Annotated in this window: 49 protein-coding genes, 1 other RNA gene and 1 pseudogene (1 of these 51 running past the window's edge); 10 read left to right on the top strand and 41 right to left on the bottom strand. The window is 40.2% G+C overall.

Annotated elements, in window-relative coordinates; translation table 11 throughout:
• The 4 genes from rpoZ to ACYTR8_RS04185 all read right to left on the bottom strand — a co-directional run.
• Nucleotides 1-213, bottom strand: the 5' portion of a protein-coding gene (rpoZ, locus tag ACYTR8_RS04200) for a DNA-directed RNA polymerase subunit omega (RefSeq protein WP_003056768.1). It extends 105 nt beyond the left edge of the window; the window shows 213 of its 318 coding nt (coding positions 1-213); its start codon is at nt 211-213; the stop codon falls past the left edge of the window.
• Nucleotides 214-228: 15 nt separating this feature from the next.
• On the bottom strand, nt 229-861 hold the full coding sequence (gmk, locus tag ACYTR8_RS04195) for a guanylate kinase (protein WP_126427057.1): 633 nt from the start codon (nt 859-861) through the stop codon (nt 229-231).
• A 109-nt stretch (nt 862-970) separates the two neighbouring features.
• Nucleotides 971-2578, bottom strand: coding sequence for a ribonuclease Y (locus ACYTR8_RS04190; protein WP_111717301.1), 1608 nt, complete (start codon nt 2576-2578; stop codon nt 971-973).
• A 126-nt stretch (nt 2579-2704) separates the two neighbouring features.
• Nucleotides 2705-3601, bottom strand: a complete 897-nt coding sequence (locus ACYTR8_RS04185) for a LysR family transcriptional regulator (RefSeq protein ID WP_111717303.1) — start codon at nt 3599-3601, stop codon at nt 2705-2707.
• Nucleotides 3602-3801: 200 nt separating this feature from the next.
• Between ACYTR8_RS04185 and ACYTR8_RS04180 the strand changes: the two genes are divergently transcribed.
• The 6 genes from ACYTR8_RS04180 (at nt 3802) to ACYTR8_RS04155 (ending at nt 9492) form a co-directional block, all read left to right on the top strand.
• Nucleotides 3802-4989 carry an acetyl-CoA C-acetyltransferase gene (locus ACYTR8_RS04180; RefSeq protein WP_479641712.1) on the top strand — a complete coding sequence of 396 codons (1188 nt, stop codon included), beginning with the start codon at nt 3802-3804 and terminating at the stop codon, nt 4987-4989.
• Nucleotides 4990-5011: 22 nt separating this feature from the next.
• Nucleotides 5012-5659, top strand: coding sequence for a CoA transferase subunit A (locus ACYTR8_RS04175; RefSeq protein WP_111717945.1), 648 nt, complete (start codon nt 5012-5014; stop codon nt 5657-5659).
• A gap of 4 nt (nt 5660-5663) precedes the next feature.
• Nucleotides 5664-6323, top strand: a complete 660-nt coding sequence (locus ACYTR8_RS04170) for a 3-oxoacid CoA-transferase subunit B (protein WP_111717308.1) — start codon at nt 5664-5666, stop codon at nt 6321-6323.
• Between the two features lie 32 nt (nt 6324-6355).
• Nucleotides 6356-7135 carry a 3-hydroxybutyrate dehydrogenase gene (locus ACYTR8_RS04165; RefSeq protein ID WP_115246330.1) on the top strand — a complete coding sequence of 260 codons (780 nt, stop codon included), beginning with the start codon at nt 6356-6358 and terminating at the stop codon, nt 7133-7135.
• 169 nt (nt 7136-7304) lie between these two features.
• Nucleotides 7305-8639 (top strand): GntP family permease, encoded by a 1335-nt coding sequence (locus tag ACYTR8_RS04160; RefSeq protein ID WP_111717312.1) that lies wholly within the window; start codon nt 7305-7307, stop codon nt 8637-8639.
• A gap of 370 nt (nt 8640-9009) precedes the next feature.
• A complete protein-coding gene (locus ACYTR8_RS04155) occupies nt 9010-9492 on the top strand; it encodes an S-ribosylhomocysteine lyase (RefSeq protein WP_111717314.1) in 483 nt (160 codons plus the stop codon).
• 113 nt (nt 9493-9605) lie between these two features.
• Here the strand turns inward: ACYTR8_RS04155 and ACYTR8_RS04150 are convergent, their stop codons facing one another.
• The 5 genes from ACYTR8_RS04150 to ACYTR8_RS04130 all read right to left on the bottom strand — a co-directional run bounded on the left by ACYTR8_RS04150 (nt 9606) and on the right by ACYTR8_RS04130 (nt 13663).
• Nucleotides 9606-11087, bottom strand: coding sequence for a cell division site-positioning protein MapZ family protein (locus tag ACYTR8_RS04150; protein WP_479640331.1), 1482 nt, complete (start codon nt 11085-11087; stop codon nt 9606-9608).
• Between the two features lie 13 nt (nt 11088-11100).
• A complete protein-coding gene (locus ACYTR8_RS04145) occupies nt 11101-12255 on the bottom strand; it encodes a THUMP domain-containing class I SAM-dependent RNA methyltransferase (protein ID WP_111717319.1) in 1155 nt (384 codons plus the stop codon).
• A gap of 62 nt (nt 12256-12317) precedes the next feature.
• An RNA gene (rnpB, locus tag ACYTR8_RS04140) (RNase P RNA component class B) lies at nt 12318-12686 on the bottom strand.
• Between the two features lie 13 nt (nt 12687-12699).
• Entirely contained in the window at nt 12700-13026 is a 327-nt protein-coding gene (gene gpsB, locus ACYTR8_RS04135) for a cell division regulator GpsB (RefSeq protein WP_003052194.1), read from the bottom strand.
• A gap of 121 nt (nt 13027-13147) precedes the next feature.
• Entirely contained in the window at nt 13148-13663 is a 516-nt protein-coding gene (locus ACYTR8_RS04130) for an SLOG family protein (protein WP_138126258.1), read from the bottom strand.
• Nucleotides 13664-13743: 80 nt separating this feature from the next.
• On the opposite strand from ACYTR8_RS04130, the gene recU reads away from it, so the two are divergent.
• The gene (gene recU, locus ACYTR8_RS04125) at nt 13744-14352 is read left to right on the top strand and encodes a Holliday junction resolvase RecU (protein ID WP_003060942.1); all 609 of its coding nucleotides are present in this window, start codon (nt 13744-13746) and stop codon (nt 14350-14352) included.
• A complete protein-coding gene (gene pbp1a / locus ACYTR8_RS04120; RefSeq protein ID WP_269760595.1) occupies nt 14339-16504 on the top strand; it encodes a penicillin-binding protein PBP1A in 2166 nt (721 codons plus the stop codon). The genes recU and pbp1a overlap by 14 nt, the downstream gene beginning before the upstream one ends.
• A gap of 46 nt (nt 16505-16550) precedes the next feature.
• Here the strand turns inward: pbp1a and pepC are convergent, their stop codons facing one another.
• From pepC to ACYTR8_RS04025, 19 genes are all read right to left on the bottom strand, one after another.
• Entirely contained in the window at nt 16551-17882 is a 1332-nt protein-coding gene (pepC, locus tag ACYTR8_RS04115; protein WP_479640332.1) for an aminopeptidase C, read from the bottom strand.
• A gap of 180 nt (nt 17883-18062) precedes the next feature.
• The gene (nadE, locus tag ACYTR8_RS04110) at nt 18063-18887 is read right to left on the bottom strand and encodes an ammonia-dependent NAD(+) synthetase (protein WP_111717328.1); all 825 of its coding nucleotides are present in this window, start codon (nt 18885-18887) and stop codon (nt 18063-18065) included.
• A gap of 1 nt (nt 18888) precedes the next feature.
• A complete protein-coding gene (locus ACYTR8_RS04105) occupies nt 18889-20343 on the bottom strand; it encodes a nicotinate phosphoribosyltransferase (protein ID WP_111717330.1) in 1455 nt (484 codons plus the stop codon).
• 169 nt (nt 20344-20512) lie between these two features.
• The gene (locus tag ACYTR8_RS04100; protein WP_479641711.1) at nt 20513-21892 is read right to left on the bottom strand and encodes an amino acid permease; all 1380 of its coding nucleotides are present in this window, start codon (nt 21890-21892) and stop codon (nt 20513-20515) included.
• 161 nt (nt 21893-22053) lie between these two features.
• Nucleotides 22054-22971 carry a thioredoxin-disulfide reductase gene (gene trxB, locus ACYTR8_RS04095; RefSeq protein WP_479641710.1) on the bottom strand — a complete coding sequence of 306 codons (918 nt, stop codon included), beginning with the start codon at nt 22969-22971 and terminating at the stop codon, nt 22054-22056.
• A 62-nt stretch (nt 22972-23033) separates the two neighbouring features.
• Nucleotides 23034-23258, bottom strand: a complete 225-nt coding sequence (locus ACYTR8_RS04090; protein ID WP_479641709.1) for a DUF4059 family protein — start codon at nt 23256-23258, stop codon at nt 23034-23036.
• A gap of 103 nt (nt 23259-23361) precedes the next feature.
• Nucleotides 23362-24105: an amino acid ABC transporter ATP-binding protein gene (locus tag ACYTR8_RS04085; RefSeq protein ID WP_003059173.1), complete on the bottom strand. Its 744-nt coding sequence runs from the start codon at nt 24103-24105 to the stop codon at nt 23362-23364.
• The gene (locus tag ACYTR8_RS04080) at nt 24105-24908 is read right to left on the bottom strand and encodes an amino acid ABC transporter permease (RefSeq protein WP_003059155.1); all 804 of its coding nucleotides are present in this window, start codon (nt 24906-24908) and stop codon (nt 24105-24107) included. Before ACYTR8_RS04080 ends, ACYTR8_RS04085 begins: the two co-directional genes overlap by 1 nt.
• A 143-nt stretch (nt 24909-25051) precedes the next feature.
• On the bottom strand, nt 25052-25885 hold the full coding sequence (locus tag ACYTR8_RS04075) for a transporter substrate-binding domain-containing protein (RefSeq protein ID WP_269760590.1): 834 nt from the start codon (nt 25883-25885) through the stop codon (nt 25052-25054).
• Nucleotides 25886-26081: 196 nt separating this feature from the next.
• Nucleotides 26082-27425 carry a DEAD/DEAH box helicase gene (locus ACYTR8_RS04070; RefSeq protein ID WP_269760589.1) on the bottom strand — a complete coding sequence of 448 codons (1344 nt, stop codon included), beginning with the start codon at nt 27423-27425 and terminating at the stop codon, nt 26082-26084.
• A 153-nt stretch (nt 27426-27578) separates the two neighbouring features.
• Nucleotides 27579-28589, bottom strand: a complete 1011-nt coding sequence (gene mraY, locus ACYTR8_RS04065; protein ID WP_269760588.1) for a phospho-N-acetylmuramoyl-pentapeptide-transferase — start codon at nt 28587-28589, stop codon at nt 27579-27581.
• A gap of 1 nt (nt 28590) precedes the next feature.
• Entirely contained in the window at nt 28591-30846 is a 2256-nt protein-coding gene (pbp2x, locus tag ACYTR8_RS04060; RefSeq protein WP_479641708.1) for a penicillin-binding protein PBP2X, read from the bottom strand.
• Between the two features lie 3 nt (nt 30847-30849).
• A complete protein-coding gene (gene ftsL, locus ACYTR8_RS04055) occupies nt 30850-31173 on the bottom strand; it encodes a cell division protein FtsL (RefSeq protein WP_003059194.1) in 324 nt (107 codons plus the stop codon).
• A 4-nt stretch (nt 31174-31177) separates the two neighbouring features.
• Nucleotides 31178-32128, bottom strand: a complete 951-nt coding sequence (gene rsmH, locus ACYTR8_RS04050) for a 16S rRNA (cytosine(1402)-N(4))-methyltransferase RsmH (protein WP_479641707.1) — start codon at nt 32126-32128, stop codon at nt 31178-31180.
• A gap of 540 nt (nt 32129-32668) precedes the next feature.
• Nucleotides 32669-33919 carry a glutamate-5-semialdehyde dehydrogenase gene (locus ACYTR8_RS04045; protein WP_111717349.1) on the bottom strand — a complete coding sequence of 417 codons (1251 nt, stop codon included), beginning with the start codon at nt 33917-33919 and terminating at the stop codon, nt 32669-32671.
• Nucleotides 33912-34733, bottom strand: coding sequence for a glutamate 5-kinase (gene proB, locus ACYTR8_RS04040; protein WP_111717351.1), 822 nt, complete (start codon nt 34731-34733; stop codon nt 33912-33914). The genes ACYTR8_RS04045 and proB overlap by 8 nt, the downstream gene beginning before the upstream one ends.
• A gap of 64 nt (nt 34734-34797) precedes the next feature.
• Nucleotides 34798-36426, bottom strand: coding sequence for an ABC transporter permease (locus tag ACYTR8_RS04035; protein WP_479641706.1), 1629 nt, complete (start codon nt 36424-36426; stop codon nt 34798-34800).
• A 4-nt stretch (nt 36427-36430) separates the two neighbouring features.
• Nucleotides 36431-37165, bottom strand: coding sequence for an ABC transporter ATP-binding protein (locus ACYTR8_RS04030; RefSeq protein ID WP_002988881.1), 735 nt, complete (start codon nt 37163-37165; stop codon nt 36431-36433).
• Nucleotides 37166-37198: 33 nt separating this feature from the next.
• A complete protein-coding gene (locus tag ACYTR8_RS04025; RefSeq protein ID WP_003061934.1) occupies nt 37199-37465 on the bottom strand; it encodes a bacteriocin immunity protein in 267 nt (88 codons plus the stop codon).
• Nucleotides 37466-38373: 908 nt separating this feature from the next.
• Here ACYTR8_RS04025 and ACYTR8_RS04020 point away from each other — a divergent pair.
• The gene (locus ACYTR8_RS04020; RefSeq protein WP_111717947.1) at nt 38374-38655 is read left to right on the top strand and encodes a DUF6110 family protein; all 282 of its coding nucleotides are present in this window, start codon (nt 38374-38376) and stop codon (nt 38653-38655) included.
• Nucleotides 38656-38657: 2 nt separating this feature from the next.
• Nucleotides 38658-40715, top strand: coding sequence for a heavy metal translocating P-type ATPase (locus ACYTR8_RS04015; RefSeq protein ID WP_479641705.1), 2058 nt, complete (start codon nt 38658-38660; stop codon nt 40713-40715).
• Between the two features lie 206 nt (nt 40716-40921).
• Here ACYTR8_RS04015 and ACYTR8_RS04010 read toward each other — a convergent pair whose 3' ends face one another.
• From ACYTR8_RS04010 to ACYTR8_RS03950, 13 genes and pseudogenes are all read right to left on the bottom strand, one after another.
• A complete protein-coding gene (locus tag ACYTR8_RS04010) occupies nt 40922-41893 on the bottom strand; it encodes an alpha/beta hydrolase (protein ID WP_479641704.1) in 972 nt (323 codons plus the stop codon).
• Between the two features lie 391 nt (nt 41894-42284).
• Nucleotides 42285-44270, bottom strand: a complete 1986-nt coding sequence (tkt, locus tag ACYTR8_RS04005) for a transketolase (protein WP_443597198.1) — start codon at nt 44268-44270, stop codon at nt 42285-42287.
• A gap of 217 nt (nt 44271-44487) precedes the next feature.
• Nucleotides 44488-45132: a fructose-6-phosphate aldolase gene (gene fsa / locus ACYTR8_RS04000; protein ID WP_111717369.1), complete on the bottom strand. Its 645-nt coding sequence runs from the start codon at nt 45130-45132 to the stop codon at nt 44488-44490.
• A 121-nt stretch (nt 45133-45253) separates the two neighbouring features.
• Nucleotides 45254-46765, bottom strand: a complete 1512-nt coding sequence (locus ACYTR8_RS03995; RefSeq protein ID WP_479641703.1) for a helix-turn-helix domain-containing protein — start codon at nt 46763-46765, stop codon at nt 45254-45256.
• Nucleotides 46755-48095, bottom strand: coding sequence for an NAD(P)/FAD-dependent oxidoreductase (locus ACYTR8_RS03990; protein ID WP_269760602.1), 1341 nt, complete (start codon nt 48093-48095; stop codon nt 46755-46757). The genes ACYTR8_RS03995 and ACYTR8_RS03990 overlap by 11 nt, the downstream gene beginning before the upstream one ends.
• A 110-nt stretch (nt 48096-48205) precedes the next feature.
• The gene (locus ACYTR8_RS03985) at nt 48206-48907 is read right to left on the bottom strand and encodes an MIP/aquaporin family protein (protein ID WP_479641702.1); all 702 of its coding nucleotides are present in this window, start codon (nt 48905-48907) and stop codon (nt 48206-48208) included.
• Between the two features lies 1 nt (nt 48908).
• Nucleotides 48909-50747 carry a type 1 glycerol-3-phosphate oxidase gene (gene glpO, locus ACYTR8_RS03980; protein ID WP_479641701.1) on the bottom strand — a complete coding sequence of 613 codons (1839 nt, stop codon included), beginning with the start codon at nt 50745-50747 and terminating at the stop codon, nt 48909-48911.
• Nucleotides 50748-50762: 15 nt separating this feature from the next.
• The gene (glpK, locus tag ACYTR8_RS03975) at nt 50763-52277 is read right to left on the bottom strand and encodes a glycerol kinase GlpK (protein ID WP_111717375.1); all 1515 of its coding nucleotides are present in this window, start codon (nt 52275-52277) and stop codon (nt 50763-50765) included.
• Between the two features lie 339 nt (nt 52278-52616).
• Nucleotides 52617-52961, bottom strand: a complete 345-nt coding sequence (locus ACYTR8_RS03970) for a PepSY domain-containing protein (protein WP_164714896.1) — start codon at nt 52959-52961, stop codon at nt 52617-52619.
• 164 nt (nt 52962-53125) lie between these two features.
• The gene (locus tag ACYTR8_RS03965; protein ID WP_003059168.1) at nt 53126-53383 is read right to left on the bottom strand and encodes a DUF896 family protein; all 258 of its coding nucleotides are present in this window, start codon (nt 53381-53383) and stop codon (nt 53126-53128) included.
• A 149-nt stretch (nt 53384-53532) separates the two neighbouring features.
• A complete protein-coding gene (glyS, locus tag ACYTR8_RS03960; RefSeq protein WP_479641700.1) occupies nt 53533-55572 on the bottom strand; it encodes a glycine--tRNA ligase subunit beta in 2040 nt (679 codons plus the stop codon).
• Nucleotides 55573-55814: 242 nt separating this feature from the next.
• Complete coding sequence (glyQ, locus tag ACYTR8_RS03955) at nt 55815-56732, bottom strand: glycine--tRNA ligase subunit alpha (protein WP_003061240.1); 918 nt, start codon at nt 56730-56732, stop codon at nt 55815-55817.
• A 786-nt stretch (nt 56733-57518) separates the two neighbouring features.
• Nucleotides 57519-57671: pseudogene (locus ACYTR8_RS03950) on the bottom strand (ISAs1 family transposase); the annotation flags it as partial.

The raw sequence follows: 57671 nt of genomic DNA, 5'->3' as shown, positions 1-57671 counted from the left end.
AGCTGCCCGTTTTGCTGAAGGATCTGGATGGATAACAACATTTCCTGACTCAATTTCTTCAAGGGCTTGAAGAGTTGATTTGACTGATTTAAAGCCTTGAGTCGGAGTTGCTCCTGCTTCTAATTCGTGGGCGCGTTTTGCTTGCAAAATCACAAGTGAGTATTTGGATGGAACTTTATCTAATAAAGTGTCAATGGAAGGTTTTAACATCATAACATTTGCTCTTTTCTATCGATCATCGAAAGTCTTTGTCGTTTTAATCATCTTGTCATAACGGCCAATAACGCGTTCAACACGGAAATGCTCCGTCTCAATAATGCGTTTCACACGCTCTGCCGCCAAAGGAACTTCATCGTTTACCACTGCGTAATCATATTCACGCATAAGGGCAATTTCTTCTTTAGCTCTTTCAATACGTTGCGCAATAACTTCTTGGCTATCTGTGCCACGTCCTACTAAACGATCTTCTAGTTCATCTAAATCTGGTGGGGTTAGGAAGATAAACACACCATCTGGCACTTTGGACTTCACTTGAAGAGCCCCTTGGACTTCAATTTCTAAAAAGACATCAATTCCCTTATCAAGAGTCTCATTAACATAAGTTAAAGGGGTGCCATAGTAATTGCCAACATATTCAGCATACTCTAGCATTTGACCATTTTTTATCAATTCTTCAAATTCTTCTCGTGTGCGGAAGAAATAATCAACCCCATCAACTTCACCTGGTCTTTGCGGACGAGTCGTCATTGAAACTGAATATTCAAATTTATGATCTGGCGTTGAAAAAATTTCTTGTCTCACCGTCCCTTTTCCCACACCTGATGGGCCAGAGAAGACGATTAACAAACCGCGTTCAGACATTATATTCTCCTTATTAATTGCTTTCTAATAGTTTATCAAAAAGGCTAGTCTTTTTCAAGAACATTTTCAAAGGCTAGTCATAAAGAAAAAGAGGATAATTCCTCTTTTTCTACTTGGCATAATCAACTGCTCGCATTTCACGAATAACAGTCACTTTAATGTTTCCTGGGTAATCTAAGTTGCTTTCAATCTTTTCTCTCACTTTGTGTGACAAAATAACAACTTGATCATCTGAGACTTTTTCAGGTTGCACCATGATACGGATTTCACGTCCTGCTTGAAGGGCAAAACTATTTTGAACCCCATCAAAGCTTGTTGCAATCTCTTCTAAGTCACGAAGACGCTTGATGTAATTCTCCATTGACTCATTACGAGCGCCTGGACGAGCCGAACTGAGGGCGTCTGCTGCAGCTACTAGCACAGCGATAACCGAATCTGGCTCCACATCTCCGTGGTGGCTAGCAATAGTGTTGACAACAACTGGATGTTCTTTGTATTTACGTGCAAATTCCATTCCAATTTCCACGTGACTACCTTCAACCTCACGGTCAATAGCTTTACCCATATCATGCAAGAAACCTGCACGACGGGCAAGGGCAACATTTTCCCCTAACTCACCAGCCAAAATACCAGCTAGTTTACCAACCTCAACAGAGTGACGTAGGACATTTTGACCAAACGAGGTACGGAATTGAAGACGTCCCATGATTTTGATCAAATCAGGATGAAGGTTTGGTGCCCCAATCTCATAGGCTGCAGCTTCACCGTACTCACGAATACGATTATCCATTTCAAGACGATTTTTCTCAACCAATTCTTCGATACGAGCTGGATGAATGCGACCATCTGCAATCAGAGATTCCAAGGTCATACGAGCAATCTCGCGACGAATAGGGTCGAATCCTGACAAGACAACCACCTCTGGCGTATCATCAATAATAACGTCAATACCAGTTAGACTTTCTAAGGTACGAATATTACGACCTTCACGTCCAATAATACGTCCCTTCATGTTATCATCTGGGAGGTGAACACTAGTGATGGTTTGTTCCGTCACATATTCACCAGCAAGACGTTGCATGGCTTGTGACAATAAATCTTTGGCTGTTTTGTCTGTTCTATCTTTGATGTCACGTTCGGCATCTCGAATACGAGTGGCAATCTCATGAGTCAGTTTATTTTCTGTCTCCATCAAAATCACTTCACGCGCTTCTGCAATTGTCATCGCAGCAACTTTTTCCAGTTCTGCTTTTTTCTCCTCTTCAAGTTTTTCCACTTGAAGTTGCCGCTCATCAATATGTTTAGATTTATCGGTCAGACTTTGTTCTTTACTATCCAGTACTTTTTCTTTACTTGATAGGTTTTCATCTTTACGGTCAAGAGTTAAGGAGCGCTCCGCTAAGCGTGTCTCTAGTTGCTTAAGCTCTTGTCTTTCAGATTTGAATTCCTGTTCAATCTCTTCACGATATTTTCTTGCCTCTTCTTTTGCTTCCAAAAGTAATTCTTTGCGATTTGCTTTACTTTCACGTTGAGCTGTTTTTTTGATGTGTTCAGCATCTACTTCTGCTTTTCCACGGATATCAACAGCATCTTGTTCAGCGTTTAAAAGAGTCAACTCTGCAGCTTCCTTCGCAGACTTGAGTCTAATCGAAATAAGTGCATAACCTAATATTAAACCAATGAGGGCAGAAACAATTAATAAAATAATATTAAACATGTTTGTACCTCAATATATTCTAGATTTCATTAATAGAAAGCCACCTCTTAGTTTATCATAAATTGAGCGTTTACACAATTGGTATTCTTTCTCACAAACCAAGCACTAGTTGCATTTTTAACTCTGTTATTTTGAAAATGACTGTAACAAATCATCCATAATAAATGATTCGACCTCGGAATAATTTTTTTTATGTAGACGGGTTAAAACCACTCTCCAAGAAATTGGCTGTTCCATAGGAATACATTTAATATCGTTTAACTGGTATAATTCTGTAATAGGTTTAGGACATATCGTTAAGATGTGATGGTTTATTTTCGTAGAGTTGAGCATAAAGTCCCAGGAAGAGGAAGTCAAAACAATATTAGGCCTAACTTGATGACGCTCACAGGCCTCCATCACTAAATGGTGGACCATAAAACTCGGATCGAACAAAGCCAGTTGTTCATTGGTTAAATCTTCCCAAGTGATGACTGTTTTAGACGCCAGATGATGTCGGGGTGATAAACACACCGCTAATTCTGATCGTTGAATTTCATAGGTTTCTACCATGTTATCAGGAATACCAGTTGGAGACAGTAAGACTGCAATATCAACATTTCCCACCAACAATTCATTTTTTAGTTGGTAGGCCCCTATTTCTTTGAGGTTAAATTGAATGCCAGGATTTTCTAAAATCAGTTTTGGCATTACTTCTGAAAAAACAACTGATAAAATAAGAGGGGGAATTCCGATATTAATAGTTCCCTTTAAACCTTTACTATGATCGTGTAATTTTAAAAACATATCATCATACATGTTTAAAATACGCTGAGCATCATTATAGTAGTTCTCACCCAAATAAGTAAGACCAATAATACGTCCCCTTTTGCGTTTAAATAGTTTAACATTTTCTCTTTTTTCAAAATCGTTAATCATCATACTCAGCGTTGGTTGAGAAACATATAGTAATTCTGCTGCTTGGCTGAGGTTAAAATGATTTTCAACAATGGCAATAAAATAACGAATTTGTTTAATATCCAAATAGGATTCTCCTTGTCTTATCAATTGCTTTTTCCGATATAATTACCTATATTATGACACAAGTAGATGTTAAATGCTATTGCCAACTCTATCAAAAAAATTTATATGCTTATAAAAATTCTATATTTTTATTTTTAGCGTTTTCTTGTTATCTTAGAAGTATAGAAAGCGCTTTCTAAAATTGAAAGGATGTTTATTTTATGAAAAACATAGTTATCGTTGAAGCTTTACGAACTCCTATCGGAGCTTTTGGAGGCTCCTTTAAAAGTGTCTCTGCTGTTGAACTTGGAACAACCGTACTGAAAAAAATCCTTGATAAAACGCAAGTAAAGCCTGAAATGGTTGATGAAGTCATCCTAGGAAACGTCCTTCATGCAGGCCTAGGACAAAATGTGGCAAGACAAGTTGCAGTCCACTCAGGAATTCCTGAAGATAAAACAGCTTTTACATTAGATATGGTTTGCGGTTCTGGACTTAAAGCAATCCAATTAGCTGCGCAAAGCATCATGCTTGGTGACGCTGATATCGTTATTGCTGGTGGTGTGGAAAACATGTCACAGGCAGCCTATGTATCAACTCAGCACCGTTTTGGACAGCGACTTGGTAATAGTCAATTGATTGATACTCTTGTTCATGATGGATTGACAGATGCTTTCAACAATTATCATATGGGTATCACTGCTGAAAACGTTGCTCAGAAATATGGCATCTCAAGAGAAGAGCAAGATCAATTTGCTTTAGAAAGCCAAGAAAAAGCTGCTAAGGCATTAGAAAATCATCGTTTTACTGACGAAATTGTCCCTGTCTCTGTGCCTCAACGACGCAAAGATCCTTTAATTGTTACGACGGATGAATACCCAAAAGTTGACACAAGCCTTGAAAAATTACAGCAATTACGTCCTGCTTTTCTCCCTAAAGAAGGAACCGTTACTGCTGGAAATGCCTCAGGAATAAATGATGGTGCAGCCTTATTGATGTTAATGACTGAAGAAAAAGCTCTTGAATTAGGGTTAACACCTTTAGTCACTATTGAAAGCTATGCTAGTGCAGGTGTTGCACCTGAACTGATGGGAACTGGACCAATTCCTGCCACTCAAAAAGCCCTTAAGAAAGCTGGATTAACAATTTCTGATTTGGACTTAGTGGAGTCCAATGAAGCATTTGCAGCACAGTCCTTGGCGGTTTTAAAAGATTTAAAATTAAACCCAGAAATCGTGAATGTGAATGGGGGAGCCATCGCTTTAGGTCATCCTATTGGTGCCAGTGGCGCTCGCATTCTAGTCACATTAATCCACGAAATGAAAAAACGCCAAGTGACCAGAGGACTAGCAACACTTTGCATTGGTGGAGGTCAAGGAACTGCTGTTATCGTGAAAAACAATACTTAGTCTCGTGAAAGTTGGTAAAAAAATGTGTAAAGAAATCACAATAAAAGAAGCGGTAGCTCACGTTAAAGACGGTGATACCATTATGGTTGGTGGCTTCATGACGAACGGCACACCAGAAAAATTAATTGATGCGCTTGTGGAAAAAGGTGTCAAAGACCTGACTTTAATCTGTAACGATGCCGGTTTTCCTGACAAAGGCGTGGGTAAAATGGTTGCCAATAAACAGTTTTCAACTATTATTGCTTCCCATATCGGTCTCAACCGTGAAGCGGGACGCCAAATGACTGATGGTGAAACAACTATTGACCTTGTTCCACAAGGGACACTTGCTGAGCGCATCCGCAGTGGCGGTTTTGGGCTAGGCGGTTTCTTAACACCTACTGGAATAGGAACCGAAGTTGCCAAAGGAAAAGAAGTTATTACTATTGATGGCAAAGAATACCTTCTTGAAACGCCTTTAAAAGCTGATGTGGCTCTTGTATTTGCTAACAAAGCAGATAAAAATGGTAATCTGCAATATGCTGGTTCTGAAAACAACTTTAACCATGTCATGGCAGCAAATGCGAAAACAACCATTGTTGAAGCAAGAGAAATCGTTGAGACTGGACAAATAGACCCAAACGTTGTCCACACTCCAGGCATTTTTGTCAATTATTTAGTGAAAGGATAAGACAATGGTCGTTACAGATACAATTCTTTCAAAAGAAGAAATTCAGACACGTATTGCAAAGCGTGTAGCTCAGGAACTTGAAAATAACACCCTTGTTAATTTGGGAATTGGCTTGCCGACCAAAGTGGCTAACTACATTCCCGAAGATGTCACCATCACCCTACAATCAGAAAATGGGTTTGTTGGGTTAACGGGGTTAACAGAAGATCATTTTGATCCTACAATCGTCAATGCAGGGGGACAACCTGTCGGAATCAATCCTGGAGGTGCCTTCTTTGATAGTTCAACATCATTTGGCATTATCCGAGGAGGACATGTTGCTGCTACTGTTTTAGGGGCCTTACAAGTCGACAAAGAAGCAAATATCGCTAACTACCTCATCCCTGGAAAAATGGTTCCTGGAATGGGAGGCGCTATGGACCTTTTGGTGGGTGCTAAAAAAGTCATTGTTGCAATGGAGCATACCAATAAGGGCAAAGCTAAAATTTTAGATAGCTGTTCCTTGCCTCTGACTGCAAAAGGGGTCGTTAACCTCATCATTACAGAAATGGGTGTCTTTGAATATCAGGAAGAAGGGTTATGTGCCCTTGAAATCCACCCTGACTACACTTTCGAAGAGGTTCAACGCGTGACGGAAGTAACTCTAATTGATAAAACAAACTAAAGACTAACCGAGAGAAAGACGAGGACATTATCATGACACATACTAAAGAAGTTGCATTTATCACTGGTGCTGCAAGCGGAATCGGAAAACAAATCGGGGAAACATTCTTAAAAGAAGGTAAAACGGTTGTCTTCTCAGATATTAATAAAGAAAAGCTAGATGAGGTAGTTGCAGAATACACCAATGAAGGTTACGATGCCTTTAGCGTTGTGTGCGATGTTACTAAAGAAGAAGCTATCAACTCTGCCATTGATACTGTTGTTGAAAAATATGGACGTCTTGATATTCTTGTTAACAATGCAGGCCTGCAACACGTTGCAATGATTGAAGACTTTCCAACTGAAAAATTTGAGTTTATGATTAAAATCATGTTAACAGCACCATTTATTGCTATTAAGCGTGCCTTCCCAACAATGAAAGCTCAAAAACATGGACGTATCATTAATATGGCATCCATTAATGGTGTCATCGGCTTTGCTGGAAAATCAGCTTATAATTCTGCGAAACATGGTCTAATTGGACTGACTAAGGTAACTGCCTTAGAAGCTGCTGATTCTGGAATCACTGTCAATGCTATCTGTCCTGGATACGTTGACACACCACTTGTTCGCGGACAATTTGAGGACCTTTCAAAAACAAGAAACATTCCACTAGAAAACGTTCTTGAAGAAGTGTTATACCCACTTGTACCACAAAAACGTCTCATTGACGTTCAAGAAATTGCGGACTACGTCTCATTCCTTGCTAGCGATAAAGCCAAAGGAGTTACTGGTCAAGCATGTGTTCTAGATGGTGGTTACACTGCCCAGTAATGTAAATTAACAAAATGACTAAATGGGACTAGATTCTGTACAATACATTTGGACTTATCAACTGAAGAGCCCAACCTCTGTGAGTGCGATCGATAACATCACACCTTTAGGCGAGTACAGGTCTAGCCCTATTTTCTTTAAGTTAATGTCAGCAAGGAGAAAAATCATTATGGAAATTATTGGTTCTCTAGGCGTCCTATTAGCCATTATAGCCATTATCTACTTCTCACTAAGAGAAATTAATATTTTAGTAGCTGCTCCTTTAGCAACTACTATTGTGATTATCTTTAATCAAATGAACCCCGTTGTTACCCTCCTAGGCAAAGCTCCTAACCAATATATGGGAGCCTTGTCTGGATATATTCTTAACTATTTTGCTGTTTTCCTATTAGGATCCATCTTGGCAAAATTAATGGAAGCTAGTGGCGCAACAACTGCAATTGCTAATTACATTTTAGAAAAAGTAGGACATGACAGTCCCTATAAAATCATGGTTGCGATCTTTGCTATCAGCTCTATTTTAACCTACGGAGGAATCAGCTTATTTGTAGTCATGTTTGCTGTGTTACCATTAGCACGTAGTCTTTTCAAAAAAATTGACCTCTCCTGGCACCTCATTCAATCTCCACTTTGGCTTGGAATTGCGACCTTTACGATGACAATCTTACCTGGAACACCCTCTATCCAAAATGTCATCCCCATCCAATACCTCAATACGTCTCTAACATCCGCTGCTATTCCCAGTGTCTTAGGAGCTATAAGTTGTGTTATCTTTGGTCTCTTTTATATGAAACACTGCCTCAATAAAAGCCTTGCAAAGGGTGAAACTTATGCCACCTATGCTTTAGATACTTCTGAGGTGATTGAAGAAAGAGAACTCCCTCAATTCTTACCAAGCATTGCCCCTCTTGCTTCTCTTATTGTCATTGCTTTAGCGGGAAGCATTTTGGGCAGCGAATTCGTGAAGAAAAACATTATCTACATTGCCCTACTTGTGGCTATTTTACTAGCCGTTGTCTTGTTTAAACGTTTCATTGCAGAACCTCTAAAAACAATTAACTTAGGAGCTGTAGCTTCCATCAGTCCCATTTTTGCTACTGGTTCTGCCGTTGCCTTTGGCTCTGTAGTGGTAACCTCTGTCGGTTTTAATGTTTTTTCAAAACTCATTTTAAACCTTCCAGGTAATCCTTTAATTAGTTTAACAGTTTTAACCTCTTCCATTACGGCTATCACTGGTTCTTCCTCGGGATCGTTAGGAATTGTTTTGCCAAACTTTGCTCAATTTTATTTGGATAAAGGGGTTGAGCCAGAAATGATTCATCGGGTATCTGCGATTGCGTCAAACATCTTTACAGTCGTTCCACAAAGTGGCGTCCTGCTCACTTTCTTAGCCTTAACAGGCTTGACTCATAAAACTGGTTTTAAAGAGACTTTTATATCTGTTGCCGGAAGCACTTCCATTGCTTTAGTCGTGATTATCCTTTCCAATATGATACTTCATTAAAGAAAGGCTTCCTACTTTCTTATCAAGAGCACTCCAGAGGGACCAGCCTAATAAAATAGTTTATCACTCACTAGGCTGAGACTGACTAGTGAGAAAAAGAATAGCCTACGCTAGTGCTTAACCTGTGGCCAATCTCCTCCACTTAGCTAAGCAAACGGCGTATAAAAACTACCAAAAAAGTCCAATGAAGGGCACTGCACCCCATTGGACTTTTTTTCGACGCTTCCATAACGTCTTATTTTTAAGAACTACTGATGACTTACCCAGACAATACATACTCTTTGAGTTTATTTAGTTTATCAAACTTCAACCAGTTTCATCCCTAGTCTTTTTATGTTATGATGAAAAGGTAACCATAAAGGAGATTGAAATGACAAAAGAAGTTATCGTCGAAAGTTTTGAACTAGACCACACTATTGTAAAGGCTCCCTATGTCCGCCTTATTTCTGAAGAATTCGGTCCAAAAGGTGATGTCATTACCAACTTTGACGTTCGCCTAGTGCAACCTAATTACAATTCCATTGAAACTGCCGGTCTGCATACTATTGAACACTTACTGGCCAAGCTAATTCGTCAGCGCATTGACGGCATGATTGACTGTTCACCCTTTGGATGCCGAACAGGCTTTCACCTGATTATGTGGGGGAAACATAGTTCAACCGATATTGCCCGCGTGATTAAGGCGAGCTTAGAAGAAATTGCAACTGGAATTACCTGGGAAGATGTTCCAGGAACAACCATTGAATCCTGTGGGAACTACAAAGACCATAGTCTTTTTGCTGCCAAGGAATGGGCTCAACTGATTTTAAGCCAAGGTATCTCAGATGATCCTTTTGAGCGTCACGTCATCTAACACCCGTGTCTTGCATAACAAGATAGCTTAGTGAATATCACAAAGACCAGCCACCTTTAAAAAGGTGACTGGTCTTTTTCGTATTATTGGTATTAGGAGATACTAGCTCTATTTTAATAGTCTAAAGCATCTGAGTGCCCTTTGGCATTTCCTACAAAATAACCGGTTTTGCAATTAATAGAGAAAAGATATGTCCCATCAGGCTTAAACATATTATAGTAACCATTGCCATTAATAATATTAACAGGCTCTAAAATATACTGATTGCCTGAGATGTACCCTCTTGCCTGTGAGGTAGCAACAATTTTCTCGAGAATCCCTGGATTAAAAGCCCAAGCAGGATTACCACTATCAGCAATAAGTGAATCGTTGTAAGGTACACGAGACAATTGTCTTTGAAGGCTTGCAGGGTTATAGGCCGTGATACCATAACCAGATGATGTAGCCGTTGCACTAGACGTCTGAGCTGCCGGTGCTTCTGTAGCCTGCTGTGCTTGAGCTGCTGCTTGGTCACTTGCCGCTTTCGCTGCTTCAGCCTTAGTTGCTAATTGTTGGCGACCTTCTGTAATACTTGCCTGTAAAGCAGCATCCAAGTTGGCATTTCCTGTTGTTAAAGTAGCACTTGATAAGTCATCAAAGTTAGCATCTGGCTTGACTTCGGCGGCAACCTTATTCCCATCTACAATAGCATCTGAAACAAATTTCCCATTGACAGCTGTAATCGCTGTGATTGCTTTTTTCAGCGCACCTACCTTTTCTTTTGCCTTATCATAATAACTAGAACCTTCTAGAGATTTCAGTGCTTTTTCTAACTCTGGTAAGTTTGTAAAAGCACTATTTTTTAGGTTGCTTTTTGTCGCATCCGTATAAAAGGCACTATATTTTTTCTCAAAAGCTTTGGCATCAGCCTTCAACTGCTGCGCTTTTTTAGAAGACGCTGTTTTTGAGGTCTGAGTTGTTAGACTACTTGCAGCATTGTTTGTCTTAGTATTATCTTGTTTAAGATAATTCCAGCCAAATACAGTAGCAAGGATGGCTAAGAGCAATAAAAGTAAGGCGATTAACCATCCTCTTTTTTGCCTTGGGTTGCTAGCATCAGTATCAGTAAAGAATTGTTCTCTTACAGGTTGTTCTTGTGTTACCTGAGGTTCTGGAATCGTCTTTTCAACTGGATCCGTTACAGGAACCATTGCTTCGACCGGAACACCTGTTGTGACTGCAGCAGCCTCCACAGAAGCCAATTCATCAGGGACACCCTCGCTTGAAGGCTCTGATAAGTCGGTAGCAGCTGGCTCATTCTCTACAAGATCGTCATCAACAAGACCAGCTTTACTCAACTCTTCTCGTTGCTTTTTGATAAAGTTATCTAAACTAGCTGTATCAAGCTCTGTGTACTTAGCATCAAACTTTTGAGAAGAAACTTCGTCACGGTGTTGCTTAATATACTTATCTAAAATGCTATCATCCTCAGTAACACCTGCTTTTATCTCTGACTCTTTGCGTACCGCTTCACCAACTGTCATTGACTTGGCTTCATTGAGTCCCAATGTTTGCGATTCTTTTGTTACTTCGACTTCTTTGCTTTCTTCTGACACGCTTATTACCTCTCTATATCAGATGTCGCTTTACCCGTTCCCCGTAAAATTGATATAAATCAACTCTTAGGGTACCGTTATAAAGTTTACGCTTCTTGTCAGCCGTCTGGCCGTATTTTTTTTCAAACTGTTCATCACTAGTTAGGATAAATTTACTCCATGTTTTCAAAGGAGCAAATGTTTGTCCCATTTCATTATACAAGATGTCTACTGCTTTGTCATCAAGCAACCGTTCCCCATAAGGAGGATTTGAGATAATCACTCCGTTAACCTTGTCTGTGCGGAAATCTTGAAGACGCATTTGCTTAAAGGTAATCACATCGGACAAGCCTGCTTCCTCAGCGTTACTTTTAGCAATCTCAATCATACGACCATCAATATCAAAGCCAGAAATATCCAATTCAGCATCATAGCGAGCCTCTTGTTCAGCCTCATCACGAACCTTTTGGATGATTTCCTTGTCGACCCAACTCCACTCTTCAAAAGCAAAGGAACGGTTAAAACCAGGGGCAATGTTCATTCCTATCAAAGCAGCCTCGATGCAAAACGTTCCCGATCCACAAGTGGGATCAACCAGAGGTTTATCTGGAAACCAGTTAGATAATGCCAAAATAGCGGCTGCCATATTTTCCTTGATCGGTGCTCCACCTTTTTGAACGCGATAACCTCGTTTAAATAAGCTAGATCCTGTGGTATCAATCATAACAGTAGCTTGGTCTTTTAAAATAGACACCTCGATATTAACAGTTGATCCAACTTCCTGCAGTGGGACTCCTTCTGGCCTATGGAAGTACTTTTGTAATTTTTTAACAACGGCCTTTTTGGTAATCGCTTGAACACTTGGCTCATTGTGCAGCTTTGACTTGACACACTTGGCTTTTGAGATTGGAAACTTAGCTCCTAGAGGGACATAATTTTCCCAATCCAAGGCAAAGACACCTTGAAACAGTTCCTCAAAGGTTCTAGCAGGAAACTGGCCGACGATAATTTTAACGCGGTCTGCTGCCCGTAACCAAAGGTTCGTTTTAGCAATAGCTTCTAAATCACCTTCAAAATAAACTTTTCCGTTTTCGACCTGACAGTCAAAACCTAGTGCCCTTACTTCTTTGCCAATAACAGCTTCCAATCCTGCTGCAGCAGTTGCCACTAATTTAAACGTTTCTTTCATAGTTCTCTTTCTTTTAAATCAAATAAAAGCTAGCAAGTGCTAGCTTAACCTATTATGCAATTTTCTATAAGCCATGTTTTGTTCCAGAAATGACTAGGTCTCATCTCTTTCGATAATCATCTGTCTACTGTCTAATGACAGTCAGGATAGCTTGTTCGTTTCCAACTATCCCATGCCCCTACCAAAGTTTGGGTTGCTAGCTTGAGGGGTTTACCGCGTTCCATTTTTTACGTTTCCATAAAAACTTCGTCACTGTGGCACTTTCAGAAGTACTTTGGCATATCCAAGGACTTAGCCATTTTCTTCGCCGTAATGTATAAGCACATCCCTAGGCTTATTTGTTCGCCTAGCACAATCACTACTGGCATCACAGCCAGTGCTAGCATGGACTTTCCTCATAGTATTGAAATACTACGCGATTATCCAAAAATTGCACAGTTTTAATTACTCAATAATTTGTTTACCAAAAACTTCTTTTTCCAATCGACTAATGCGTTTTAGAATGTCAAAATTGGTAGCTGACTGTGTCACGCGTGTTGGTTGTGGCATGGTCTGCTGAGAAGTAGCCGCCACTGTGTTCCTAGCTTGAAATTTAGCTTTTTTCAAAGCTTCGTTCTCAGCTTTTAAAGCTTCAATCTGGGCACTAAAATTCTCATAATCTTTGATAACGTTGTCAAGAAATTCATCGACTTCCTTCTTATCGAACCCTCTCATACTAGTCTTAAACTCTTGCTCAAAAATGTCCTTTGGACTATAAATAATACCTGTCATTCTATGCTCTCCATACGGTCAATCTTTTTACTAAACTACGATTTAGTATCATTATTAATGATACAGAAAAATGGCTTAAAAAGCAAGTATTTAAATACCAATCCTTATTAAAAATGCATTACTATTCTTCTACAATCTCATTTAAGCGTTCAAAGGTCAGAAAGGATAAGTCATAATCTGGAAGCTGTTTCATTTTTGCAACCAAGTATTTAAGATTGGTTTCATGTTCTGTATCATAAAAAACATAGGCTCCTTCTGTATTTGCTAATAAAAATTGATGATAGGAGCTAAATTGTTGTGGATTTTCATAAGTTGGAAAGCTATATTTGACAAAATCTACCGCTTTAAATTGGCTTAATAGTTCCTGATTTTGTTCATTCCAGTTATTTCCATGGGTTTCAAAAGGAAATATAGTTGCCACTTGTAAAGGGTACTCTGTTTTCAGGTCGTTCACAACCTCCAATGCCCACTGTTCAAATCCTAAATTTCCTGTAAAAATGAACCAGTCCACTCCTTCTTCCAAGTAATTGATTAGGTCTTTGCGAATAGCTGTTTTTATCATCGAAATCCGCTGGTCTTTGGAACTAAAAATTCCCAGCTCAAAGCTTCGATAACCCGTTATCAGAATTGCAGTCATTCAGTGTTATCCTTTCAAAAAATATGTTATAATGAGAATGCTTAAATTTTTAGCATTAAGTAGATGATGTTAGGAGAACAATGGTCAACTACCCTCATAATCTTATTCGACAAAAAGCACCTTCCGTGCCAAAGCAATCAAAACAAAATAAGGTAGATTTTGCCAATCGAGGCATGTCTTTTGAAGCGGCTATCAACGCGACAAATGATTATTATTTGTCGCGGCAAATTGCTGTTATTCATAAAAAACCTACCCCCATCCAAATTGTCAAAGTGGATTACCCTAAGCGCAGTCGTGCGAAAATCATTGAAGCGTACTTTAGACAAGCTTCAACGACAGATTATTCTGGGGTTTACAAGGGGCATTATATTGATTTTGAGGCCAAGGAAACCAGACAAAAAACAGCCATGCCTATGAAAAATTTTCATCTCCATCAGATTGAGCACATGGCAGCTGTTGTGGAACAAAATGGAATTTGCTTTGTCTTACTTCACTTTTCAACACTGAAAGAAACCTACTATCTGCCTGCTCGGGCTCTTATTGCTTTTTATCAGATTGATAAGGGGAACAAATCAATGCCCCTCGATTATATCAGAAAACATGGCTTTAAGATAGTTATTGGAGCCTTTCCACAAGTCCCTTATCTAGACATAATAGAACAAAATTTTTTAGGCGGTGATTACAATTAAAAATCCAAAAATCCTTAAATGGCTAAAATATGTACTCGGTGCTGTCCTTAGCCTTATCATTCTTGTTATTATTATTGGTGGTCTTTTATTTGCCTTCTATATTAGTAGCGCTCCCAAACTATCAGAAGCTGAGTTGAAATCAACCAACTCTAGTTTGGTCTATGATGGCAATAACAATCTGATCGCTGATTTAGGCTCTGAAAAACGCGAAAATGTGACGGCTGATAGTATTCCAATCAACTTGGTCAATGCTATCACTTCAATTGAGGACAAACGTTTCTTCAATCACCGCGGAGTTGACCTTTATCGTATTTTTGGTGCTGCTTTCCATAATTTAACCAGTAAAACTACACAAGGTGGATCAACTCTGGACCAGCAATTGATTAAATTAGCTTATTTCTCAACCAATGAGTCAGATCAAACCTTAAAACGTAAGGCCCAAGAAGTTTGGCTTGCCCTTCAAATGGAGCGTAAATACACCAAACAAGAAATCTTGACGTTCTATATTAATAAGGTTTATATGGGAAATGGGAACTATGGTATGTTAACTGCTGCGAAGTCCTACTATGGTAAAGATCTCAAAGATCTATCGTATGCTCAGTTGGCCTTATTGGCTGGTATTCCACAAGCTCCAAGTCAATATGACCCTTATACACAGCCTGAAGCAGCTCAAAACCGTCGTAATGTCGTGCTACAACAGATGTACATGGAAAAAAACATTACGAAAGCTGAGTACGAAGCCGCTCTTGCCACTCCTGTAGCTGACGGTCTTCAACCCCTTCAACAACGCTCGACCTATCCAAAATACATGGATAATTACTTGAAACAAGTCATCGGCGAGGTTAAGAAGGAAACCAATAAAGATATTTTTACCTCTGGACTAAAAGTTTATACTAATATTATTCCAGAAGCGCAACAAACCCTCTACAATATCTATAATTCCGAAGACTACGTTTATTATCCAGATAAGGATTTCCAAGTGGCTTCAACGATTGTCGATGTGACCAATGGCCATGTGATTGCCCAATTAGGTGGTCGTAACCAAGACGAAAATGTTTCTTTTGGAACCAACCAGGCTGTCTTAACAGACCGCGACTGGGGTTCTACCATGAAACCCATAACCGATTACGCTCCCGCTATTGAATCCGGTGCCTATAATTCAACGGCCCAATCTACGAACGACTCTGTTTACTACTGGCCTGGCACAACAACTCAGTTATACAACTGGGATCGCAAATACAACGGCTGGATGACTATCCAATCCGCCTTAATGCTCTCACGTAACGTCCCAGCGGTTAAAGCCCTTGATGCAGCTGGCCTTGACTATGCTCGTTCTTTCCTAAGCGGACTTGGTATTAACTATCCTGAAATGCATTATTCAAATGCGATTTCAAGTAATAATAGCAGTTCAGAAGCTAAATATGGAGCAAGCAGTGAAAAGATGGCTGCTGCTTACGCTGCCTTTGCAAATGGTGGTATTTATTATAAACCACAATATGTCAATAAGATTGAATTTAGCGACGGAACAAGTAAAGTCTTTGAAGAAAAAGGCAAACGTGCAATGAAAGAAACAACTGCCTATATGATGACAGACATGCTGAAAACCGTTCTTACTTACGGTACCGGTACTGCTGCTGCCATCCCTGGAGTTGCTCAAGCTGGTAAAACAGGTACCTCTAACTATACCGATGAGGAACTTGCTAAAATTGGTGAAAAATACGGTCTTTATCCAGACTATGTCGGTACCATGGCACCAGATGAAAACTTCGTTGGCTACACTAACCAATACGCTATGGCCGTCTGGACTGGTTACAAGAACCGTCTTACTCCAGTTTACGGGTATGGGTTAGAAATTGCTGCAGATGTTTACCGCAACATGATGACATACTTGACAAATGGTTATAGTGAAGACTGGACCATGCCAAGTGGACTCTATCGTAGTGGAGGATTCCTCTACTTAAGTGGTACTTATGCAAGCAACAATGATTACACTAATTCAGTGTACAATAACCTCTATGGTAACAACACGTCAACATCTTCAAGCCAGTCCTCTTCAGATAACTCAACTGATGCAACTGATGCCAACACTTCAACAAATACAGAAAATGGAGCTGAGCATTCCGCTAACGAAGATAAAAAAACAAACCATTAACCTCAAAAACCTTTCGGCTACTAGACCGAAAGGTTTTTTTACTGTATTACGCTAAGGCTCCCATTGGGTCCCATGGTGCTAGAACTTTTGCTTCGGCTTCATAGGCCGCTAATTCCTCTGCACTTAGGAACTCTTTGCGAACAACGATTTGATAGGTATAGTTGTCCATCCAAGCATCGGAAGCGACAAAGTAACCTTTGTCTCCAACTTTATCTCCCCACGAATTTTCAACTTTCCATTTTAATGGTTTTCCAGTCTCATCTAAATCTACACCTGTTAAAACCATCGCATGTGTCATCAAACTTTCACTGTAATCTAAACGCCCTGCCTTATCTTGGCTTAAGGTGATGTCCATACTAGCTTCAAAATCATAGGTATTTGTTGCTAAAATCCCCTTTTGACGATCTGAAACTTGACCCACATCAGAGCCAAACCAAACAGACTCTCCTGCTTGTAGCTGTTTGATAGCAAGCTCTTTAAAGCGTTCCATCTCTACATTGAGGTAGCGAACCTCACGGCTTCCTACCACATTGCCTAGCATATCAACGGTATAAGATTTGCCATAAGGTTTATCGGCAGTTGGGGCATTGATGACAGATACATAATCAGATAACTTTAAGCCAACAAATTTATCGTAAAAAGCTTGAGGGGTCAATGCTTTTTCAAGATGATACTCATCATCCTTGTCACGGTAAGCAAAGTCAAATTGACGCGGTGGCAAGCCCAAGGTCATGGCTAAAAAGTTAAAAATCTCTTGAAGAAGCTCTGCTTTTCGATCCTCAACTTGTTGGGTATTAGCACCTGAAGCAATCAAATCACGAAGAATTTGAGCATCTTGTCGCAACAGTTTGTTCAAATATTGGTTTAGCTCACGACTGTTGCTTGAAGCAATAGACTCTGGGTAAACGGATTTTGGCACAACTCCATATTTTTCAAATAAGGATACCACCATATCCCACTGTCCTCCGTCTTGTTGAGGAACATCTAAAAGAAATGCCACCTTTCGACTAGTCAAGTCTTGATCAGCTGTTGCAATAACCTGCTCCATAAACCAGTTAGCTTTTTCATACTTATCCCAAAAGAAGGTATGTGCTTGTGAGAGTTCGAAGTTTTCTAATTTAAACTCTGTGATTAATTTGTGTCGGAAGGTGTTCAAAGCGGCAAACATCCAGCAACGACCTGATGCTTTTTGGTTAGACACCTTGTCTTTGGTTAAATCAATAGAGAAGACAAAGTCATTGTCCACTTCACTTTGACGTGTTTCCAATGATTTCAACAAGCCATTGTGGGTAACAGCATTTTCAATAGCTGAAAATTTGGCACTGGCTTCGTAATTAGCAAATAGTTGTTCTGTAAATGTCTCTGTTAATGCTGACATTCGTGTCCTCCTAAAATCATAAGATTAAACCCAGTTGAAAGAAAATTAGCAATCGGGGGCAACCTAGCTAATTTCAATCTAAAGGATTACTTCTATTATAGACCTTATATGATTTTGTTCAAGAAAAAAGTTAGGCTAACCTAACTTTTTTGTGTTTTTTTAAAGAACCTTCTTTTTGGATCATTTCCAAAAGTCATCAAAGATGGTAATTGGCAGGTGGCGCTTGTGTTGCCCTTTATGCCACCATTTTTCAATAGTTGCTTGAGCTGCTTCGGAAATCAGCTTCCCTTCCAAATAGTCGTCGATTTCTTGATAGGTAACTCCGAGGGCAACCTCGTCAGCCAAGCCTGGTTTTTGATCTTCTAAATCAGCTGTTGGAACTTTTTCATACAAAGCAGAATCCGCTCCTAAAACCTGTAAGAGTGCCTTCCCTTGACGTTTGTTAAGCCTAAAGAGAGGAAGAATATCTGCTCCACCATCACCAAATTTAGTAAAGAAACCAGTAATGTTCTCTGCCGCATGATCCGTTCCAATAACAGCACCAGCCATTTGGCCAGCAATGGCATATTGACTGATCATCCGCTGACGTGCTTTGATATTACCTTTATTAAAATCAGAAATCTCAATGCCTGCTGCTTGTAGAGCCTCTACTTGACCATCAACAGCTGCCTTAATATTAATAGTCAGTGTTTGGTCTGGCATGATAAAAGCCAAGGCTTTTTGCGCATCTGCTTCATCAGCCTGAACCCCATAAGGCAAACGAACAGCTATAAATTGGTAAGCTTGATCACCTGTTTCCTCCCGTAACTCTGCAATGGCCATCTGGGCTAGCTTTCCTGCGAGGGTAGAATCCTGACCACCAGAAATGCCTAAGACATAAGTTTTCAAAAATGAGTGCTTACGCAGATAAGCTTTTAAAAAATCAACAGTTTTTCGAATTTCTTCTTTCGGATCAATGCTAGCCTTGACGCCTAATTGTCGAATTATTTCTTCTTGTAAGGTCATGTCATTCACTCTTTCCATAAGCATCTTTGCGAATTTTATCAATTAAGGCCATCTTGTTTTGCCACACATCAAGGGCTAAGTCTACTGGGTAGTCTTGAGGATTTAAGACACGCTTGTATTCATCCCAAAGTTTGTCAAATTCTTTTTTAGCATAGGTCTTAATTTCTGATAAGGTTGGTAACTGGTATACCAATTTACCTTTCACAAAAATATCAACCAGAAGAGGAACCGCATCAAATTCTTTAACGGTTTTCTTAATATAGGTATAGGTCGGATGGAACATCTCAATCTCAGTTAATTCATTGACATTAATATCAGTAAACGTGATATAGTCGCCTTCTGATTTGCCTTTTTCACGACTGGTGATGCGCCAAACTTGTTTTTTACCTGGTGTGGATACTTTTTCTGCATTATTTGATAATTTGATCGTATCACGCATGCTACCATCTTCTTGCTCAATAGAGACAATCTTATAAACAGCGCCTAAGGCAGGCTGATCATAGGCTGTGATTAATTTGGTCCCAACACCCCAAACATCAATCTTAGCCTTTTGCATTTTTAAGTTAAGGATGGTATTTTCATCGAGGTCATTGGAAGCATAAATCTTAGCCTGAGTAAAACCGGCATCGTCTAACTGCTGACGAACTTTTTTCGAGAGGTAAGCCAAGTCCCCAGAATCCAAACGAACTCCTAGGAAATTGATTTTATCTCCCATCTCTTTGGCTACTCGAATAGCTGTTGGGACTCCCACTTTAAGCGTGTCATAGGTATCAACAAGAAACACACAATCTTTGTGGGTCTTAGCATAAGCCATGAAAGCATCATAATCATTACCATAGGCTTGCACTAAAGCATGAGCATGCGTACCTGAAACAGGGATACCAAAGCGTTTACCTGCCCTCACGTTACTTGTTGCATCTGCTCCGCCAATCATCGCTGCGCGCGTTCCCCAAATCGCAGCATCTAGTTCCTGTGCACGACGGGTGCCAAATTCCAAAAGGGGCTCATCCTCAATCACAGAACGAATACGAGCAGCCTTTGTAGCAATCAAGGTCTGGAAGTTAACAATGTTTAAAAGAGCTGTTTCGACCAACTGACACTGACCTAGAGGGCCTTCTACTTGCACAATCGGCTCATTAGCAAAAACCAAATCTCCTTCTTTAGCTGAACGGATGGTCAATTCTAATCGTAACTCTTTAAGGTAGGTCAAAAAGTTTTCCGGATAACCAAGTTCTTCAAGGTAAGCTAAATCTGTTTCTGAAAATTGAAATTGCTCTAGGTACTCCACCATGCGCTGTAAACCGGCAAAAACAGCATAACCATTGTTGAAAGGTTCCTTGCGGAAATAGACTTCAAACACCGCATGACGATTATGAATGCCCTGCTCAAAATAAACTTGCATCATATTAATCTGATATAAATCAGTATGGAGTGTTAAACTATCATCTTTATACATAAAGGGGACTCCTTTGAATTATTGTTACTATTATAACATATTTTAAAAAAGGCTCTTGGACTAGGGTTTAGAAATATCTTGAGTTATCGTTAAAGTAAAAAAGAACTGATCCATCATGACACTCTCAAATAAGGAAGAGTTAATGGACTCAGTTCTATATCGCTAACTATTATTTAAATTTGACATTGCTATAAATCCCAAAAACAATAATCCAAATCGTTGCTCCAATGGCACCAATATAGGTGGATTCTTGTAAGAAAAGAGAGATAAAGACAAAGGCAAAGAAAGCAAGGGTCAAAGGCGTTGTCAACTTATATTTTGGCATCAAATAACCATCTGCCATAAAGTCCTTAGATTGACGGTACTTCCAGTGAGCAATCATGGTTAAGGCGTAGATAGCAATGTATACACCTGACGAAGATGCCGTAATGAGTGAGAACGCATCTGCAACTCCTGGTAGGATATTAATCAAAGCTGAGATACCAACCACAACCGCTGAAGCAATAATGGCACGACTTGGCACCCCTTGTCGAGATAAAGTGTCAATCTTTAAGCGATTGGTCAAGGCATTTGGAGTCTCATTAGCAATTTGATAGAGATGACGACCGGTTGAATAAAGGGTTGAGTTAAGCGCTGACGCTGCTGACGTTAAGACCACAAAGTTAATCAAGGCTGCTGCCCATTTAATACCAATCAATTTGAACACCATCACAAAAGGAGATTCATCAACTGGTAACTGATGCCATGACACAATTGCCATAATAGAGACCAAGGCTCCCACATAAAAGATCACAATGCGGGTTGGAATTTCTTGAATAGCCTTTGGTAGAACTTTTCTTGGGTTAGCCGTTTCAGAAGTGGTAATCCCCACAAATTCGATAGCTTGATAAGCAAAGAAAACCATTTGGAAGGCCATAAAGAACTTCAGCTTTCCATTCGGAAACATGGAAAAATGATCAAAAATATTGGAAAGGCTAGCATGGCCTGTATGGGTTTCAAAACCCGTTAAAACCATGAAAATAGCTGTTGCAATCAAAGCCAAAATAGCTACAATCTTAATCATGGCAAACCAAAATTCAGTTTCCCCAAAGACGCGCACAGCAATTAAGTTGATCGAGCTAAGTAAGACTAAGAAAACCAACTGAATCAACCAGGCTGGCCAGTTTGGAAACCAAAATTGCACATAGGAACCAACAGCGGTGATTTCTGCCATGCCTATAAAAATTAAGGAAATCCAATAAGATAGACCTGAAAAATAACCCCATCCCGGACCAATATATTTGGTGATAAAATTGATAAAGGTGTGTTGATCTGGATCATAATAAAGCATTTCGCCGATGGCACGCATCATCATGAACATGAAGGCACCTGTAATCATATAAACGAAAATGATAGACGGCCCTGTCAAGGCAATAGAGCGGCCTGCTCCTAAAAAGAGACCTGTTCCAATCGTTCCTGCAATCGCAATTAGTTGAACATGACGATTTTCTAAGCCCCTTACCATTCCATTTTCTAGTTCGTTATTGTCTTTCTGATCTTTTGTAGACATCATAAACTCCATTCACTAAAATACTACTTATTATATCCTTTTTTCAGAAAATTTTCAACATTTATCTAAGGGAGAATTGAGCAAAACTGAGGGCTCTACCAGCGGGGTTTAGCCAACAGACCAATTAAAAAGAGTGGGCAACTGCTCCACTCCTTCTAGCCTTATGACGGCATATTCTCAATGTAATGATAAACTCCTTGACCAGCAATTGCACCATCTCCAACAGCTGTTGTGATCTGACGAAGGTCTTTTTGACGAACATCTCCAATCGCAAAAATACCAGGAATACTTGTCCTCATATGATCATCTGTGACAATCCAACCTTCTGAATCGGTAATCCCTAGTTCACTTACCATACCTGTCACAGGAATCATACCAACATAGATAAAGACACCTCCAAAAGCATGGTCAGTGACTTGGCCTGTTTTCACATTTTCGATTAGGACATTGGAAACTTTAATATCATTGCCTTGAATTTCTTTGACAACAGAATCCCAGATAAAGTCAATCTTCTCATTAGCGAAGGCACGGTCCTGCAAGATTTTCTGAGCTCTTAGTTGGTCACGGCGGTGAACAATGGTTACCTTTTTAGCAAACTGGGTAAGATAGATAGCTTCTTCTACAGCTGAGTCTCCTCCCCCTACTACAAGTAAATCTTGATTTCTAAAGAAAGCGCCGTCACAAACCGCACAGTAAGAAACACCTCGACTGGTATAATCTTCTTCTCCTGGAACACCTAAGACACGGTATTTGGCCCCTGTTGCAATAATGATGGTTTTGGCTTCATAGCTGTCATCTTCAGTTGATACGCGCTTGTAAGAGCCAAAATCCTCTACTTTTTGAACAATACCATAAATATTTTCAACCTTAAATTTTTCCAAAGGTTCATACATCTTCATCGATAATTCTGGTCCTGAAATATGATCATACCCTGGATAATTCTCGATTTCAGAAGTATTGTTCATTTGACCACCTGGGGCACCTTGTTCAATAATGCCCACACGTAAATTACTTCTTGCTGCATATAAAGTAGCAGTCATGCCTGCTGGTCCTGAACCTATAATTAATGTATCATACATGCTCTAACTCCTTTGAATAATTCTGTCAACATTGTAGCAATCTCAATTCTTTATTGCAATGATTATGATTTCAAGACAACCAAAATACTCATAAAAGCAAACGATAAAATTGGGATGGTTAAAATAGCAATCATTAACATCTCATATAAAAATGACTGTCTTTCAGCCAAACTCTTATCCTTCTTGGTTTTTGCTCGCCATAGCGTCCATAGTAAACACACAGATACCATGGTTAAGCTTGATAAGATGAGTCCTTTAAGATAAAGGCTAAAAATTTCTACTAACATATTTCCACCTGGTCATTCTTACTTTTCCACAAACTTTTCCATAACATCAGATAAGAAAAGCCCAGGAATACCTAGACCTTTTTATTATAACAAAAGAATAGCATTAAATGTATGTTTTTGAATAGCTTGCGAAAAATTCTTTGGTTCGTTCTTTTTGAGGATGTCTAAAGACTTCTTCAGGCGTTCCTTGTTCCAAAATTTTACCTTGATCTAAAAAGAGAACTCTATCAGCCACTTGGTAAACAAAATTCATGTCGTGACTAACCAAAACCATGGTCTGCCCAGATTTAGCAGCATCTGCAATCGATTTTTCGACTTCACCCACTAGCTCAGGATCTAGAGCTGAAGTCGGTTCATCTAAGAGCAAGACATCCGGTTTCATAGCGAGGGCTCTAGCTAATGCCACCCTCTGTTTTTGCCCACCGGATAAGTGACGAGGGTAATGATTTTCGCGATCTGCTAAACCAACCTTAGCCAATTCTGCTCGTGCCAGTTTAGTCGCTTCTTGGTCAGACAGTTTTTTGACCACCTTAAGACCTTCTTTGACATTCTCCAGTGCTGTACGACGTTCAAACAGGTTAAATTGTTGAAAAACCATGGCAAGTTTTCGGCGTAACATTAAAACTTGCTCTGTGGTGATGGTCTCAAAATCAACTGTAAAGTCATCAATGCTAATAGATCCCGAATCTGGTTTTTCAAGATAGTTCATGCTACGAAGGAAGGTCGATTTCCCTGCTCCTGAAGCACCTACTAAAGCAATCACTTGACCTTTTTCAATATCAAGATCCAGACTATCCAAGACTTTCTGACCGGAGAAAACCTTGCTCAAATTTCTAATCTTAATCATCAACGCAATTCTCCTAACCTTTCATTACTAGCTTGTTCTGGTGCTTTTATGGCCATCCTATTTTCAATCAAGCGACCTACTTGCTCAATTAAAATACTGATAGACCAATAGACAAGCGCAACAGAGATATAACGTTCAAAATAACGGTAATCTGAACCACCCAAAATTTGTGCTTGGGCAAACATTTCGACAATACCTGCATTAAAGGCAAGCGATGTCCCTTTTGTTAAGCCTATCAAACCATTAATCAAGGTTGGAATAGCCACAACAGCTGCATTGGGAATGATGACACGACGATAAACCTGAACAGAGGTCATGCCTAAACTTTTAGCAGCTTCAATCTCTCCTGTGTCAACAGATAAGATAGCTGCACGAATAGTCTCACTCGCATAGGCTGCTTCATTAAAAGCAAAGGCTGTAATGGCAAAGACGGAAGCTGGAATGGCATTAATATTCCAATCAAAGCCATACTTTTGGTTGAGAAACTTGAGAAAAAGAGGAATACCATAATAAGTCAACATTAGTTGAACGAGAATAGGCGTGCCTCGCAAGAAACTCACAAAAACGGCTTGAATAGGATATAAGATTTTGACTTTATTAATTTTAACAATAGCAAAAATCAAAGCCAAAATTAAGCCGAAAACAGCACCTGCCAGTGTCAAACCAAGGGTAATTGGAAGGCGTTGGATAATATTTGGAATGGCATCAAAAACAGCATGCCAACTAAAAAGTTTCCCATGTGGAATAGGTGAGATGAGTTGATCATACCAAGCCCAACCACTGGTTAAAAACACTGATGTCATGGATTTCCCCTTTATACTTCTTGTCTTAATATTCTAACACTCTTACACCCACATGTAAAATAGTAAATCTATATTATAGCAATAAGCAAAACTTATCACGACAGCTTTTTTGTCGGTCTCTAAAGCCAGATGTGTCAAATCGTTCACTTCCTAGGAAGCTCCGAAACAAAGTCTCCTCCAAAAAAGTTCTGACTGTAAGTTTTTAATTGACCTGACTCTTGTAACTTGGTTAATCCTTTATTAACAAATCTTTGCAGTTCTTTCCCTTTTTTATCCTTAGCAAACACATAATATTCTAGACCATCTTGATGGTTGGCTACTTTTTCGGTGAGGCGATTCACTTTTAAGGAAAATCCCTGCTCTTTAATAGCCGTCTCTAAAGAGATAGCATCATAAAAAAGAAAATCTAGCTGACCTTGTTCAACTTGCTGCAAGCGTTGGGTAAGAGGAACTTCTCCTGAAGCGTAACCAAGCTTAATAGATTTCTGATTGGGATGAGTTTGATTCCATCTTTCTAAAACCTGCATGTAGTTGGTCCCTGCCATGCCTTGTGTTTTTTCTCCTGAAAGTTCCTCAAAACGGCGGTAAGCTCGTAATGGTTTGCTTGCTATAGCATAATGAGATTGTGAAATAGGCTTTGAAAAAAGGTACTTTGCTGCTCTTTCCTTACTATAACCAAAATCGTTAGCACCAATATGGTATCGTCCAGAATCAATCCCGGATAAAATTGAAGGAAAAGAAACTGTCTTAATTGTGAGACGATAGGTTTTGGAACCTTTAAAAATTTGTTTCAACACTTCAATATCATAGCCAGTATGTCGCTCTCCTTCTTTATAGGTAAATGGTTTAGTAGCTGCATCTGTGGCCACGATAACCTCTTCTTTTTGAGAAGCACTGACCTGAGAAATTATAGCTAATTGAGTCAAGACAAGACCTATTAAGACGATTCTCGTCACTTTATTGATATACCGATTCATAATGTACCTCTAGTCTGTAATCTTCTCACAAGTCTAACAAAAATGAAAGGCTTTGCCTAATACCATTTAACTATCAAACTGATCAAAATATTAATCATATCCTCATTTAGGAGAGGTTTAAGCCTTTAGCATAAGACATATGAATACAAAAAAACAGAGCCTCCATCATATTGCTGGAGGCACCTGACTTTTACTCTTAAAAACTTTGTTTTTTAGCCTTACGCTCGGCACGGCCTTTGGCACGGTTTTCAGCGCGGCGTTCTTTGCGACGTTTTTCATCAACCGCCCACTGAATTTTTTTCTTATAACCTGGTTTGACTTTTTTCTTTTTCTTCTTCACCAAACCAATCATTTCCGTGTCTAATTTTTGGTAAGATTTCTCACGGTTTTGACGACGATCTCGGTCATAGGTATCTTGAAATTCTCCATTTTTGAGCATCTTCGGTGTAAAGACAATTCCCATTTTTTCCAACTCTTTGATATCTGAGTCATCACTTGGTTGATAAAGGGTAATAGCAGTTCCTGCCATACCATTTCGACCTGTCCGGCCTACACGATGGACAAAGAAAGATAAATCTTGTGGAATAGCATCATTGATGACATGGCTGACCCCTTCAATGTCAATTCCGCGCGCTGCCAAGTCAGTAGCAACAATGTATTCAAAGTCCAACTTTTTAACTTGGTTCATGATACGCTTACGTTCTCTTGGAGGAATGCCACCATGAATCTTGGCTACCTTCAAACCATTGGCTACTAAAAAGGCATGCAAGTCATCTGCGCGCTCTTTAGTATTGACAAAAAGCATTGCCATATAGGGCTGCATCGTTTTAAGAATCTCTAAAATTTGCCCATTTTTATCCCTGCCTTTTGTCGACACAAGCCAGTTATCAATCGTATCAGCAATAACTGTCTCTATTTTGATTTGTTCAATAACAGGATTGGTCAAGTATTTTTTCAAAAAGGGCTGTAATTTCTGTGGGATGGTTGCTGAGAACACCAAAATCTGAACAGACTTTGGAAGAGAGGCTGCAATCTTATCAACCGTATCCAAAAAGCCCATGTCCATGGTCATGTCAGCCTCATCCACAACGAAAGTCGTGGCCTTATGAATCGCTAAGTCACCAGATTTAACCAAATCATAAATACGACCCGGAGTTCCAATGACAATGTGTGGCTGGCTGCTTTTTAACTTTTCAATTTGGCGTAATTTATCCGTACCTCCCACATAGTTAGCCAAACGGATATCTTTGGGAGAATGCTTAGCAATTTGTTTACAGGCATCAAAAATTTGAGTAGCTAATTCACGGCTAGGAGCTGTAATAACAACTTGCACTTCTGCTTTAGCTTCATCAAGTTTTTCAAAAATGGGCAACAAAAAGGTGTGGGTTTTCCCTGAACCTGTTTTTGATTCCCCAACTAAGTCACGGCCGGAGTTTACAATAGGAATCAAGCGTTGCTGGACCTCTGTTGGATTGACAAAGCCAATTTCCTCCAGTGCTTGCTGGATGTATTGCTTAAAATGATAATCTTTAAATGACATGTTTTACCTCGTTTTCTTCCATATTATATCATTAATGTTAGAGACAAGCAAAAGGAGTGGGACAACACTCACAAAATCAGCCTTTGTGGGTCATCTCCACTCTCTCATTGATTACATTAATCAGAATGCTTTTAACTTTTCTTGGTAGTCCCCTTAGAAGACATATAAGATAGCCAAGACCAGTAAACTTGCTAGGCTCCCTACTCCCCATAGAAAAGCATCTACCTGCCACTCTGACCATGTCTTGTCTTTTCCAGATAGACCACCTAATTCTAAATGGTGGTGGAAAGGCGTCATCCTAAAGATACGACGACCTTCTCCGTATTTTTTCTTAGTATACTTAAAGTAGGATACTTGTAACATCACAGAACTTGTTTCAAGAACGTAGACAATTCCGATAATGAGTAAGGTCCATTCTTGACGTAGGGCAATGGAAATAGCTGCCAACATAGCTCCCAAGGCCAAACTCCCCACATCCCCCATAAATACTTTGGCAGGCTTGTGGTTAAAGAGGAAGAAGCCAAGTAAAGCACCAATCATGGTTCCAATCAATAACAAGACATCAAATTGCCCCTGAACGTAGGCAATAACGCCGTAAGTGAATAAACTAATCACCACTGAGATGGAAGCTAAACCATCGATACCGTCTGTCAAATTAACAGCATTTGAGAAACCAACTACCCAGAATAGAACAAAGAATAGGTAAAAAATTCCCAGCGGCAGCTGATAACCAAACACATTGATCGAAGAAATGCCACTTGGACTAACATGTAAAAAATAGAAAATCAATCCTCCAACCAACTGCAAAGCTAACTTTTGTTTGGCAGTTAACCCTTCGTTGATTTGTTTAAAGATTTTTAAAAAGTCATCCAAAAAACCAATGATGCCGTAAATGAGAACCACAGACAGAATCCCTGAGATTAATCCTAGACTTTGGCCATCGTGGAAAGAGAAGAAACCAATCAGAAAGGAGATGCTGGTGGCAACTAGAAGAAAAACAGTTCCTCCCATTGTAGGTGTTCCAGCCTTAGCTAAGTGCTGCTTGACGTCTTCATGCATCTGTTGCCCACCAATTTTTTTTAGCTGGTAGAACTTGATAAAATGAGGCATTGCAAAAGCAGTTAACATAAGGGCTATGATTCCTGCGATAAGGGTTAAAAACATGTTAGTCTCCTAAAGTAATGGTAATTTTTTTGATTTTTTTCAAAGATTTGCCAACATCTAGACTCTGTTTAGTAACGCGTCCATAATCTGATCCTTTAAAGGTTACATCAATTCCCGTCCATTTGGAAAATGTTTTGACATTGGACTTGGTCCATCCATACATATCTGGCAACTCAGTAAAATGGTCAGATAGGATAAGAATCTGTTGGTTTTCCGACAAGCCTTTGCCTGCTTTTTGTGAGATTTTCTTAATCTTACTACCAGTGCCAAGAACAACAGGTTGAACGAGATTGCGGCGTAATTCGCTAGAAGTTTCACCAGGATTTTTACCAATAAAATCTGGCAATTGATAGGTTGTCTTATGTGCATCATCTGCTGCAACAGGTCCTGTCAACGTATCTTGCATTAAGTAAGCTTCTTCTAAAACAGGATTAACCACATCCTGCCAAAAAAGTGGGCCAAAATGCTCTGGCTGTGTCATGGTAACATACATCACAAAATCTGGTTTGTCAGCTGGAACCATGGCAACAACCGAGTAAACATAGTTAGTCAATCCACCATCTTGGTAACCACTTCCGTCCTCGGCACCAATCTGAGCAGTCCCTGATTTAACGGCAACTGGAAGATCGCCAACCTTGATAATGGGACCATAAGTTTTAGAATAAAGGGTTCCAAACTCAGGGTCTGTTCCTACCCCAATCATGTAATGTCTGGTATCACTAGCAGCTTTCTTAGAAACAGGTTTTCCAACAACTTCTTTTTGGGCAGTCCTAAAACTGGCAGTGTTTGGATCATAAATTTGGCTAACAAATTGAGGTTCCAACATCTCACCATCATTAGAAATGGCCGTAAAAGCTCTTAGCATCTGAGCTTGGGTTACTGAAATCCCTTGTCCAAAAGCACTCATGGCTTGCGTAACGATATTGTCAGAAGGAAGCATTCCAGCATACTCATCTTGTAGACCAAAGCGAGTCGGGAAACCAAACCGGAATTTGGTCAAGTAGTTCATCCACTTAGCATTTCCCATCTTCTGTTCCAATTTGGTCAGCCCCACGTTACTAGAAAAGGCAAAGCCTTGGGCATAGTTCATGTATTGCCCTGTAGAGATACCTTCGTTGATTGCCCAGTCTTGAATCGTTGCATCAGCAATGGTCAGCCCATTAGCGTTACTAAACGTTTCATTTGGGTTAAAGACTTTGTCGTCAATAGCTGCTGCTAAGGTCATAACCTTCATGGTTGACCCCGGTTCAAAGTTTCCTTGATGCAGCGCACTATACCACTTGTAGTCTTTATTTTCCAACCCTTTAAGAGTATCTGCGTTGTAGGTTGGTCGTTGTGTCGTGGCTAAAATTTCACCGGTTTTAGCATTTACAAGTGTTGCCGTCGCTAGTTTACCATTGGATTTTGCTTGAAAAATATCCATCTGGGTTTCTAAAAACGTCTGGATAGGTTCAGACAAAGTGGTGTAAATATCTTTTCCATCGACAGCCTTTTTGACAGTCTTACCCGTTCCTAACAGAGTATTTCCATTTCGGTCTTTTTGATAGGTAATCACCCCGTCTTGCCCTGATAAAATCTTATCAAAAGAGGCTTCTAAACCTGATTTTCCAACTAAGCTTTTGACACCAGTCTTTTTATCTTCGGTCAACGACGCTAATCCAATAAATTCGGAAGCAAAGGTTCCATTGGGATACATACGTCCAGGACTAGCAGAAAAAGCGATTCCTTTGATTTTAGAAGCTTCCATCGCTTTTTGAATGGTAGACATGGTGCTATAAGAAATACCTGACCCTGATGGTCCAAAGGAGACTTGAAAAAGTCCTTTACGTTTTAATTGTTTGATAACGTCCTTTTTTTTCATTCCTAAATGTTCTTTTAAAATAGCAGCTACCTTATCGTATTGAGACGGCTGTACATACAGTTTTTCATCAGAAGCAGAAACAAAAGACTTATCAAGAATAGCGTAAATGCTGTAAGTTGTTGAGTCCACTGCAATAGCTGTCCCATTACGATCGTAGATGGTCCCACGTTTAGCTTGAACTGTGACAGTTTCTTGATAAACCTTTTTCGCACCTTCTGACAAACTAACCCCAAATTTCTGGTCCGTGCCAATAATAATCATGAAGTTAATAATGAAAATAAAGAAGACGAAGATGGTTAGAAGCATCATGTTTTGCCCAACTCGGACACGATTTTGAACTGGCGTTCGGCGGTCACGCACAACATAATCTAAAAAATATTTTTGCCATTTTCTCATAGATTACTCGACTTTCTTGATATTCTCATTGCGGTTACTCAAACCTGCTTTACCAGCGATATCAACAATGCGGTCACGACGTGACAATTCATTAACTTCTTGCTTAGCATTATTAAGTTCAATTTTCTGGTCTGAAATTTGGCTGTTTAAGCTTGTGATATCTTGTTGCAACTGTAATTTACGGCTTTGCAGGTAAATAATGCTCACTGCCATGGTAATTGCCGTAATAATGATCGTAGCATAAAAAGCTTTCTCAATTCGTGAGAAAGTTCTTATTCTTTTTTGGAGGGCATTTGAGACTGCCTGAGTTCTTTTTTCATTTGTCATAAGCTTATTTCCGGATTTTTTTGGCAACACGTAATTTAGCCGAATGTGCTCTATTATTGGCTGCTAGTTCTTCCTGACTAGGTAAAATTGGCTTGCGTGAGACAAGTTCAAATGACGGTTTCATATCCTCAGGGATAAACGGTAGCCCTTTAGGCACATCCACCGTACTAGCTTCTTTAAACAACTGCTTGGTCAAGCGATCTTCTAAAGAATGGAAGGTAATGACTGAGATACGACCATCGAGAGCTAATAATTCCATAGCATCCTGAATAGACTCATCAGCTGCACCAAGTTCATCGTTAACTTCAATGCGGATGGCTTGAAAAATCTGTTTTGCAGGGTGACCTTTTTTCTTCAATTCTTTGGCTGGTTTTGCTGCCTTGATTAATTCTGCTAACTCTGTTGTTGTCTCAATAGGCTTAATAGCTCTTGCTTGCTCAATTTTCCGAGCAATCTGCTTAGAGAATTTATCTTCACCATATTTGAAAAAAATCTTAACCAAGTCATTGAATGGATAAGTGTTAACCACATCATAGGCAGTTAAGGGAGCTTGACGATCCATGCGCATATCCAAAGGAGCATCTTGCTTGTAAGAAAACCCTCGTTCCCTTTCATCCAATTGTGGGCTGGAAACACCAAGGTCGTAGAGAATCCCATCAATTTCGGTAACACCAAGAGCCTCTAAACGTGCCTTGAGATTTCTAAAATTATCCTTGATAAAGGTCACTTGTCCCTTATCAATATATGGTTTGAGGATAAGCTGTGCATTATCGATGGCTTTTTGATCTTGATCAAAACAATAGAGGTGCCCTTGTTCACTAAGTTTGGACAACAAATAAGCTGAGTGGCCTGAACCACCTAGCGTTGCATCAACATATATCCCATTAGGCTTGATGTCAAGCATATCCACTGTTTCGTGAAGGAGTACCGTCACATGATGAAATTCTTTTGTCATAACTTTAATTGTACCATACTTCAAAAGGTTTACAAATGAAAAAGTAAGAGAAAAGGGTTTCATTCCCGAGAGAATCTTCCTTTTCTCTAACTTTATCCTTTTTATTAGTTATCAGCTAAGTCAAGTTAGCAAGTGCTGATTTAGCCGCTGTTTCTAGATCTTCAACTGCTTGTAAAAGATTTTTAGCTTCTTTAATCACACAACAATCTGTCAGCGGATTGTCTAATCAAATACCAAGGGTTTGGTTCCAACCCGTATTCGGTAAGTCAGCTAGTACTCTCCTATCGACGTCTGCCAGCTATCTTCGGCAGTTTTGAAGAGTAACTTGTAAGTCTATTAATAATTGGTTAACCTTGCTCATTTTTCGACGTTTGATACAACTGACAAGCATACCGTCTTCAAAAAGATCAAAATAGCCCCACTTACGAACCAACTCCAATTTCTGATGAAGGACCTGTATCTGGTCTAACAAGCCATGTAAAGCAGCCCTTGCTTCTTATTTTTTCTCTTTCATCAGACATTAAGGGACCTTCTAGTAACTTATTTTCTGATATGCCCATCCCCATTAATATAAAATTTACTACTGGTTAAGGCTTCCAATCCCATAGGCCCACGGGCGTGCATTTTTTGAGTAGAAATCCCAATTTCAGCACCTAAGCCAAAGACAAAGCCATCGGTAAATCGTGTTGAAGCGTTGACATACACAGCGGCAGCATCCACTAAATCTTGGAAGGTCTCTGCTGCCTTAATATCCCTTGTGATGATAGCTTCGGAATGGTGACTAGTATGCTGATTTATCCAAGAAATAGCTTCTTCCAACGAGGAAACAATCTTAACAGACATGATGTAATCTAAAAATTCGGTCTCAAAATCCTCTGCTTTTGCAGGCACTGCCTGCTCAAATAAAGGCAAAGCCTTATCATCTGCCCGCCATTCTACTGGCTGAACCTGATTGATAGCTTTTTCAAGCATAGGAATAAACCTTGCTGCTACAGCTTCGTGAATCACCAATCCCTCAGCTGCATTACAAACACTTGGGCGTTGGGTTTTAGCATTGATAACAATCTTAGTAGCCATATCTAAGTCAGCTTGAGCATCCACATAGATGTGCACATTCCCCACACCTGTTTCAATGACAGGCACTTTTGCTTTTTCCTTAACGGTCTGAATTAATTTAGCACCACCACGTGGAATCAACACATCCACATAGTCCGTTGCCTGCATCAATTCTTCAGCAACAGCATGTGAAAGATCCTCAACTAGCTGGACAGCATCTGGAGTGATACCTGATTCTTCCAGACTTTGTCGGATTAACTTCACCAAAGCCTTATTGGAGTAAAGGGCATCCTTTCCCCCCCTTAGGATGATGGCATTATTCGTTTTGAACGCCAGACTAAAAGCATCCACTGAAACATTCGGGCGACTCTCAAAAATCATCGCAATCACCCCTAGAGGAACTCTCTTTTGGAGGATTTTAAGGCCATCGAGGTTAGTGTAGCCCTTAATGGCTTGTCCGATTGGATCAGCTAAGTCAGCAACCTGTTGAACCCCTTGTGCTATCGCTTCAATCCGTTCTGCGGTTAGGCGCAGGCGGTCAGTCATGATATCAGAAATACCATGTTCTTTAGCATTCGCTAAATCTTTTTGGTTAGCGGCTAAGAGAGTCTCTGTATCGTCAACTAATGCCTCGGCTAAGGTGCTTAAAAAGCGATTTTTGATTTGCGTCGACAAAGGTGCTATTGCAAGACTAGCTTGTTTTGCCCTTTGCCCTAACATTGTTATATCAGTCATGCCTTACCTCTTCTATTTGTTTAAACCATGTGCCTAGTGGTTGCCCTTCAAGCACCCTTAAAATATCTCTGGGATTAGCTCCATTCATCAAGACCATCTGTCCTTTGTTTTCAAATACCATCTGGGCAGATTGAATTTTGCTAAGCATCCCACCTGTGCCAAACTTACTGCCCGCACCACCTGCTGAAGCAATGATTTCTTGCGTAATGACCGCAACATGGCTGCGTAGCTGCGCATCCTCATAAATAGTAGGGTTTTTATCAAAAAGGCCATCAATATCAGACAACATGATTAATAAATCAGCTTTTGTAATACCAGCAACGACAGCAGAGAGACGGTCATTATCTCCAAATTTAGTCGCATGATCCATTTCATCCACACTAACCGCATCGTTTTCATTAACAATCGGCACAATGCCCAAACTAATCAGACTTTCAAAAGCATTGGTAACATTCGCTAGACTTTCTGGGAAAACCACAACATCTCTCGTCAATAAAATTTGCGACACGTTGGTTTGGTAGTGTGCAAAAATTTGTGAATAAAGACTCATCATGGCCACCTGACCAACACTGGAAACTGCCTGTTGTTTAGCAAGATCGGTCGGACGTTTTTCCATTTTCAAAATATCTAGTCCAAATCCCATCGCTCCCGATGATACTAAAATAACTTCCTTGCCCTTATTCATCAAACTTGAAATCACAAAAGCCAGTTGGTCTATTTTTTCTAAATTGATTTTACCTGTTGGTAGCACCAATGAACTAGTGCCAATTTTAATTACGATACGTGTTACATCTTCAAATTGTCGTTTCATCATACCCAAATTATAGCATAAAAAACAGCCCCAGAGGACTGTTTTTCCGAATAATGACCTCTCTTAATTAAAGCTTCTCTAAGCTTTTCCAGAAGGTTTTTTGAATCCATAAGTGAGCAAGTCCTAAAACCATTAGTGTCAGACAACTCAGTAGAATACTAATCAACAGAGGTTGTTGGATAATATTAGCAATGATTACAGCTCCAAAACCTACTGCACCTGTGACTATTAAATTACCAAAGATAAGTCCCATTGTTAGCCACTGCCCATTTCCTCTGGTAAAGAGTTGTGTCATGTCTTGCCATTTTAAATCCAGAAGCCGGTAGTCACGACGATACATAAATTCCCCTTGCACAATCAGAGACAGGGCGTAGCCAAGACAAAAAGCAATCGTTAGCAGGGGATGGAGGTGTAGCACAAAGAGACCAAGTACAAGATAAATAACCATAGGCACGATCAGTTGCAGACCCACGAGCAAGTAAAATTTATCCAGCAAGAATTTTTTTAACATTATTGGTAAGCTTTTAATAAAGGTAAAGTTATCCTTTTCAAGTGAAATACCTACTCCAATAAAGCTGGTTGGTGTTGCACACATGATACCCAAACTGACCCCAAATAATAAGGCCACCCCAAAGTAATCTGGGGAAATATGCTTAAAGAAACCTGTGCCACGTGACAAACTTGGACCGATAAAAAGCATCACATACATCAGGGGCATGAGATAGGTTTGTGTCAGTAAAGTTGCATTTTGTAACGTTAGTAGGTGATGTTTTCGCAACAACTGCGCCAGTGATTGATTCTGATGAGGACGATTAACTGGTTTTTTAGTTTGCTTGGCTTTGTTCTCGTTACTAATATAAAAAGCCTCACGATAATAAGTTGGCATCACTTTTGTGACAATACCATATACCATAGCTAAAACCAGTAGCAATGGCAACCAAAAGTTAAGGAGGGCCGCAGTAGAAAACGGTGCCTGAATAACATCATAGAATCCTTTGAAATACGGAATAGTTGGGTAATCAGTAAATACGCCATCCGTCATCGTACGCTTGTTGTTACTAATATTAATCGCAAAAATTAAGACGAAAGCTCCAAAAGTTGAGACAAACATCATGATAGTTGAAATGAGTTTCCGCTTGCGACTCCTTACAATGATTTTGCCCACCCAAGCATTGATATAAATAGCTAATACCATCGAACTCACTAGTAACACTAAAAAGAGCACAATAGCTACTAAAATAGACAAAGGATTTCCCAATAGTTGCCAGTAGGCAATTAAGAGAAGAGAGATAAGAGGCATCAAAAAGACAGCACCCATCCCTAGCGATGAGACAATTTTTGCAATATAGAGTTCTTCTGACGTTACTGGTAAGTGAATATAAAGTTTTAGGTCATTACTTTCATAAAAAATGGTGTAAAGAGAGCTAAAGGCTGTCAAGGTTGACATGATAAAAAACATAGCAACGTCAAAGGAGAAAAGTCCTGGATAATGACTGAAATCGACACCAATAAACATAAAAAGGTAAATCACCAAAAACATGGCAATCATTAAGGCCTGTTGCCTCATCATGCTTTTATAGGCTTTGAAGTTTTCTTTCGGGTGTTTTTCCTGACGCTTTTTGAGGTTAGCTAAACTTTGTGGATTGGAATAAAGAATGTTTATCTTGATAAGTTCCCAAATAGTAGACCAATTCATCCCATCACCCCTCTTCTTGCGCCTTACGCCCAGCGAGTTCAAGATAGATGCTCTCCAAGTCTTTGTCAGGATGGTGTTCTTTTAACTCATCAATCGTTCCAACAAAAATCAATTTCCCTTTTTTTAGAATCCCGATACGATCACATAACTGCTCAGCGACTGATAGCACGTGAGTCGAAAATAAGACCGTATGTCCAGAAGCTGCATGAGCTTTCATCATTTCCTTAAGGTCAAAAGAAGCCTGAGGATCCAAACCTGTTAATGGTTCATCCAAAATCCAGATGTTAGGATTTGATACAAGAGCACCAATCACAATCACTTTTTGGCGCATCCCATGTGAAAAACTATCAATGGTTTGATTAACTTCTTCCTTCAGTTCAAAAAGGGTTGTCAACTGTGCTAACCGTTCTTCTCGATCCTCATCTGACACCCCATAAATTTTAGCTAAAAACTGCCAATACTCATTTGGAGTTAGATTCAAGAAAATATCAGGAGAATCTGGCACATAAGCAATTTGTTTTTTGATAGCTTCTCTATTTTCTGTCAGAAGTTGACCATCCACAAATACTTCGCCATAACTCGCTTCGATAATAGAAGTCAAAATGCTGATGGTCGTGGTTTTACCTGCACCATTATGTCCGATGAGGCCAAAAATTTCACCGTCATTGATGGTGACGTTTAAATCGCTAAGAGCTTCTTTGTCGCCATACAACTTTGAAACGTGTTTAAATTCTATCATGGTATCCTTTTTCCTTTTCTTCTCTATCTCTCCCTAGACTGATGAGACTTCCTCTAAAATATAGTTTTCCAGTGCTTTTTTTAAGGGGCAAAGTGACTTTGGGAGTAATAAGTCATTATCAAGCAAGTAGTGATCCAAGTCTTGATTCAACTGGTGCGCAATAACCAGAGGATTGCTCTGCTTAATTAATTTATTGGAAGCCGATAAAAATAACTGTGATAAGACGATATTTTCACGATTTTCCGGGTAATCATAAGCCTGTCTAATCACATCGTATAAGCGCTGTCGTTTCTTTTCCATTTATACTCCTTTATTTCTGTACTTTTACGCTAATACAATAACAATTAAATTATAATTTTTATGAATCGTTTTGTCAATGACTTCCTATCAAAAGAAGTGTATTAGGCAGTTTGAGGAAAAGAAAGAACTGGGTATTTCGTATGATAAATCGTAAAATAGAGTGCAACCCAAAAACTCATAAAGTTTCTCAGATTGAAGAAAAAGTCTTTTTTTTGATGCTTTTATTAGTGGTGTTGGCGGCAGCAACTTCCTTTGGAATGCGATGCCTGATTTTGAGCTTAAGATCTCAAATATTCCGAGTTGTATCAAACCATTATCCAGTATTGACGCCATTTTTACCACATCAAAAGCCTCTGTTTTGGATCGCTCCCCTCGCAGAAATAGGAAATCAGATATCAAATCTGCAGGTCTAATTATGCTTGTTGAGTAAAAACTGGGTTTGTCTATGTTTTGAAAAACTCTTAGAGCTTGTTTCGTGCCAGCTGTAAGTACCCGCGTCCCAAAGAACACGAGTAAATCTATGAGCCACTGCCATCTTACCATAACAAAAGGACTAAAAATAGAAAATCACTTGGAATTAGATTTGTCATTTAGTCAAATGGCCAATAAACTAGGCGTCCATACGTCTAGCCTTTTAAGAAAGTTAAGATGTCGCGAAAATCGCTATTCTGTGGAATTAGCAAAAGAACTTTGAAACACAGGGAAGCTGAAAGGTAAAAAATCGAGATTCACTTATTCTTACAATTTATCATTTAAATAGAAATACCTCATAAAATAGAGACATATATTCTAAACGATACTAAACAGTCATTCTTACAAAATAATCTTTTTGCATATTTAGAAAACGCTATCATTTGAATTTATGGCTTAATAATGATAAAATGAGAAAAAAAAGGAGATAGATGCTTATGTTATCAAAAACACTTAAACTATTATCGTCAACATCTAAGACACCTGCTGCTTTTCTTGGTGGGGTCGCATTTGGGACCTTAGGGTTGAAATTACTAGCTAGTAAAGAAGCTAAAAAAAGCTATGCTAAAGCCATTGCCAAAGGCTATAAAGCTAAAGATGCCTTTGATGCAAGTTTATCGGGGGTTAAACAACACACAGATGATGTTTTAGCAGAAGCAAAAGATATCTACGAAGCTGAGAAAAAAGAAGAACATCTAGCCTTGCTTGATGAGGAATAATAATGCAATTTAAGGTTTTACACGTTAGTTCAAAGCGTATTCGCATTCAAACATCGATCAAGTGTACCTTAGATGTCCAAGATTATATCATGGATATTGCTAGTGGTTGCAAAGCCATTCAGCGTATCCATTTTTATAATGATTTGCACGTTTTTGCTTTGCTTATCGCTCCAGATGAGACTCAAGCTGCTCTGCAATTTTTAAAAAAGATCGATCCGAAAGAGGTCAAGAAACGATACAATGAACCCAGTGACTTCAAGCGGGAAACTCCTTATTCGATTGTGTCGAGTGAAATTGGTAAGCGGATCTTATATCAAAGTTTTCTTCCAGCTTCGGTTCGAGTACTCTTGACCTGTTTCAAGGCTTTGCGTTATGTACGGGAAACGATTTTATCTCTTGCTCGGAAGCAGATAACAATGGATACTCTGGACGGGACTGCTATTGCGATTTCGGTTTTAACCAAGCAATTTGAGACAGCTAGTTCCATCATGTTTCTTTTAGAATTGGGAGAGCGCCTTGGCTCTTGGAGTCAGAAAAAATCTTTTTCAGATTTGGAAAAAAGCTTAGAATCTAATATAAAAGACGTCTGGATTATCAAAGACGGGGTAACACTCAAGGTGCCTTTTACCGAAGTGGCTCTTGGTGATATTCTACTGGTCTCTGAAGGCAATGAAATTTTGTTTGATGGGACGATTGCCTCAGGGAAAGGAGCGGTGAACGAGAGTTCCATCACTGGAGAGTTTTTCCCTGTCATCAAGCAGATTGGGGATTCGGTCTATTCCAATACTGTTTTAGAGCGTGGGGAGTTGCACATTCAAATTGAAAATGTTCAGGCGAATGCAAGGATTCATCAGTTGATTCAACTGCTGAAGGAGACGGACGCTTTAAATAACAGTAAACAATATCAATTTATCAGTGCAGCAGATAAGCTGGTCAAATTCAACTTCTTAGGTTCGGTGGTTACCTATCTATTGACCCGTTCTTTCAGTAAGGCCATTTCTTTTCTCTTGGTCGATTATTCTTGTTCCTTAAAATTGTCCACACCTGTGATCTATTTGTCTGCGATTCAGCGCTTGATGGATCAGGGAATTGTTGTCAAAAATACATCAACCTTGGACATCTTTGCTGCCGTGGATACTTTTGTCTTTGATAAGACGGGAACGATAACGCATCCAACACCTGTCATCTACGAAATACTAACTTTTCATGGTTATGAGGAGGAAGAGGTGTTAAAGATTGGAGCCTGTCTAGAGGAGCATATTTATCATCCCATTGCTAAGGCTGTCGTGAATAAGGCGCAGGAAAAAGGGATTGACCATCCTGAAATGCACGAGGAGTTGTTCCACATTGCTTCCAAAGGAGTGGTGTCAACCATTAATCATGAGACCGTTGTGATTGGCAATCTCTTATTGATGGAAGAAAATGATATTGAGATTTCTGAGGAACAACGCCATTTGATTGCGTCCAAGGAAGAAGCCTTTAATCTCTTGTATCTTGGTTACAAGAAGCAGTTGATTGCGATTTTTTGTATCAATATTTCCTTGCGTCAGGAGACACCTGCCGTTTTAGAGGCTTTAAAAGCAAGTGGTAAGCGGTTAGTGTTATTAACGGGTGATCGAGCGAAGCGAACACACGAAGTGTCACAAGGTTTGCCCTTTGATCAGATTGTAACAGAAGCAACACCTGTCAGTAAACATGCCTATATTTTGGAGCAAAGACACTTGGGACATACCGTACTGATGGTGGGCGATGGGCTGAATGATTCGGCGGCTTTAGCAGCCAGTGATATTAGTGTATCGATGGGAGATGGAGCTGATTTGACACGTCAAGTCAGTGATATTCTGCTGACAACCGACAGCATAACTTCTCTCTTAACGCTTCAAGCAATGTCCCACCATGTCTCCAAGAAGGTAAATACCAATGTCGCGATTTCAGTCTCGGTCAATACAAGCCTCATCGGCCTGGGTCTGCTGAGTTTAGTACCAAATAAGACTTTAGCACTCTTGCATAATTTAACAACCTTCGGGATTAACTTAACCAGTTTTGAAGTCAAGTCCTAAGTGATTTATCAGAAGAGCTTTCCTAGTATTTTCTAAAAGGATCTAAGATGGGGCAGGCAAGAAAAATAACTATTCCTAAGTAAGATTCATCCAACTAATCGATAAGAAAAACATGTCATTTTTTCTCATGACATGTTTTTCTTATCTTTCACAGCGTAGGCTTTTTTAGCACTACTCCTGATTTGCCTGTCTCTTATCAACCTTTCCTAAGCTGGGCTTTTAATCAGCTCGGCCATGCGTTTTTGGGCTTTTTTGGCTTCACGAATAGGGAAAATAGCATAGGCATGGATCATTTGTGGCGCAATAATGAGCTCATTTGCCACGTTGGCTTCCGATAATCGGTCGTGTAGGGTCAAAATATCGGGATAGAAAATTTCTTTAGTTCCTACAAATGTTGTCATCTTCGGTAACCCTTGATAGTTACCATAGAGGGGACTGACGTAGGGCGATTGCATTTCTTCTTTGCTACCAGCCCATAATTCCCCAATGTCTCGCAAGCGACGAGCATCCAAATACTCTTCGACCGATTCCCACTTTTTATAGTCTTGATTTGCAAAGCTAACATCCAGCCAAGGCGACAGCATAATTACCTGCTTAGGCTGAGGACCAGCTAGGTGATCACGCAGGTACTGTGTTAGAGCTAGAGCCATGCCTCCTCCAGAGGAATCCCCCACAAAATTCACTCGCTCTGCACCATTTGGCAAACAAAACCTCATGTACGCTTCGACTAATTTCGGATAGACTTCCTTATAAGTAGCATTGGGAGCCTTGTGAAAATTCGGAAAGACAACCTTGGCATTGGTTAACTGAATTAAGTATTTTAGGGTTTTGAAGTGTAATTTTTCAGGACGACGCAAATAAACGCTACCATATAGATAATAAATAACTTCTTGATTTGCGTCTCCTTGGTCATTCACGATAAAAACCTGCATATCATCAATGATCTCTTCTTTGGTTTCATAGCCAATGAACGCCTGTGGATTCTCTAAGTGATAAGGGACCTTGCGTTGGCGTTGGGTTTCAATCCCTTGGTAGTCATCTGGCTTCTTTGCCAGCTTGTACTTGCGATAATCAAATAACTTTTCAATGAACCAACTAGATAAAGAACGCTTTTGTCCCCATTCAATCAGCGCTATGCCAACTAAAATAAGGAAAAGTAAAATGACAATTATAAACAATGGAAGGGTATCCTTTCTCAATAGATTTCGTTTAATTTTTTTACATTTTCGGTGTTGCCGAAATGACTACTCTGCGGAATTAGTACCAAAACTTTATGAACAACAGATAAAGCTGTAAGGCGAAAAACTGATCTGAACACCTGCATTGAAACAAAAGACTTAAGAGCGTTTACAGGCTTCCTAATCACTCGAACAGACTTAGCTACTATCTCTGACATGGATTTGGAAAAGACACTATGTGGATCAATCACCAACTATAAAAATGTGTAACTTATAGAACGACTTGTGAAGTTCTCTTGAATGAGATTGAATAACTATTACAGTTATTCTTGTAATTTATCATAAAAAAACAGAGTAAATCAAATGATTTACTCTGTTTGGGATGTTTAACTTAGAGTGATTTGTATAACTCAGTTGCATTTGCCACAGTGAAACCATATTCTTCGAAGATACGATTTCCCGGAGCTGAAGCACCCCAAGTGTCAATGGTCAATGTTTTTCCTGCTAGGCCAACATATTTTGCCCAACCAAAGCTTGAACCTGCTTCGATAGCGAGACGTTTAGTCACAGCTGCTGGTAGAATGCTTTCTTTATACTCTGCTGACTGTTCGTCAAAGATATTTTGTGATGGCATAGATACCACGCGCACATGAATGCCTTCTGCTTCAAGAGCTTCTTGAGTATCCATTGCCAATTTCACTTCTGAACCTGTTGCAATCAAGATACCGTCAAGGTCACCTTTGGCTTCTGACAAGATGTAAGCTCCTTTGTTAAGACCATCTTCTGCCAATTCTTTTGTGCCTTCAAGCACTGTAAGGTTTTGACGAGTCAATACAAGCATAGTTGGGCGATCTGTTTCAGCAATGGCACGTTTCCAAGCAGCATTTGTTTCGTTACCGTCTGCTGGACGAATAACGTTCAAGTTAGGCATTGAACGAACACTTGCCAATTGTTCAATTGGTTCGTGCGTTGGCCCATCTTCACCGACAGCGATAGAATCATGTGTCATGACATAAACTGTTGGTAAGCTTTGGAGAGCTGCCATACGAACAGCTGGAAGAAGATAGTTTGAGAAGACAAAGAAGGTTCCGCCGTAAACGCGTGTTCCACCGTGGAGGGCAATACCATTCATAGCTGCTGCCATGGCAAATTCACGAACACCAAACCAGATGTTACGGCCTTCATAATGACCTGGTTGGAAATCTGTTTCAGCCTTAACCATTGTGTTGTTAGATGCTGAAAGGTCTGCTGATCCACCCCAGAAAGAGGCTACTTGTTCTGAGATTTGTTGGATGGCTTGTTGGCTAGAAACACGACTCGCCATTGAGCTGCCAAGTTCGTGCGCTTCAAGTTCAACTTGAGCAGCTTCGTTAGCAAAGGCTTTTTGGTATTCTGCTGCCAATTCAGGATATTCTGCTTGATAAGCTGCAAACAAGTCATTCCAGGCTTGTTCTGCTTTTTCACCACGTGCTTGAAGGCCTTGAGCAAAACGTTCAGTCACTTCAGTAGGAACTTCAAAGTCTTGGTGAGTCCATTTGTAAGCATTCTTAGCAAAAACAATACCTTCTGCCCCAAGAGGAGCACCATGAACAGCTGATGTGCCCTGTTTTTCAGCACCAAAACCAATAATAGTTTTGACTTCGATGATGGTTGGTTTCTCAGTTTCAGCCTTAGCTGCTTCGATAGCGGCTGCAATTTCTTCTAAATCGTTTCCGTCTTTAACAAGGATATGTTGCCAGCCGTAAGCTTCGAAACGTCCTTTAACATCTTCTGTAAAGGACATTGAGGTTGGACCATCAAGAGAGATATCGTTTGAATCGTAAAGCAAGACCAATTTGCCAAGTTTTAAGTGTCCCGCCATACTTGCTGCTTCTTGACTGACACCTTCCATAAGGTCACCGTCACCATTCAAAGCAAATGTGTAGTGATCAACGATGTCAAATCCTGGTTTGTTAAATTTAGCTGCTAGATGAGCTTCTGCCATGGCCATACCAACAGCATTCGCAATCCCTTGACCAAGAGGTCCTGTAGTTGCTTCCACACCATCGGTATGATTAACTTCTGGGTGACCTGGTGTTTTAGAACCCCATTGACGGAAGTTTTTTAAATCCTCTACAGATAAATCATAACCAGCTAAGTGTAACAAGCTATAAAGCATAGCACTTCCGTGTCCCGCTGATAGGATAAAACGGTCTCTGTTTGACCAATTACGGCTTGTTTTTGGATTAATGTTCATGAAGTGATTCCAAAGAACGTAGGCCATAGGTGCTGCACCCATTGGAAGGCCTGGGTGTCCAGAATTTGCCGCTTGAATGGCATCCATTGATAGGGTGCGGACAGTATTTACTGCCAACTGGTCAATTGCATCAAATGTCATAAGTAAAACCTCTCTGTTTATTACAACTAAAATTAAACGTTTTCTATTGTCTATTGTATCACAAAAGTCAATTCTTTTTCAGAAAATCCTCTAAAGTTTCTAAATTCTTTTCTACTAGAAAAATAACTAAAAACGTTATGGAATAAGCTCATATCACTTTCTTTTTGACTATCAAATAAGAAAGTCTGTTGACACGTTGGCCACAGACTCTTTAGCCTTATTTTTTAAAGGAAGCCCAATCTTCCATAAATGTTTTCAATCCATTTGTTGTCAATGGATGTTGAGTCATCTTAGCAAATAATGGGTCTGGAATCGTCGCAATATGTGCTCCTAATTTAGCAACAGCTTCCACATGGGCTGTTGTACGAATACTTGCTGCGATGATTTCTGCTTGGAAATCGTACAAGTCAATGATTTCACGAAGATCGCTGATTAATTGATAGGCATCTGTGCCAATATCTTCCAAACGACCGATAAAAGGGCTAATGTAAGTTGCGCCTGCTTTCATTGCCATTAAACCTTGGCTTACTGTGAAAATCAAGGTCACATTAGTTTTAATCCCTTCTTTTGAAAGGATGTTTGTTGCTTTTAACCCTTCTGTGGTCATTGGAATTTTAACAACGACATTGTCATGCCATTTAGCAATGCTTCTAGCTTCTTCTACCATAGCATCTGCTGTTAATCCTGTCACTTCAGCACTGATTGGGCCATCGACGATGTCACAGATTTCTTTGATAACTGTTTCAAAATCACGTCCTTCACGTGAGATAATGGTTGGATTGGTTGTGACACCATCCACAACGCCAAGATCATTAATCGCTTTAATAGCGGCTACGTTAGCTGTATCTAGGAAAAATTTCATTGTTTACCTCCAAAGTTTTTCAATATATTAACGCTCTAATTGACAACAGTTTATCACCTATCGCCTAGAGTACCTACCTAATTATTATAAAAGTCTGACAGCCCTTAGAAAAGACCAAGTATCACACAAAGTTGTGTTCAAAACTAGACTTAGCTTTTAGGCTAACCAGCGGTTCTTCCTCTTGTTTATTTTTTTGTTGAAAGAGTGATTTGAGAAAATCCTCTAAGGCAGCAAGTTCGTAGGGAGAATTGTACTGCTTTAAGCGATAATAAAGCAAATCTCTCCTCGGTAAGTGAGCATTTTGATAGGTTATTAGGCCATCATACTCTTTTTGAGGATTATAGATTTCTAACTGAAAATCTCGATTATTGCCCAACTGTCGCCGGATGGCAAGCTCTACAATAGCCGACTCTACCTTGTTTGGCCCCAGTGACAAACCTATTGCAAGGGGGACTTGATGTCGCTCAATAGAAAAAATTAATAATTCTAAGATGTCGTCACTTAGACACTGGCTAAAGTCAGTTTCCTGATTAGCTAACCTCCCTGTCTGAAGCATCAAATGATTCATCATGACAGTTAGAATGTCTCGTTTTTCATCATCAACTAGCTGGTAAAGTTGTTCTTTATCCTTTGATTGACTGATTATCGCTCCCTTAAAGAAATAGCTTTTTGCAAAAAAGAGTCCTAAACCATAAATGATTTCTTCTTTGGTCTGCTCTGCAATCACTTGAGCCTTCTTCAAAAGCCATAAAGCTTCTGAAATCCTATCTGCAATTGGACCACCAAAACCTAGAATATACTCCATGCTGGCAACTGGAAGCAAAGGATAGGAGTGCAGAAAAGCAAATAAACTCTTGGCTTCAAAACTATCAAATTCAAGAGCATAACGTCTTAAATAGTGCAAGAGCACACTTTCTAAACGCTTGAAGAACCTATTAGAGACGATAAAGTCACTATCTTTTAAAAGATTGGAACCTTCATCTTTTTGGAAAGCCATACGCCTCTGAGAGATCGCTAACCAAATCAACAACTGCTCTAGAGCGTCTTTAGACAGAGCTTGACCAATCAAACGCTCAAATAGATTAGCTAAATGCGGTGCATCTATACAACTTGTTAAGTCATTAAGCCCTTTTTTAGTCAACGTATGCCGCCATAATTCAAAGTAGAAATAACGCCACTGCAGTTCACTGCCAACTTGTCTTCCCTGTGACAAAGCCAAATCAAATTCAGCCAATAACTGATTGAGATAGGCTAGCTGCCTGTTCAAGGTTGCTTCACTGACCATCAGTTCCGCTGACAGAGCTGTAATGTTGAACTGTTCATGACAGCACAAGTAAGTCAAGACTTGATAGGCGACCGATTCTTTCAAAAGCGCTGCGACTAATTCTTGCCAAGTCAGCTGCCCATTTTCTTCCAAAAAGACGATATCTTTTTCTAACACCACCTGACAAGCTAAGCCTTGCTCGTGACACAAATGATTAAGGTTATCAATGTATTTCAAAAGGGTAACCTTAGACAAATGGGATTGCCTCATTAAATCTTTTAGCAATAAGCTATTTTTGGAAGCGTAGAGAGCCTCTAAGAGACGATATTGAGCCTTTCGTTCTTTATCCATTAACTCTTCAATCTTCATGACTATGCCTCTTTTCAAAGAGTTTTAGACAAGCTTCATGAAGATGATAGGCGGCATCACTGTGGCCTTGTAAAAAGAGAAAATCTTGAAAAGCAAGATGATCATCAGTTAATTTCAGGGCAACTGCTTGGCCTAATTGATTAGCTAGCAGCAAAGTATTGGACTTGGACAAGAGCTGAGCACCAACTAGAACCCCATCCTCTTTCCGAGCTATTAATTTCAGCCAGAAAAGATCTTCTGAGTAGCCGAATTGGTACAAGTAACTACAAGTATCCATGTACAGTTCTGCTTCTTCCTCGGTTAATCCAACACTAGCACGATAATACCCAAAATGATGGCTCCCAAACACCTTAACCGTTTGGAGTGGCGGAATAGGGTAGCCCGCCAAATGAAGTGCCAGAGCTTGTCCTGTTTTTATGGCCTGGTTAATCAAAGGCGTGTAGTATGCCATTCCGAGAACACCAAAACAGGAGGGAATTAAATCTCCAATGGCATAGATATTCTCCTGACTGGTCTGTAAATGCTCGGTCACCAAAATGGTTTTGTCCAAGGTACAAGACACTTGACCTTCTAAGAGATGACTATTTGGTCTAAAGTTAATCGCCAAAATTGCCAAATCTCCTTGAAACGATTCCCCTTGTTCTGTTTGGGCTACAATTGCCTCATCCACTTCTTTGATGGCTTTCACCCGAGCATTCTTGATAAAAGTGACCTGCCTAGCAGACATACCGCTCATAATAGGAGCAATCATCTCTGCATCTGTCTGGTAGACATCTGGACGGTCAGCCGCCTCAAGAAGGACAACGTCTTTTCCTCGCAGCGACAAACTATAAGCAAGATCGAGCCCAATCAAGCCCGCACCAATGACCAAGATTTTCTGGCTGTTCTCAATCAGGTCTAAACTGCTCTGGCTATCATGATAATATTTGGTTACCAAAATCCTACGACTGGGTTGAACCTCCATATAATGAGACTCAGGGGTCGCACCCATCGCACAGACCAAAGTCTCATACGGTTCTTCAAAAATCTGTCCTTGGCTATCTTTGAGAATCAAGAGATTTGAAGACGACTGGATTGCCAGGACTTCTGCCTCAATAAATTTATGTTGAGAAGGCGAATTCTGATAAGGGCTTTGCCACATGGCTTCAGATAAGTTACCGATATCTCCTCTCAATAGTTGATTAAGCCCATTGGGAATATAGTTCGGTGCTTTTTCCTTATCAATCACAATCAACTGGCAATCGGGGTTGAGGGATTGGTATTTGTCCACAAAAGCCTGTCCAGCAAAGGAAGCCCCAATAATATGTATTGTTTTCGTTCTTGATGTCATAATCATATTATAGCAATTGTTTCCAAGATATGAAAACGTTTTACTGTTATCTCTTAAAAGAAGTCATCAAGGGATTGACTAAGCTAGCCAATCCCTCAATTCAGGAACGTTTAAGACATTATTTGGAAGAGCAAGACCGCTAAAGCTGCTCCAAACATTGGTCCTACAACAGTAATCCAGGCATATGACCAATCAGAATCTCCCTTGTTCTTTATGGGCAAGATAGCATGAATCAGACGTGGTCCAAGGTCTCGAGCGGGATTAATCGCATATCCTGTCGTTCCTCCTAAAGATAAGCCAATCCCAATTACTAGGAGACCCACACAAAGGGTTCCTAAACCTGCTGGCATATCGTACAGACCAAAAGCTAAAATACCAAGCACAAGGACAACGGTCCCAAAAATTTCACTTAATAAGTTTGAACTATTATCTCGAATAGCTGGGCCTGTTGCAAAAGTTCCTAAAATATCAGCTGGATTATCTGCAGCGACATAATGTGGTCGGAATTGAAGGAATACCAGAACTGAACCCAGCATGGCACCTAGCATCTGAGCCAGACTATAAACAATAGCTGTTGGCCAAGCAATGGTTCCCTTCATAGCAAAGGCAAGGCTAACAGCAGGATTCAGATGAGCTGGAGCTATTTTCCCGCTGATAAAAGCTGCCACTGCAACTGCAATTCCCCATCCAGTGGCAATAACAATCCACCCAGATGCATGGTTTTTAGTTTTGGGTAGGACAACCCCTGCCACGACACCATTCCCTAATAAAACCAATAGAGCCGTTCCTAAAAATTCGCCAAAAATATCCATATTAGTCCTCCTGCTGGCCTTTTAGGGCACTCAAATCATTTTCTGCAATCACACGACGAAGCTCTTCTTCCTGCTTAACTTTTTCATCAGTTGACCAGTCAAAGTGTTTAGCCATTTCCTCAATAACTGGCACTATTAAAGCATCTAGACTATCTCTCATAAACAAGAGGTGATTGGTTCTTCTTAGGAAATAATCCGTTGGCTTCAGAGCCATTTCATAATCCATCGCATAGTGTAAGGATAACGTTTCTGCTAAACTCAATCCTTCAGCGGCCTTTGATTGACGGGTTAAGGCAAAGACTTTTGGTGCATTAGACCCATACAGATTAGCCAAATACCTAGCATCGTCCATAGACAGTCCACTAAGGGTTCCTAATTGCGCATAGGCTTCCAATTCTGAATCCACATTGGCTGGGTTAATTTCACCGCCAGAAACTGGATAGGTGGTTGAATTGATAAGCTTAAACGATTTGCCGAAATCTTCTTTCAAGACTTGGATAATGACTTTCAAAGCACCTTCGGCCATCTTACGGTAATCCGTAATCTTACCACCTGCCAAGGTAAAGAGGCCGTTCTCGTCACGCTCAAAACTGGAACCACGAGATACCGCTGACGGATCCAATTCTTTTTCAGAAGTACTGGTTTCTACCTGTTTAATGGCTTTCTCGACGGCTTCTCGACTATCTTCATGGTTAATATAGGCTTTAACGGTATCAATTAAGTGGTCAAAACTGTCATCGCTGAGTTTACCACTATTGCCACCATTGTAGTCAGAGGCACTATTGCCTGACAACAAGGGACGAAGACCAGCCCAACTACTTTCAATATCATTAATAGTCAAGTTGGCATTTGGAAAGCGGTTATTGACAATTCCTAGCAAATAGTCCACATCTTCCTGGGTAACTTGTGGGTGTTGCAAGTCTCCATTGTAGTCTGTATCGGTTGTCCCAAAATAAGTTTTTTCTTCACGTGGCAAGACAAAAACCATACGGCCGTCATTTAACCCTGTGTCAACATAGACAGGTTGAGACACCGGCAATTTTTGACGGTCCACTACCAAATGCACTCCTTTTGTAGGACGCATTTGATGAATCGGTTGTCCCTTATGAGAGAATTGACGAATCTCATCACTCCATGGTCCTGTGGTATTGATGACCAATTTAGCCTTGATGATGATTTCTTGATCTGTTAATAAATCACGCGCCTTAACACCGATAATCTGCCCTTTATCATCTAGCAAGAAATCTTCTGCCTTCACGTGGCTGGCAATAAGAGCCCCATCACGATTAGCACGCTTAATATTCTCAATAACAAGCCTTGCATCATTATTGCGGAAATCAAGGTAAACGCCGCCACCAAGCAAGCCTTCTTGTTTTAAGTCTGGTTCTCGTTTTAAGACTTCTTCTTTGGTTAACACCTTATTGGCCGCTGGCGTATTGGACACGCCTGCTAAAAGATCATACAAATCCATAGCGACCTTCAAACGGAACATGCTAAAGGTGCTGCCAGGTTCGTCATAAACAGGTAATAACATAGGATCTGGCTTAGGAATATGAGGTGCAATCTGTTGGACCACAGCACGTTCTGAAACAGTATCTGAGACGACTTCAACGTCAAACTGTTTCAAGTAACGAAGTCCCCCATGAACCAATTTGGTCGACCGACTGGAGGTTCCTTCCGCAAAATCTTGCATCTCAATCAGACCGGTATCTAGGCCACTAGCTGCCGCTTGAAGCGCCACACCAGCACCCGTAATACCTCCCCCAATAATCAGTAGGTCTAAATCTCTTTCTTGCATTTTTTGGAGAGCTAAACGTCTTGTCTCTTTTGAAAATTCCATTCCATCCTCCTCTAATTATTCTGCGTCATCGACTTGCGTGAACACTTGAGTTGCTTTAACAGCGCGTTTCCAACCTTTATACAATTTTTCCTTGCGAGATTCATTCATGCTAGCTTTGAAGAGTTGTCCAGTGGCGTTTAATTCCTTCAAAGCATCCATATCTTCCCAATACCCCACAGCAAGTCCTGCCAAGAAAGCTGCTCCTAGAGCTGTTGTTTCTAAATTTTTAGCACGAGCGATGTCAATCCCCAAAATATCAGCCTGGAATTGCATGAGCATATTATTCATGGCCGCACCGCCATCCACACGGAGTTGTTGAATGTCAATACCTGAATCCACCTGCATGGTATCAATAACATCTCGCACTTGATAGGCGATAGATTGCAAGGTTGCTTTGACAAAGTCTTCTTTGCTGGTACCACGTGTCAACCCAAAGACAGAGCCACGCGCATTAGAATCCCAGTAAGGAGCTCCTAAACCGGTAAAGGCAGGCACAACGTAGACTTCATCATCACTGGTAGATGCTAATGCCAGCTGTTCAGATTCTGGTGAGGTCTCAATCATTTTAAGACCATCTCGCAACCATTGAATGGCAGAGCCTGCAATAAAAATAGAGCCTTCTAAAGCATAGTGAACCTTCCCATTAATCCCGTAACCAATGGTGGTCAAAAGGTTATTACTCGATAGCTGCATCTCATCACCAGTATTCATGATGATGAAAGAACCGGTTCCATAAGTATTTTTCACCATACCAGGCTCAAAGGCTAACTGACCAAATAGGGCTGCTTGTTGGTCACCTGCCATACCAGAAATAGGCACTTCCCCACCATAGAAGTGGAAAGGAGCCGTTTTGCCATAAACTTCAGAATTGGATTTAACCTCTGGCAGCATCGCCTTAGGAATATTTAGCAAGTCAAGAATCTCATCGTCCCACTTGAGCTCTTTGATGTTATAAATCATGGTTCTGGCAGCATTGGAGTAATCCGTCACATGAACTGCTCCATCTGTTAATTTCCAAACCAACCAAGTATCAATGGTTCCAAAAAGTAACTCACCTTTTTCAGCTCGTTCTTGAGCACCTGGCACATGGTCTAAAATCCAACGGATCTTAGTTGCAGAAAAGTAAGCATCAATAACCAAGCCTGTTTTTTCGTGAATCATTGCTGTGTGGCCATCTTGTTTGAGTTGCTCAGCAATTGGAGCGGTTTGGCGCGACTGCCACACAATAGCGTTATAAATCGGAAGACCTGTCTTTTTGTCCCAAACAACAGTTGTCTCACGTTGGTTGGTAATACCAATGGCATCAATTTGTTCCGGCTTGATACTGGATTCAATAAAAGCACCAGCAATCACAGACTGGACAGAATTCCAAATCTGATTGGCATTGTGTTCTACCCAACCTGCCTGTGGAAAAATCTGTGGGAACTCTTTCTGGCTACTGCTAATCTTTTCTCCTTTTTTATTGAAAATGATTGCCCGTGAACTAGTGGTTCCCTGGTCAATGGCCATGATGTACTTTTCTTGTGACATGCGTCATCCTCCTTTTTAGTAAGCGTTTTCTTTTTCTTGTTTCTATTATAACGAAATTTGATGCAAATGTATTATCAGAAATTTTTAAAGGGTCAAAAAAACTGATAAGATACCTATCTCACCAGTCAATTTTTTCCTAACCTTTCTCAACAATGATACCTGCTAGTATCTCACATGTCTTTCAAAAAAAGAGCCCTATGGCCACTCTAAAGATTCAGAGTCAGCGCATAGAGCCGTAGAGAACTATGTCTCTTAACCATCAGGGCATTATTCCCAACGTCTAAGAGACTATAGGCCATTGGACACGATTGTCATTTCTTGGATGATCATGAAGCATTCCTATTCATTAATCGGTTCAGAGGATTTTTCCACAATGTCACCTGTGTTAGCATCAATAGTGTAGCTGTATTCCTGATCTTTATGATGGAATTCAATGTCATAGACTGCCATGCCATCTTCATTTTCTTGACTAACGGTTACCATTTCAGCACCTGCTTCTGACACAGAAGCATCCTTAAAGGCAATTGATTTTGCTTTGTCTTCTGAAAGTTTAACTTTCTTGCTAGTTTGGCTTGTTTTTGGTTGATTATCCATGTGATCATCTTTATCATCCATGTCACAAGCAGCAAGACTAAGTAAAGAGAGGCTGGCTATGGCTAAGAGAGAGAGTTTTTTAATTGTCATAAGTACTACCTTCTTTCTTTTATTGGTTCTATTATAACCCAAACACATGATTTTTCCCAATATTTTGACTACACAATATAAAAACGTGTGGTCACTTCGGAAGTGTGATGCCGCTAGATAACAGTCCTCACGATAAACAAAAAGCAGCCCTAGAGCTGCTTTTCTTATGAATTCGGGTCATCTAGTGAACGACCGTGCAAGCCTTTTTCGCGTTGCACCTGTCTTAATTTTTCAGGTGTCACGTCATTGCCTTCTTCATCCACAAGCTTAATGCCTTCGATATGGTGTCTAACAGAACGACGATAGCCTTCAATGTATTCTTCACGGAGTTTTGCCTGTTCCACTTTTTCTGGACCGGTTAGTCCTACCGTTTTTTTCTTTTTAGCAAGCTCATTGATACGAGCGATTTTTTTAGGATCCATACGGTGTTACTAAGGGCAGTTGACAGCAACAAGTTATGTGGGAGTCTCTTCTTATTTTTCAGAAAAGAAATGCCTACTTCTTTACTTGTCACAAAGGAACGTCTCTAGAACATCTAAGAGTTTCTTCTCAACTGTCCTCTCCTTTCTAATTACTTGGTGTTTAACTGATTGAATGCTGCAACACTCTTTGCCTTGCCAACCAAGGCAGCTAAGAGAGCTAAACGATTGTTTTTAATAGCCTGGTCGTCTGCCATAACCATAGTATTATCAAAGAAGTCGTTAATTACAGGGCGAAGTGCAAAAACTTGTTCGACTTGGTTCTCGGCACTTCCCTCTAAAGACAAGGATTGAATAGCTGCAAACAAAGCTTGTTCGTGGTCATTCTCAAAGAGACTAGGGTCTACACGGACAGACGCGTCCGCTTTTTCTGCCAAATTAAAGGCACGTGATAAGGACTCAACTGATGGTTTATAATTTTCTTTATGACTAGCGTTCACAAGTGCTTCAGCTGCCGCTAACATTTCAGGAACTACAAAGGTTGAACTCTCTAAAACTGCTTCACGAATATCTTTTGGAACTGCTTTACCCATCATCTTATCCACACGAGCTCGAATAAAACTCATCACATCCGCCTTATTGGCATAGGTCAAACTATCAAAGGACAAGTCATATAAGCTATCTACCAGCTTATCCATTGGGATGCGCCATCCAAAATGATCAAGAATACGGACAATCCCTTGGGTTGCACGACGTAGAGCATAAGGGTCATTAGAGCCAGATGGAATCAATCCAACAGAGAAGAAGGAAAGAAGGGTGTCTAATTTATCTGCTAAAGCTAGGACTGCACCAACTTTTGTTTCAGGCAGAGCCCCTTCTGCAGCATCTGGTAAATAGTGTTCACGGATTGCTGTTGCCACTGCAGGGTTCTCACCAGCTAATAAAGCATATTTTTCACCCATAATACCTTGCAGCTCGTCAAATTCACCCACCATACCTGTTAACAGGTCAAACTTGTAAATCTGAGCAGCACGGTCAACAGCTGCCTCTTCCTCAGCAGATAAGTTAGCTTCTTTAGCGAGGGATGCTGCAATGACGCGTGTACGATCCATATGTTCAGTAAGAGATCCAATTTTTTCATGGAAAGTCACGTTAGCTAGCTTGGCTACTAAGTCTGCAATCTGTAATTTTTGGTCTTCACGCCAGAAGAATTCACCATCTTCCAAGCGAGCCACCAAGACTTTTTCATTCCCTTTAATAACATTGTCAATGGCTTGGTCATTACCATTACGAACAGAAATAAAGTTTGGCATCAAGCGACCTACTTGATCACGTACGACAAAATAGCGTTGGTGGTTTTTCATCGATGTCACAAGCACTTCCTCGGGAACATCAAGGTATTTCGCATCAAAACTTCCCATAAAGGCCGTTGGGAATTCGACCAAGTTCGAGACCTCGTTGAGCAAGACAGCATCAATATCCACTTGTACTCCTTGGGCCGCCTCAATTGCCTTGATTTGCTCCACAATCATCTCTTGACGCTCTTTAGCATCAGCGATAACAAACTGGCTGCGCAAATCATCCTCATAAGAGTCTGCACTGGTGATGGTCGTCTCTTTTCCAAGGAAACGGTGGCCACGGCTAACGCGTTCAGAATGGATATCCAAGAAGTCAAGGTCCAGAGCTTCATCATCCAAGAGTACAGTCAAGGTGTGAACAGGACGAATGTATTCAAAACTATTTTTAGCCCAGTGCATGCTGACTGGGAAAGTCATTGCTGTCAACACTTCTGCAACCCCTAGAAGCACTTCCTTAGCAGGTTTTCCAGCTTCGTGTTTAGTCACATAAACGTATTCTTCTCCTTTGACTTCGCGGAATTCGATAGCATCTGTGGTTAAACCTTTACCACGAACAAAACCTTGTGCCGCCTTTGAGAAGTTGCCATCTGCGTCCAAGGCGATTTTTTTAGCAGGGCCTTTGAAATCCTCGGTCAAGTCTGTTTGTTGATCAGCAAGCCCAATCACACGCGCCGCCAAGCGACGTGGTGTTGAAAAGGTTTGTATATTTTCAAAAGAGAGACGGTTTTCTGTCAAGAAAGTCGCCAAGCGCTCTCCCAGTTGTTTTTCACTTGGTGTGACCACATAGGCTGGAAGTTCTTCCAAACCAAGTTCGATTAGTAGATTTTTGCTCATTTTATTCTCCTACTTTTTCTTGATGCTTTTCTTAGGGGGCTCGGACGGCAGCAAACTCCCTTGGAGTTTCATGCCTAATTTTCAAGCCTACAGTCTTGAAAATTCCTTCAAAGATCAAGGAAGACACCTTAATCTTTGTTCGCCTACAGCGAAAAGCATCCCTAGAGGCGACCTTCGGTCGCACACTTCTTGCTCACTCTTAACATTACAAAGCTCGCAACTAAGATCATCTTTAAGACAACTTATTCGCCATCTTCAGCTAGTAAAGCTGCTCGTGTTTCTTCGTCCAAGAGTGGGAAGCCAAGCTTCTTGCGTTCTGCAACAAAGGTCTTAGCAACGACACGTGCTAAGTTACGAATACGAGCAATGTAGCCTGCGCGTTCTGTGACGGAAACCGCTCCACGAGCATCTAACAAGTTAAAAGTATGCGAACATTTAAGCACATAGTCATAGGCTGGATGAACCAAGCCTTCTTCCAAAGCACGCGCTGCTTCTTTTTCAAATTTCTCAAAATTTTCTAGCAACATGTCTTGGTTGGAGACTTCAAATGAGTACTTCGAATGTTCATACTCAGGTTGCAAGAAGATTTCACCATATTTAACACCCGGTGCCCATTCAATATCGTAAACCGAATCAACTTCTTGAATATAAGAAGCCAAACGTTCAAGCCCATAGGTTACTTCTGCTGTTACTGGAGAAGTTGCAAGGCCACCAACTTGTTGGAAGTACGTAAACTGCGTGATTTCCATCCCATCTAGCCAGACTTCCCAACCAAGTCCAGCAGAACCTGTTGACGGGTTTTCCCAGTTATCTTCAACGAAGCGAATGTCATGCTCCAAAGGGTTAATGCCTAATTTCTCCAAAGACTCAAGATAGAGCTCTTGAATATTTGATGGCGATGGTTTCATAACCACTTGGAATTGATGGTGTTGGTAAAGACGATTTGGGTTTTCCCCGTAACGACCATCAGCCGGACGGCGTGACGGTTCTACATAAGCCGCATTCCATGGCTCAGGACCAATAGCACGCAGGAAGGTATACGGACTCATGGTCCCAGCACCCTTTTCATTATCATAAGCCTGCATGAGCATACACCCCTGGTCATTCCAGTATTGTTGTAAGGTCAAGATGATTTCTTGAAAAGTCAGTTTTTTAGACATAGTGTCCTCCATTATAAATTTCTTGCGACAGGAGCCGTTTGTCGCCGACAATGCGGCAAACGACGAGTTAGTACAGTATCAAGCTCAATCGTACTAGCAATGAGCGTGTGACAATACGACTAAAAGGAGAAAGTTGCTATTGACACTGTGAAAAGTCAATTTTTTTGTTGACAGAAATTCTCCATTCTTAAGGTTTAATGTCTTGTGACGTGAGTATCAGCAGCCAATAATGCTGCTGACAGCGAGCTAGTGCATAGGCTAGGCCAGTCGCTATTCAGCGACTGCTGTTTGGCATCAGACTGGTTATGTTTATTTCCCGGTGTCTACTCCTGCTTCTTGTAGGTAAGCAAACTCCTTGGTAATCGCTTTTTATACAGTTGAAGCTTTGATTCAAAGACCCCGCTATTGAGTGAGTCAATAACAAAAAACCACGCTCCTCGCCTCCCATGTCCATAGACATAGGGGCGTCAAAACGCGGTTCCACCCTAATTTATTACTTCATTGTCTTTTAATTGTAGTTCAAGTCAAGTCAGATGGTCTTTTTCAAACCTCACTTGAACAGAAAGCGCCAATCAACAATCCTAACATTCGGCTCTCACCACCCCGAACTCGCTTAAGATAAGAAACTTGTCATTTTCTTTCCTAACGACTAGTTTAACATAAAATACCTGACTTGTCTAATAAGGAACTAGCATTCAGCGCGCCGTACGCATGAAAACTTTCTCTTCATCCTTTTGTGCCCGGACATCAATTTTGAAAAGATTCCTTTTTAAATCAATCATCTGCTTAGCCTCTTTCTCCAAATAATTGGGCTAAATAATCTTTCAAATGGACAGAAATATACCGTTGTTTGCGACGATAACTGAGGTCTTTTTTAGGAAATACCATCACTTTGAGAAAATATAAGCACATTTTTCGGATAAGATTTAGGTTAAATGC

It is taken from the genome of Streptococcus sp. F2, from assembly GCF_056500955.1.
Note: the sequence above shows the minus strand (reverse complement) of the source record. Positions and strands in the feature narration are given on the sequence as shown.

What these genes read in the sequence shown, in the direction of transcription:
- tkt (WP_443597198.1), bottom strand. Translation starts at nt 44,270, where the DNA reads ATGACATTTGATGCAATTGACCAGTTGGCAGTAAATACTGTCCGCACC.
- ACYTR8_RS04025 (WP_003061934.1), bottom strand. Translation starts at nt 37,465, where the DNA reads ATGGAAAAGAAACGACAGCGCTTATACGATGTGATTAGACAGGCTTAT.
- ACYTR8_RS03990 (WP_269760602.1), bottom strand. Translation starts at nt 48,095, where the DNA reads ATGACATCAAGAACGAAAACAATACATATTATTGGGGCTTCCTTTGCT.
- ACYTR8_RS04170 (WP_111717308.1), top strand. Translation starts at nt 5,664, where the DNA reads ATGGTCGTTACAGATACAATTCTTTCAAAAGAAGAAATTCAGACACGT.
- ACYTR8_RS03965 (WP_003059168.1), bottom strand. Translation starts at nt 53,383, where the DNA reads ATGGATCCTAAAAAAATCGCTCGTATCAATGAGCTTGCTAAAAAGAAA.
- fsa (WP_111717369.1), bottom strand. Translation starts at nt 45,132, where the DNA reads ATGAAATTTTTCCTAGATACAGCTAACGTAGCCGCTATTAAAGCGATT.
- glpO (WP_479641701.1), bottom strand. Translation starts at nt 50,747, where the DNA reads ATGGAATTTTCAAAAGAGACAAGACGTTTAGCTCTCCAAAAAATGCAA.
- ACYTR8_RS04175 (WP_111717945.1), top strand. Translation starts at nt 5,012, where the DNA reads ATGTGTAAAGAAATCACAATAAAAGAAGCGGTAGCTCACGTTAAAGAC.
- ACYTR8_RS04070 (WP_269760589.1), bottom strand. Translation starts at nt 27,425, where the DNA reads ATGTCATTTAAAGATTATCATTTTAAGCAATACATCCAGCAAGCACTG.
- proB (WP_111717351.1), bottom strand. Translation starts at nt 34,733, where the DNA reads ATGATGAAACGACAATTTGAAGATGTAACACGTATCGTAATTAAAATT.
- rsmH (WP_479641707.1), bottom strand. Translation starts at nt 32,128, where the DNA reads ATGACAAAAGAATTTCATCATGTGACGGTACTCCTTCACGAAACAGTG.
- glyS (WP_479641700.1), bottom strand. Translation starts at nt 55,572, where the DNA reads ATGAGCAAAAATCTACTAATCGAACTTGGTTTGGAAGAACTTCCAGCC.
- pbp2x (WP_479641708.1), bottom strand. Translation starts at nt 30,846, where the DNA reads ATGAGAAAATGGCAAAAATATTTTTTAGATTATGTTGTGCGTGACCGC.
- ACYTR8_RS04020 (WP_111717947.1), top strand. Translation starts at nt 38,374, where the DNA reads ATGTTATCAAAAACACTTAAACTATTATCGTCAACATCTAAGACACCT.
- ACYTR8_RS04145 (WP_111717319.1), bottom strand. Translation starts at nt 12,255, where the DNA reads ATGAAAGAAACGTTTAAATTAGTGGCAACTGCTGCAGCAGGATTGGAA.
- ACYTR8_RS04085 (WP_003059173.1), bottom strand. Translation starts at nt 24,105, where the DNA reads ATGATTAAGATTAGAAATTTGAGCAAGGTTTTCTCCGGTCAGAAAGTC.
- ACYTR8_RS04160 (WP_111717312.1), top strand. Translation starts at nt 7,305, where the DNA reads ATGGAAATTATTGGTTCTCTAGGCGTCCTATTAGCCATTATAGCCATT.
- gmk (WP_126427057.1), bottom strand. Translation starts at nt 861, where the DNA reads ATGTCTGAACGCGGTTTGTTAATCGTCTTCTCTGGCCCATCAGGTGTG.
- ACYTR8_RS04030 (WP_002988881.1), bottom strand. Translation starts at nt 37,165, where the DNA reads ATGATAGAATTTAAACACGTTTCAAAGTTGTATGGCGACAAAGAAGCT.
- ACYTR8_RS04015 (WP_479641705.1), top strand. Translation starts at nt 38,658, where the DNA reads ATGCAATTTAAGGTTTTACACGTTAGTTCAAAGCGTATTCGCATTCAA.
- glpK (WP_111717375.1), bottom strand. Translation starts at nt 52,277, where the DNA reads ATGTCACAAGAAAAGTACATCATGGCCATTGACCAGGGAACCACTAGT.
- mraY (WP_269760588.1), bottom strand. Translation starts at nt 28,589, where the DNA reads ATGTTTTTAACCCTTATCGCAGGAATCATAGCCCTTATGTTAACTGCT.
- ACYTR8_RS04155 (WP_111717314.1), top strand. Translation starts at nt 9,010, where the DNA reads ATGACAAAAGAAGTTATCGTCGAAAGTTTTGAACTAGACCACACTATT.
- ACYTR8_RS04180 (WP_479641712.1), top strand. Translation starts at nt 3,802, where the DNA reads ATGAAAAACATAGTTATCGTTGAAGCTTTACGAACTCCTATCGGAGCT.
- ACYTR8_RS04130 (WP_138126258.1), bottom strand. Translation starts at nt 13,663, where the DNA reads ATGACTGCAATTCTGATAACGGGTTATCGAAGCTTTGAGCTGGGAATT.
- ACYTR8_RS04190 (WP_111717301.1), bottom strand. Translation starts at nt 2,578, where the DNA reads ATGTTTAATATTATTTTATTAATTGTTTCTGCCCTCATTGGTTTAATA.
- pepC (WP_479640332.1), bottom strand. Translation starts at nt 17,882, where the DNA reads ATGTCAGCATTAACAGAGACATTTACAGAACAACTATTTGCTAATTAC.
- gpsB (WP_003052194.1), bottom strand. Translation starts at nt 13,026, where the DNA reads ATGACAGGTATTATTTATAGTCCAAAGGACATTTTTGAGCAAGAGTTT.
- recU (WP_003060942.1), top strand. Translation starts at nt 13,744, where the DNA reads ATGGTCAACTACCCTCATAATCTTATTCGACAAAAAGCACCTTCCGTG.
- ACYTR8_RS04045 (WP_111717349.1), bottom strand. Translation starts at nt 33,919, where the DNA reads ATGACTGATATAACAATGTTAGGGCAAAGGGCAAAACAAGCTAGTCTT.
- ACYTR8_RS04075 (WP_269760590.1), bottom strand. Translation starts at nt 25,885, where the DNA reads ATGAATCGGTATATCAATAAAGTGACGAGAATCGTCTTAATAGGTCTT.
- ACYTR8_RS04080 (WP_003059155.1), bottom strand. Translation starts at nt 24,908, where the DNA reads ATGACATCAGTGTTTTTAACCAGTGGTTGGGCTTGGTATGATCAACTC.
- ACYTR8_RS03970 (WP_164714896.1), bottom strand. Translation starts at nt 52,961, where the DNA reads ATGACAATTAAAAAACTCTCTCTCTTAGCCATAGCCAGCCTCTCTTTA.
- trxB (WP_479641710.1), bottom strand. Translation starts at nt 22,971, where the DNA reads ATGTATGATACATTAATTATAGGTTCAGGACCAGCAGGCATGACTGCT.
- nadE (WP_111717328.1), bottom strand. Translation starts at nt 18,887, where the DNA reads ATGACCTTACAAGAAGAAATAATTCGACAATTAGGCGTCAAGGCTAGC.
- glyQ (WP_003061240.1), bottom strand. Translation starts at nt 56,732, where the DNA reads ATGTCTAAAAAACTGACTTTTCAAGAAATCATCTTGACCTTACAACAA.
- ACYTR8_RS04090 (WP_479641709.1), bottom strand. Translation starts at nt 23,258, where the DNA reads ATGTTAGTAGAAATTTTTAGCCTTTATCTTAAAGGACTCATCTTATCA.
- ACYTR8_RS04035 (WP_479641706.1), bottom strand. Translation starts at nt 36,426, where the DNA reads ATGAATTGGTCTACTATTTGGGAACTTATCAAGATAAACATTCTTTAT.
- ACYTR8_RS04100 (WP_479641711.1), bottom strand. Translation starts at nt 21,892, where the DNA reads ATGTCTACAAAAGATCAGAAAGACAATAACGAACTAGAAAATGGAATG.
- ACYTR8_RS03985 (WP_479641702.1), bottom strand. Translation starts at nt 48,907, where the DNA reads ATGGATATTTTTGGCGAATTTTTAGGAACGGCTCTATTGGTTTTATTA.
- ACYTR8_RS04165 (WP_115246330.1), top strand. Translation starts at nt 6,356, where the DNA reads ATGACACATACTAAAGAAGTTGCATTTATCACTGGTGCTGCAAGCGGA.
- ACYTR8_RS03995 (WP_479641703.1), bottom strand. Translation starts at nt 46,765, where the DNA reads ATGAAGATTGAAGAGTTAATGGATAAAGAACGAAAGGCTCAATATCGT.
- ACYTR8_RS04105 (WP_111717330.1), bottom strand. Translation starts at nt 20,343, where the DNA reads ATGTATAAAGATGATAGTTTAACACTCCATACTGATTTATATCAGATT.
- ftsL (WP_003059194.1), bottom strand. Translation starts at nt 31,173, where the DNA reads ATGACAAATGAAAAAAGAACTCAGGCAGTCTCAAATGCCCTCCAAAAA.